This is a genomic window from Leisingera sp. JC11 (genome assembly GCF_040704725.1).
Taxonomy (GTDB): Bacteria; Pseudomonadota; Alphaproteobacteria; order Rhodobacterales; family Rhodobacteraceae; genus Leisingera.
On sequence record NZ_JBFCVS010000013.1, the window covers coordinates 1 to 55877 of the forward strand.

Here is a 55877-nt window from a genome sequence, read left to right on the forward strand (position 1 = left end):
CCTTCGCCTTGTCGTGGCCGTAGGGCAGCAGATCGTCATTGGAAATCCCGATCTTCGCGCCAATCTCCTGGATCGGCTTCTTCTGCGCTTCACGCGCAATCTCGATGTCACTCTTGTAGCTCATGGCCGTCTCCCTGCTGCCATCCGTTCCGGTTCACGCCCCGCGGCAAAGTTCGATGCGAGGCAAGATATATTCCTATTACTCAATTATTTTTCCTAACCGTCAACACCCTCCCGCCCGGTTTTCAGTGCAAAACCGGGCATTTTCCGCATTTCCGCCGCCGATAGGAAACAGGCGGAATTTCACCCCGGGTGAACACGGCGCATATGCGGCAGGCGCTGCCGCAAACAAAAAGGGCCCGGGCAGAACCCGGGCCGCGCAGGGTCCGGCCCGCAGGCCGGACAGGGGGAATCAGTGCCTAGATATCCAGCGTGTTGTCCTTCTCCCAGCGGGAGAAGTGGTTGACGAAGGAGTTCCATTCCTGCTGCTTCATCTTCAGATAGGCGCTGGAGAACTCCTCGCCCATCATCGACTTCAGCCCGTCGTCCTTGTCGTAGAAACGCAGCGCATCCAGCATGTTGAGCGGCAGCTTCGGCGCGTCGGTGATCTTGTGGCCCTCGGCATACATGTCGATGTCATGGCGCGGGCCGGGATCCGCCTTGGAGCGGACGCCCGACAGGCCTGCAGCGATGATAACCGCCTGCAGCAGGTAGGGGTTCACCGCCCCGTCGGGCAGCCGCAGCTCGAACCGGCCGGGGCCGGGGACACGCACCATGTGGGTGCGGTTGTTGCCGGTCCAGGTCACGGTGTTCGGCGCCCAGGTCGCCCCGGACATGGTGCGCGGCGCATTGATGCGCTTGTAGGAGTTCACCGTCGGGTTGGTGATCGCAGCCAGGGCAGAGGCATGTTTCATGATGCCGCCCAGGAAGTAGCCGCCCTGTTGGGAGAGGCCCAGCTCGGCGATCTGCCCCTCGCCCTTTTCCGCCGCAAAGACGTTGACGCGGGCATCTTTGCCCGGCGCGTCCCAGACCGAGATATGCGCATGGCAGCCGTTACCGGTGAGCCCCTCGACGGGCTTGGGCATGAAGGTGGCGCGGAAGCCATGCTTCTCTGCCACCGACTTCGCCATGAACTTGAAGAAGCTGTGCTTGTCTGCGGTCGCCAGGGCGTCGTCGAAATTCCAGTTCATCTCCCACTGGCCGTTGGCGTCCTCGTGGTCGTTCTGGTAGGGTCCCCAGCCCAGCTCCAGCATGTAATCGCAGATCTCGCGGATCACATCGTAGCGGCGCATCATTGCCTGCTGGTCGTAGCACGGTTTCTCCGCAGTGTCGTAGGCGTCGGAGATCTCCTCTCCGTCCGGGGTCAGCAGGAAGAACTCGGCCTCGATGCCGGTCTTCACATGCAGGCCCTCGTCCGCGGCCTCCTTGATCAGGCGGCGCAGCACGTTGCGCGGCGCCTGGGCCACGTCTTCGCCCTCCATCACGCAGTTGGCCGCCACCCAGGCGACTTCCGGCTTCCACGGCAGCTGGATCACCGAGGACGGATCCGGCACCGCCAGCATGTCCGGGTGCGCCGGGGTGAGGTCGAGCCAGGTGGCAAAACCGGCAAAGCCGGCCCCGTCTTCCTGCATGTCCGCGATCGCCTCTGCCGGCACCAGTTTGGCGCGCTGGCCACCGAACAAGTCGGTGAAGGAGATCATGAAGTACTTGACGCCTTTTTCTTTTGCGAAAGCAGCCAGATCAGTCGTCATGGTCCTACTTCCTTTCCCTGTTGAACGTATTTCGAGAATGGGGCGCGGACCGTTGCCGGCCGCGCCCCGCCAATCATCAGAACCCTGCTTTGCCCGGGTACCAGTCGGTCCCGGCCAGCGGCACCCGCGCCATGGCGGCGGCCTCCATGGTCAGGGCGCACAGATCCTCGGGCTCGAGGTTGTGCAGGTGGTTGTGGCCGCAGGCGCGGGCAATGGTCTGCGCCTCCAGCGTCATCACCTTGAGGTAGTTGCGCAGGCGGCGGCCGGCGTCGACCGGATCCAGGCGCTTCATCAGCTCGGCGTCCTGAGTGGTGATGCCGGCCGGGTCCTTGCCCTCGTGCCAGTCGTCATAGGCGCCGGTGGTGGTGCCCAGCTTCTGGTACTCGCTTTCCCATTTCGGATCGTTGTCGCCCAGCGCAACCAGCGCCGCGGTGCCGATCGCAACCGCATCGGCGCCCAGCGCCATTGCCTTGGCCACATCGGCGCCGGTGCGGATGCCGCCGGAGACGACCAGCTGCACTTCGCGGTGCACGCCCAGGTCCTGCAAGGCCTGAACGGCGGGGCGGATACAGGCGAGGGTCGGCAGGCCGACATGTTCGATGAACACGTCCTGGGTGGCGGCGGTGCCGCCCTGCATGCCGTCCAGAACCACAACATCCGCGCCGGCCTTCACCGCCAGCGCGGTGTCGTAGTAGGGGCGGGTGCCGCCGACCTTGATGTAGATCGGCACCTGCCAATCGGTGATCTCGCGCAGCTCCAGGATCTTGATTTCCAGGTCATCCGGGCCGGTCCAGTCCGGGTGGCGGCAGGCGGAGCGCTGGTCGATACCCTTGGGCAGGCAGCGCATTTCCGCAACCCGGTCCGAGATCTTCTGGCCCAGCAGCATGCCGCCGCCGCCGGGCTTGGCGCCCTGGCCGACCACGACTTCGATCGCGTCCGCTTTGCGCAGGTCATCCGGGTTCATGCCGTAGCGGGACGGCAGATACTGGTAGACCAGCTTGGTGGAATGGCCGCGCTCTTCCGGGGTCATGCCGCCGTCGCCGGTGGTGGTCGAAGTGCCGGCAGCGGAGGCGCCACGGCCCAGGGCTTCCTTCGCCGGGCCCGACAGCGCGCCAAAGCTCATGCCGGCGATGGTGATCGGGATATCCAGCTCAATCGGCTTCTTGGCGAAGCGGGTGCCCAGCGTCACCTTGGTGTCGCATTTCTCGCGGTAACCCTCCAGCGGGTAGCGCGAGATCGAGGCGCCGAGGAACAGCAGGTCATCGAAATGCGGGACCCGGCGCTTGGCGCCGCCGCCGCGGATGTCATAAATCCCGGAGGCCGCCGCGCGGCGGATTTCCGCGTTGATCGGGTTCGAGAAAGTCGCCGACTGGATCGGGACCGTACCGGGGATGTTCGTGTTGTCCATGTCTTAGATCCCTGTCCTTAGTACGCTTGCGCGTTGTCGACGTCGAAGTTGTAGAGCTTGCGGGCGGAGCCGTAGCGCTTGAACTCTTCCGGCTTGGCATCTGCACCGGCGCGGGCCAGCAGATCCTTCAGGATCTCGATGTGCTCCGGGCGCATTTCCTTTTCGATGCAGTCGGCACCCAGGCTCTTGACCGAGCCGCGCACGAAGAAGCGCGCCTCATAGCAGCTGTCGCCCAGCGCATCGCCGGCATCGCCCAGCACCACCAGGTTGCCGGCCTGCCCCATGAAGGCGCACATGTGGCCGATGTTGCCGTGCACGACGATGTCGATGCCCTTCATCGAGATGCCGCAGCGGGACGAGGCATTGCCCTTGATCACCAGCAGGCCGCCCTGGCCGGTGGCCCCGGCGTACTGGCTGGCGTCGCCCTCGACGATCACCTGGCCGGACATCATGTTTTCCGCCACGCCCGGCCCGACCGAGCCTTCGACACGCACGGTCGCTTGCTGGTTCATGCCGGCGCAATAGTATCCGGTGGAGCCTTTGATGGTCACATCGGCGGGCGAATTCAAACCCACGGCGATGGCATGGCTGCCCTTGGGGTTGACGATTTCCCAGGCAGTCTTGTCGGAGCTGCCGTTCAGTTCCTGCAGGGCCGAGTTCAGACCGCGCAGGCCATTTGCTTCAAGGTCGTATGTCTGCATCTTAGTGGTTCCAGAAGTAAACGGTTGCGGGTTCGGGCTCCCAGACGCGGGCGTCTTCGATGCCCGGCAGGTTCACCAGCGCGCGGTATTCGCTGCCGAAGGCCACATACTGGTCGGTCTCTGCCATCACGGCCGGCTTGCAGGCGATCGGGTCGCGGACCACGCCAAAGCCGTCCTTGGTGCCCACAACGAAGTTGAAGAAGCCGTCCAGGTCCTCGAGGGTGCCCTCCAGCGCCTCGCCCAGGCTGGCGCCGTTCTGCATCTTCCAGGTCAGATAGGCCGCGCCGACTTCGGTGTCGTTCTGGCTTTCGATCCGCACGCCCTCGCGCTGCAGTTTACGGCGCAGCGCGTTGTGGTTGGACAGCGAGCCGTTGTGCACCAGGCACTGGTCCAGACCAGTGGAGAATGGGTGCGCGCCTTCGGTGGTCACGGCGGATTCGGTGGCCATGCGGGTGTGGCCGATGCCGTGGCTGCCGCTCATGCCGCGCAGATTGAAGCGCTCGGCGACCTTCTCGGGCAGACCCACTTCCTTGTAGATCTCGATGGTGTCGCCCGCGCTCATGACACGCATGCCGGGGCGCAGTTCAGCCAGCGCGCTGCGGGCCTCCTCTTCCTTGCCCGCGGGCAGGTCCAGCACCGCGTGGGTGTCGATCACCCGGATCGACACATCACTGCTCAGCGCTTCCGCCAGCGCGCCGTCCAGCCCGTCAAAGGCCGCCTCCGGCGCATCCGACTGAACGGTAAGCTTGGTGCGCCCTTCCGCTTCCGATCCATAGATCGCAATGCCGGCGCTGTCCGGACCGCGGTCCGTCATGGTGATGAGCATATCGGTGAGCATATCGCCCAGCTTCGGCTCAAGTGATTTGTCTTTTATAAAAAGACCGACAATCCCGCACATGGGTGTGCCTCCTGGTTTTCATCTCGAATCAACGCTAGCAGTTTGCGTGAAGGCGTTCAACTGTTATGAAACTTATTTTCCCCTGAAGGAAGAAAGGCGCGCCCGTCTGGCGCGCCTCTGGTGGGGTCCGGGTCAGTATTTCTCCAGCAAGGAGTTTATTTTCTCCTTGTCCCCCATATTCTTAGCCTTCTCCAAGTGCTCGCCTTCGCGGACAAACTGGATCCGGTGCCAGCCAATCCAGAAGATCACTCCCAGGACAACCATCAGCCCTTCTGATCCCTGGAAGGGGTAGATCGCCCCCACCTCCGCCAGGTCCACCGCCCAGCTGTCGTAACCGATCGTAGACATTTCAAATCTCCTTATTCAGCTGGCACGCCTGCACCGTTCACCGCAGCCTTGTCGGCGGCAATGATTTCGGCTTTGGCGTCTTCGTAGGCATGGTGTTCGGCGTAATCGAGACCTTGCAGCTCGACCTCGACCGGGATCCGCAGCACGCCGGCTGCTGCCTGGATTTTGGCGATCACATAGCCCGGCAGCCAGCCCAGCACCCCGAACATGATCACCGCACCGATGGTCTGGCCAACCGGGTTGACGGCGGCAAAGCCTTCATACGGCGAACTCGGCGCGCCCCACAGCAGGAAGCCGGCGATGATCAGGCCCACGATGCCGGAATACCCGTGCACGGCAACCGCGCCCACCGCATCGTCGATCTTGAAGGTGCGCTCGACCCAGTAGTGCAGTTTGTAGACGATCACGACACCAACCGCGCCGACCAGCATCGCCTGGATCGGGTGGTACAGATCGTTGCCCGCAGAGGCGGTGATGATGCCCGCCAGACCGCCGGAGAAGGTCCAGAACGCATCGCCCTTGGACACCACATAGGCTGCCATCAGGCCGCCGGACAGCGACATCAGGAAGTTGAAGGTGATCGCGGACAGCGAGGTCGGCGCCAGATAGATATTGGTGGCGGTCCAGGTCTCGCCGGTGATCAGGCCGCCGATGCCTTCGGGCGAGATCGCAGGGATATTGCAGGCGGCGTAGAAGCCCCAGAAACCGGAGTAGATCAGGAAGATCCCGATGGTCAGCATCCAGGGGTTATGCGGCGGGATATCGCGCGGGGTGCCGTCGGCGGCAAACTTGCCCAGGCGCGGCCCCAGCACCATGATCACGCCCAGCGCGTAACCGCCGGCAATCGCGTGGATGACGCCGGACGCATAGGCGTCATGATAGCCCAGGTATTTGACCATCCAGCCTTCGGCATGCCAGCCCCAAGCGGCGTCGATGATCCAGAACACCGACCCGATCATGACGGCATGCACCCACAGAGCGGAGGAGCGGATCCGTTCAATGACTGCACCGGACACGATTGAGGCCGCGGTCCAGGAAAACAGCAGGAACGCTGCCCAGAACACGCCGGTGATCCGGTCCGAAAGGTTGGTACCCATGTTTTGCGACCACGGCAGGTTCGCGGCACCCGCATCGTGGTTCAGCCCGCCGAAGAACGGGAAGCTGGGGAAGGACCAGTAGATCCACCAGCCGAAAAAGAAGAACGTCACCGTGACCAGCGGAATGATCATGATGTTCTTCATCAATGTGTGCATGTGGTTGCGGTGGCGGCTGGCGCCGACCTCGTACATGCAGAACCCCACGTGAATGAGGAACATGAAGACAACGGTCACCCAGTAATAGAACTCGGTGAACACCGTTGTTAACGCGTTCAGATTACCATCCAATGTTTTGCCCTCCTGTTGGCAGTATCCCGGGCATTTTTTTGCCTCTTGGGAATATTATTTTCCCTAAATACTGTGTCTCATGAGGGCAGCCTGTCAATAATCATGTGAAAATTTGTTACCTTCAGGGAAATGCGTCATGCCTGTGCCGCCGCCCTGCCACACCGTCCAGCTCCCCTTAAGCCTCAAACATCCAAGGGCTTAGCCCGCGCGCCGCCGCCCAATCCCAGGTGCCGCTTTCCCTGACGCACCGCGGCCCGATACCGGCCGGACCTGCCGAAATGCGGCAGAATCACCCAATCTTCCGCCACAATCGCTGCCGATTCTCCCTCAAAGCGGATCAATTTGCCGCTTCCGCAACCACCAGCAGCCTGCGAGAAAGACCGTTTCAGGCCAATTCATGCCGCAAACACGTTCGAAATCTGCCTTTTAAGAGAAATCTTTTTCCTGATAGGAATATTCATTGACATGACGCCCCCTCTCTTGGCTAACTGGACCAGACCAAAGGAACCAAATCAAGAATTTTGGTCCGCACCAATAGGGAGAAATGCAAAATGGCCATTATCTGGCGGACTTCAGCACTGGCACAGCGCCACAAGGAAATCGGCGGCGAGCTGGAAGACTGGAACGGCATGGGAACCGCCTGGTTCTATGACCACACCCCCGAACGCGCCAAAGCCGATTACGAGGCGGTCCGCACCAAGGCCGGCCTCATGGATGTATCCGGCCTCAAGAAAGTCCACGTGGTGGGCGAGCATGCGGCACAGGTCATCGACCGGGTCACCACCCGCAACGTCGAAAAGATCATGCCGGGCCGCTCCACCTATGCCTCGATCCTGAACGAGCAGGGCAAGTTCGTGGATGATTGCATCATCTACCGCCTGTCGGTGAACAGCTGGATGGTTGTCCACGGCACCGGCACCGGCATGGAACAGCTCAGCTCCGTCGCCGCCGGCAAAAACTGCTCGGTAATCTTCGACGACAACCTGCACGACATGTCGCTGCAGGGTCCGGTCGCCGTCGATTTCCTGGCCGAATATGTTCCCGGCATCCGCGATCTGGCCTATTTCGGGATCATCCAGACCAAGCTGTTCGGCTGCCCGGTGATGATCTCGCGCACCGGCTACACCGGCGAGCGCGGCTATGAGATCTTCTGCCAGGCCAAGGACGCCGTGCATCTCTGGGACAGCATCCTGGACAAGGGCGCGGGCCTGGGCATCGTCCCGGTCCAGTTCTCCACCCTCGATCTGCTGCGCACCGAAAGCTACCTGCTGTTCTATCCGGGCGACAACTCCGAAACCTACCCGTTCGACAACGAGACCTGCGGCGACACGCTGTGGGAGCTGGGCCTCGAATTCACCGTCTCCCCCGGCAAGACCGGCTTCATCGGCGCCGAGAACCACTATGCCGCCGAAGGCAAGGAGCGGTTCAAGATCTACGGCGTCATGCTGGAAGGCAAGATCCCCGCGGACGAAGGCGCGGACCTCTTGCAGAACGGCGAAAAGGTCGGCGTGGTCACCTACGGCATGTACTCCGAGGTGAACAACCACAACGTGGGCATCGCCCGGATGCCGGTCGCCTGCGCCAAGCCGGGCACCAAGCTGACCGTCCGCAACGGCGACGGCACCGAGATTGCCGCCACCGCCGAAGAGATGCCCTTCTACGACAAGGACAAATCGATCCGCACCGCAAAGGGCTGATCCGGATCCCGGGCGTCCCCATCCCGGGGGCGCCCGCTTTCGTTCACCCGGACTGCAGGAAAAGCGACCCACATGTCTAAGACCGAATTCCCCCCTTCTATCACCAGCCGCCCTGTCTACGGCGAGCTTGAGGCCCGCTCCGGCAGCGGCCACCTGATGATCGCCGATGCCGAAGGCGCCGAGGCCATCCTCGATCTGGCCAAATCCACGGACAGGGATTTCTGGGCCAAGGCCCATATCATCTACATCCCCAAGAATACCGGCGCCAAATACAGCAGCCAGCTGGAAGAGCTGGGTGCCGGCCAGTTCTACGCAGGCCCTTCCTATGAAGCCTCGCAAAGCCGGATCCGCCGCGCCCTGCTGGACTGCCACATGGGCACCCAGGTGTACCTGACCGGCACCGAGAGCCTGATGGGCCAGGCCATGGCCGAGGCCACCGCAGCGGGCATCCCCCATACCGCGATCCAGACCGAACACCGCGGCTCCACCGCGCGGCGCATGCAGTGCGTGCACTGCAAGGGCATCACCGAGGACGTCACCACCGACCCGTTCGAATGCAGCCACTGCGGCCTCAGCCTGTTCGTGCGCGATCACTATTCGCGCCGCCTCGCGGCCTTCCAGGGCGTGCGGGTGGATGCCGAGGATCCGGGCAACATCCCCGAGAAAGTGGAGCTGTTCAAATGAGTGCTGGCACCGCAAAACTGAATGTCACCGTGGCCGAGGTCAAACCGATCAACGACCTGGTCACCCGTTTCAAATTCGTCCGCACCGGCGGCGGCAGTCTGCCCACCTTCTCGGGCGGGGCGCATACCGTGGTCGAAATGCAGGACGGTGATATCACCCGGCTCAACGCCTATTCGCTGATGTCCAACCCGGCCGACCGCGGCGCCTACACCATCTCGGTGCGGCGCGACGATCAGGGCCGCGGCGGCTCCAAGTTCATGCACACCCAGGTGAAAGAGGGCATGGAGATGGTGATCTCCAACCCGGTGAACCTGTTCTCACTGGACCTGCGCGCCAAGAAGCACCTGATGCTGGCCGGCGGCATCGGCATCACCCCCTTCATGGCGCAGATGCATCAGCTCACCATGATGGGCGGGCATTTCGAGCTGCATTACTCGGTCCGCACCGCCTCCCTTGGCACCTACGCCAAGGAGCTGACAGAGCGTTACCCGGGCAAGGTGCACGTCTACCATGACGACCAGAAAGAGGCGATCGACCTCAAAACCCTGCTCGCCAACCAACCGCTGGGCACCCACGTCTACGTCTGCGGCCCCAAGGGCATGATCGAATGGGTGCACGGCACCGCCGAGGACATGGGCTGGCCGCGCGAGGCAGTGCATTCCGAGGAATTCCTGGCGCCGGCCTCCGGCAAGCCGTTCGAGGTGAAATGCGCGGTCTCCAACAAGATCGTCCAGGTCGGCGAGCACCAGTCGCTGCTGGAAGCGCTGGAAGCTGCCGGCATCGACGCCCCCTACCTCTGCCGCGGCGGCGCCTGCGGCCAGTGCGAGACCAATGTCATCGGCTATGACGGCAAGTTCCTGCACCACGACCACTGGCTGACCGACGAGCAGAAGGCCGGCGGCAAACACATCATGCCCTGCGTGTCGCGCTTTGAAGGCAAGACACTGGTTCTGGACCGCTGAGGGAGAGAGAGATGACCATTCAATTCAACGACGAAACCTTCTACGGCGACTTCACCTTCAAGAACTCGGACTGGGCAATCAAACGCTTCCCCTTCCCGTTCCACGAAGACAGCTACATGTATTCGGTGAACATGGAGCCGCATAAGTCCTACCGGCCCGGCTCAGTGTTCGAACGGACCTTCGACGTGGACGAGCACTATGTCTCGGAAATGAAGGACCGCGCCCGGGTGCTGGCGAATGACCCGCTGCGCTGCCAGTCGCTGCCGCATATGACGCTGGCGGGCTGGGACCTGGTGGAGCTGATCATGGAGGCCAAGGCGGCCGAATACCCGGACCTGTTCGAACTGCACAAGAACGGCAACCGCTGGCGCTGGATCAACAAGCCGCTGGGCATCGACGACACCTTCACCTTCCTCGATGAAAGCACCCTGCCCTACGGCCCGATGGAATACATCACCCGCCAGACCCAGGGCGACTTTGCGGTGCTGGACCAGCGCGACGACAACCTGTGGATGGATGCCGGCATGGTCACCACCCAGGCCGACTGGTCGCTGGATTTCGACATCGGCATGAACTTCTTCGAATGGCACGCCCCGGTGCCGAAGGCGCATGAGATGGGCATCTTCGTGCGCGCCCTCAAGTTCCTCCTGAACATCCAGCAGGGCCAGCCCGCCCGCCGCCTGAACTGGACGATGACGGTCAACCCGCTCTTGGACACCTCCCCCGAGAACTACCACAAATGGGGCGTGATGAAGCAGGGGCTGACGATGGAGAACATCGGCGAGAAACAGCACCTGCGGGTCGAACTGCAGACCTTCTTCCGTCTGCCGCGCTCCAACGCGCTGGTGTTCCCGATCCGCTGCTACCTGATCAGCTTCAACGATCTGGTGACGGTTCCGAAATGGGCGCGCCGCCTGCACCGGGTGATCCGCGACCTGCCGGAGGAGCTGGCAACCTACAAGGGCTTCATCGACAACCGCCCGCTGATGGTGGAATGGCTGTCGCAGTTTGACGACGGCAGCCCTACCTCGGATGGCATCTGGCCCGACGACGATTGATCCCGAGCGGACTCGCGGGCCGTCCCTACCCCCTGTCACTTAGGCCCGCTTCACTGACTGCCGTTGCCCCTGGCTCCGGCAGTTTCTTTTTTGCGCCCGCTACAAACCAGGGCCTCCCGCCCCCGCTTCCGGCCGCAGGCGCTGCCTGCCGCCTGTGCGGCGTTGGGCCGGGCAGCGCGCTGCGGCTGCCTGGCCGCTGGCCTGCCGCAGAACGCAATAGCGCCGCGCATTGCGCGGCGCCTGACCGGACGGTGCAGGGGCATCTTCAGATGCCGCGGAACCGGCGGGAGCGCCGCCGCTGCACGTCAGCTCGATTGCGGATAGGAAATGATCGACAGGTAGCGCGCCGGCAGTTTGACCAGGCTTTCCGGCCCATGCGGCGCGTCGGCATCGAAGAACAGCGTATCGCCCGGCTTCAGCGGGAACACCTTGTCGCCATGGCGGTAGTCCACCTCGCCTTCCAGCATGTAAAGCATTTCCACCCCGTCGTGCTGGAAGGTCGGAAACACATCCGACTCCTCGGTCAGGGTGATCATATAAGGCTCCACCATCACCCCTGAGGCATTGGCGCCAAGATGCCCCAGCAGCTGGTACTGATGCCCGGCCCGCGTGCCCGCGCGCTCGGTCTCCGCGCCTTCACCGGACTTGGTGTGCACCGCCTCCCGGCTTTCCTCGAAGCGGCGGAAGAAGGAGGTGATCGGCACGCTCAGCGCATTGGCCAGCAGCTGCAGCGTGGTCAGCGACGGCGAGGTGTTGCCGTTCTCGATCTTCGACAGCATCCCGATCGACAGCCCGGTCAGATTGGCCAGATCCGCCACCGTGATCCCCTGCTGCCGCCGGAACGACCGCACCTCGCGGCCGATCGCCACTTCCAGAACTTTTTCTGCACCATCGCGGACCCGGTGCGGGTCTTGGGAAAGGTTATTTGCCACTGCGTCACTATCATCTTTGAGTTTAGCCACTGTGTTATCTTCCTTATGGATGGCCTCTGACAAGCGCGCAGCAGCCGATATGTAAAAACTTTCCCGGGCGTAAGGAATGGTGCGAATATTATTTTACTGTCATTACTCATTTTTCCCAACCCCTTACCGCCTGAGGAAAGAAAAATGTTGCCGCGGCGCTGCGGCCCGCTTCCAGTGCCGGCGCGCCCCGCAGATCAGCTCAGCCGGAACAGGCCGGCGCCGCCATCGGACACCCGGCCCGGGCATACGCTTGCCACCTCTGGACCAAAAAGGCACCAATTTCAGGAACCGTCAGGGCAAGCACTGGCATGAGAGATTAAAATGGCGCAAAAACAGGGGACTACGGCGAACCTCCAGAACACACGGAATCACCGCGGCATAGAACCAATTTGCGCGCCCATCCTTGCTGACCGGCACTGGAACCGCTAGTCTGACGGTCAGTCACCGCTGTGAAGGGCACCTGCAAAGCCGCCGCCAGAACCGGCAAATGCAACCTTGCCACAGCACTCAGGAGCAGGGTTTCCCGCTCATACGGCCCGGAAAAAGACAGACCATGAGCTCAGCGGAAGAAACCACCTCGCAGATCCTGACCACCCACTCCGTCGGCGCCACCGTGCAGGTGGTGATCGACACGCTGTTTGCCCGGATCAAATCCGGCACCTACCCGGTGGACACCCGTCTGCCCTCGGAACGCACGCTGGCGTCCGAGCTTGGGGTCGCCCGCAACACCGTGCGCGAAGCGCTGGACGTGCTGGCCAGCCAGAACGTGATCCAGCGCCGCGCCGGGTCCGGCAGCTTTGTGAAATTCCGGTCCGGCCCCAAGCCGGAAACCTCCTCCTACAGCTCGCTGGCCAATGAGGTTTCTCCGCTCGACCACCTGGTGGTGCGCGGCATCCTGGAGCCGGAACTGGTGCGCCTGGCGGTGATCAACATGACCCCGCGCCAGATCGAGGAGCTGGACCAGATCCTGTCCCGGGTGGAGGCCGTGCGCACCGACCCCGTCGAATTCATCGAGGCCGAGGAGGATCTCTACCGCAAGATCGCCGAGGGCACCGGCAACCCGCTGCTGCACTCCTGCTACGAGCTGACGATCGAGGCCTGCCGCCTGTCCTACCGCACTGCGCTGCGCCGCCGCCACCTGACGCCGCAGCGGATTCAGGACTACCAGAAGCGCTACAACACGCTGTTCAACGCCATCGCCTCGCGCGATGTGGAATCGGCGGTGGAATTCATCAAGCTGCATCTGATCGACGAGCAGAAACTGCTGCTGCAGGAGGTCTGAGCCGCCTCAGCCCTCCACCGCGCGCGAGCTGACCTCGCTGCCCGGCGCGCCGCTTTCCAGCCGCTGATGCCACAGCTGCCCCAGCGTTTCCATTTCCGATTTCAGCAGGCCGGAATGCTGCGCCAGCCAGGCCGGAATCGACTTGAACGCAGCGATCCGCGCCTTGCCTTCCTGGATCGTCACCACCGGCCAGTCGCCGACCAAGGCATTGGAAATGCCGAAGATATCCTCACCCCACCATTCCGCATGGCCAAAGGCGTGGGTGACATGACCCAGCTGTTTCATCGCTGCCAGAACCGATGGCGGCGCAACCGATCCCGCCTTCTCCACCGCGCTGTGCCAGATGTCCAGGATCGCCACATACTCCCAGCTCACCGCCGACCAGCTGCCCGGGAAACGGCGGTTGTATTCCTCATAGAACTCATGCGGACGGTTGAAGAAAAACGCCTTCTCCCGCAGCAGCGGGTCGTCGAAATCGGGGAACTGGAACACCACCCCTTCCATGAATTCGGGGGATGTCCGCTCCACCAGCCGGTCATAGCCGTCCATGGTGCAGCTGATGATCTGCCCCTTGAAGCCCTTGGCGTGGGCATATTCGGTCATCGCATGCACCATCGGCGCATAAGACGAGCACCAGCACAGGATATCGGCGCCGCTTTCCAGCATCGGATCCACCACCGGCGCCGGGTCGCTGGCGCCGGGATCATACTGCACTTCGCGCAGGATCTGCTTGTCCGCCGCCTTGAACGCCGCCCGGTAGACCGCCTGTGCAGGCAGCCCCAGCAGATCGGCCTGGCTGCACAGGGCGACGGTTTTCAGCTCCGGCCGGGTTTCCGCCAGCCAGGCCACCCCGGTCACGTTCTGGATCGGGTGCGCCTCGCTCGGCGCGATCAGATAGGGCGTGTCCGGCGACAGGTCGGTCGGCAGCAGGGTCGACGTCAGCACCTTGTTGCGCATCAGGAAATCGCGCACCGGCGCGAACGTGTCCCCGCCCAGCATCAGCATCAGCTTGACGTTGTGCTGCTGAACCAGTTCAACCGCGCCCTCCAGCGCGCGTTCCGGGTCGTAGCCGCAATCGTAAGAGTGGATCCGGATCGGGTAGCGGCGGCCGCCGATCAGCACCCCGCCGGCCTGGTTCAGACCGTCCTCCCAGATCCGGCAGCCGTTCAATCCGGGCAGCCCCCAGCTCTCCACCCGGCCCGAAAGCGGGCCGAGGAATCCGATATTCACTGATTCTGCCATCCCCACGGACAGCCGGGGCAACGCCGCGCGGGCGGTCAACTGGTGCACAAAACTGGTCGTCTTCATATTTGGAATCCTACCAGTAAAACAACGCGCTTCCAGTCCAATTGCGTCCAAAAACATTCCGGATGTGAAAAAATGTTGACTTATTGGCGCAAGTTTGGACCTAATTGGACCAGACCAAAAGAGCCAAATTAAGATATTGGTCCAAACCAACGGGAGAACCAGATGACCAAGAAACGTATTGCCATCATCGGCGCCGGCCCCTCCGGCCTGGCCCAGCTGCGCGCCTTCCAGTCCGCGGCCAAGAAAGGCGAGGAGATCCCGGAGATCGTCTGCTTTGAAAAGCAGGACGACTGGGGCGGCCTGTGGAACTACACCTGGCGCACCGGCCTGGACGAGAACGGCGAGCCGGTGCACTGCTCGATGTACCGCTACCTGTGGTCCAACGGCCCCAAGGAGGGCCTGGAGTTCGCCGACTATTCGTTTGAGGAGCACTTCGGCAAGCAGATCGCCTCCTACCCGCCGCGCGCCGTGCTGTTCGACTACATCGAAGGCCGGGTGAAAAAGGCGGACGTGCGCAAGTGGATCCGCTTCAACTCCCCGATCCGCTGGGTCGAATACAACGAGGACCAGGGCAACTTCACCGTCACCGTGCACGACCACAAGAAGGACAGCACCTACAAGGAAGACTTCGACCATGTGATCTGCGCCTCGGGCCACTTCTCGACCCCGAACGTGCCGTTCTACCCCGGTTTCGACACCTTCAACGGCCGCGTGCTGCACGCCCATGACTTCCGCGACGCCCGCGAATTCAAGGACAAGGACATCCTGATCCTCGGCGCCTCCTACTCCGCCGAAGACATCGGCTCGCAGTGCTGGAAATACGGCTGCAAATCCATCACCTCCTCCTACCGCTCGGCGCCGATGGGCTTCAAATGGCCGGACAACTGGGAAGAAAAACCGGCGCTGGAAAGCGTCGAGGGCAACACCGCCACTTTCGTTGACGGCTCCAAAAAAGAGGTCGACGCGATCATCCTCTGCACCGGCTACAAGCACTTCTTCAACTTCCTGCCGGACGACCTGCGCCTGAAGACCGCCAACCGCCTGGCCACCGCCGACCTCTACAAGGGCGTGGTCTATGCCCATAACCCCAAGATGTTCTACCTGGGCATGCAGGATCAGTGGTTCACCTTCAACATGTTCGACGCCCAGGCCTGGTGGGTCCGCGACGCGATCATGGGCAAGATCGAGATCCCTTCGGACAAGGAGACCCTTCTGGCCGACGTCAAGGAGCGCGAAGCGCGCGAGGAAGCCTCGGACGACGTCAAATACGCGATCAAGTACCAGGGCGACTACGTGCTGGAGCTGATCGAGGAGACCGACTACCCGACCTTCGACGTGGCCGGCGCCTGCCAGGCCTTCTATGAATGGAAGGGGCACAAGGCCCAGGACATCATGGCCTTCCGCAACAACTCCTACAAATCGGTCATCACCGGCACCATGGCGCCCGTGCACCACACCCCGTGGAAAGACGCCCTGGACGACTCGCTGGAGGCATATCTGCAGAACTAGGGGCACGTCCCTGCAGATCGCCTGCGCCGTTTTCCCCTTCCTGTACGGCGCAGGCACCCCTTCGCCGCTGTGCGAATCCCTCTTCGCAAGCTATAATTCACCTCATGCAGCGCGATAACACCATGACACTCGGATTTCTGATTTTCCCCGGCTTTCCAATGGCCTGCCTAACCTCGGCCATCGAACCCCTGCGCGCGGCAAATGAAATTGCCGGCTCTGAAACCTTCCGATGGAAACTGGTGTCCGAAACCGGCAACAGCGTGAACGCATCCGCCAATGTGGCGTTCCAGCCCGACTGCGCCCTGGACGAGGCCGACGGCATCGACACCCTGTTCCTGCTGTCCAGCCCGCAGGGCAAATTCGACGACCCCAAGGCCTCCAACGGCAAGCTGCGCCATCTGGCCCGGCACGGCACCACCATGGGCGCGGTCTCCGGCGGCGTGTTCCCGCTGGCCCGCTCCGGCCTGCTGGACGGGCACAGCTGCTCGGTCCACTGGTGCTACAAGGCTGCCTTCACTGCAGAATTCCCGTCCCTCGCCACCGTCGACGACGTGATAGTGCTGGACCGCCGCCGCTTCACCGCCAGCGGCGCCGCGGCGATGTTCGACCTGTCGCTGAAACTGATCGAGCGCGCCATGGGCGACGCCGTGATGACAGAGGTCGCCTGCTGGTTCCAGCACCCGATGGTCCGCGCCGAGGGCGTCCGCCAGAAGATCCCCGCCTTCAAGACCGACAGCACCGCCGACAGCCTGCCGCCGCCGGTCGCCAAGGCGGTTGAGCTGTTTGCCGACAACCTGGAGCACCCGGTCTCGATCCGCGATGCCGCCAGCGAGATCGGCGTCTCGCCGCGCCAGCTGGAACGCAGCTTCAAGGCCGCCACCGGCCAGAGCCCGGCCATCTATTACCGCACCCTGCGGATGAACGCGGCACGGCAGCTGGTGATGTATTCCCGCGACTCGATCACCTCGATCGCCAATGCGGTGGGCTACGCCACCTCCTCCACCCTGTCGCAGCACTACCGTGAAAGCTTCGGCGTCACCCCGCAAGAGGAACGCCGCAAGGTGAACCTGTTCAGGGTCCAGGACAACCGACCCATCCCCTCAGCCTGACCGGAGACGCCATGCGCATACTCGTTTTCCAACACCTGGACTGTGAGCATCCAGGCGCTTTCCGGGAACTGATGCGCGCGCATGGCATTGACTGGCACGTCGCCGAACTCGATCAGGGCGATCCGATCCCGGAGATGGAGCCCTTTGATGCGCTCTGGGTCATGGGCGGCCCCATGGACGTCTGGGATGTTGCAGAACACCCTTGGCTTATCGCCGAAAAGCGGGCCATCCGGCACTGGATCAAACATATCGGCAAACCCTATCTGGGCCTGTGCCTGGGCCACCAGCTGCTGGCCGACGCCCTGAACGGAACCTGCGGCCCGCAACGCCCCGCAGAGGTCGGCATCCGGCAGGTGTCCCTGACCGAAGCCGGACAAAACGATACCCTGTTCGCAGGGCTGCCTGCGCAAATGAATGTCCTGCAGTGGCACGGCGTTCAGGTCGCGCAAGCCCCCGAAGGGGCCGAGGTTCTGGCAAGCTCAGCCAATTGCCCGATTGAAGCGATGCGCGTGGGCAGCAATGCCTGGTCCATGCAGTTCCATGTCGAGGCCGAAGAAGACACCGTTGCCAACTGGGCCGGGATCCCCGCCTATCATGCGGCGCTGGTGGAAACCCTGGGCGCGGATGGCCTGGGCGCCTTTCAGGCCGAAAGCGATGCCTGCATGGACGAGTTCAGGACCTGCTCCCGCATCATCTTTGCCAATTTCCTGAAACAGATGCAGTGAGGCTCCAAACAAGTCCGGCTCCGGGGGGGCACCCCAGAGCCGTTTTTGCAAGCCGCTTGCGTGCAGCGCCTCAGACCACCGATTTCGCCGCCGCCACCAGCGCATGATGCAGCGAGCCGGCAGAGGACCGCGGACCGATGATCGAATAACCCTGCCCCGGCGCCTGGCACAGCAGAAACACACCCAGATGCTCCATCGAGGTGCGGGTGGCGTCGCCAGCCTTGCCCGCACGGACATTGGCGTTGCACAGCCGTTCCAGCACATCAAAGCAGCGCGGGCCCTCCATGTCGAAGCGGCACCAGCCGTCGGTTTGCTCCACCACAGAGCCCGCCTCTCCCACGGCCTGCTTCAGATCCGCCGCCATCAGCTCATGGCTGTCATGCGGAGCAGAGACCATCCACAGGTCCGGCCCCATCCACCAGGCAGCAAACACGCCGTGCTCAGTCCAGCTGGCAGCCTCCGGCAACGCCCCGCCCAGATAAGACGCGGCCGCAGATTTCACCGCATCTTCGCTGCCTTGACGCGCCGCCAAGGATGCCAGCGCCCGGTCGGTGACCTCCCGGATCTGGAGACCCGGGAAGACATCGACCCGCGGCTCATGCCCGCCCAGCGGAGAGATGGCTTTGAGCCCATGATTATCAAACTTACCCACGGAGACGCTCCCCTTCCGGATCCACAAAATGCGCGCTGACAACTTCGACCTGGATTTCCTTGCCCTCCAGCGGGTTGACCGCGCGGATCACCTCGCCTTTGCGGCTGTCGCCGCGCTTCAGGAAACCGATCCCGATCGAACAGCCCAGCACCGGCGAATAGGCCGCCGAGGTGATATAGCCCTGATCGGTGGCAGCACTGACCTCGCCATCAGCGTTCATCAGATGCGCCCCGGCCTGCACCGGATCGGCGGCATTCACCGGCTTGAAACCAACCAGCTTCAGAGCATCCTCCTGGTTCATCCCCTCGCGTTCGCTCAGGGTATTGCCGATGCAGTCCTTCTTCTTGCTGACCATCTTGCCCATGCCGAGGTTCAGCGCCGAGGTGGTGCCGTTCAGCTCATTGCCGGCGGCATGGCCCTTCTCGATCCGCATGACGCCCAGCGCTTCGGTGCCGTAAGGCACAGCGCCGAACTCCTCGCCCGCTTCCATCAGCTTGCGGATCATCGCATCGCCGTAACGGGTCGGGACAGCGATCTCATAGGCCAGCTCGCCCGAGAAGGAGATCCGGAACAGCCGCGCCCGGCAGCCGCCCGCGACGGTCACTTCCCCGCAGGCCATGAAGGGGAACGCCTCGTTCGAGATGTCGAACTCGGGGTCCACAACTTTCTGCAGCAGCTTGCGGGCATTCGGACCCGCCACCGCGAACTGCGCCCAGGCCTCGGTGGTCGAGATCAGCTGCACATCCATGTCAGGAAACAGGCACTGGCGCGCAAATTCCATGTTGCGGTAGACCAGAACTGCGTTGGCGGTGGTGGTGGTCACCACGAAATGATCCTCGGCAAAACGCGCCGCGGTGCCGTCGTCATAGGCGATGCCATCCTCGCGCAGCATCAGCCCGTAGCGGACCTTGCCCACCGGCAGCTTGGCAAAGGCATTGGCATACATCTTGTTCAGGAACTCGGCGGCGTCCTTGCCCTGCACGTCGATCTTGCCGAGCGTGGTCACGTCGCAGATGCCGACAGAGTTGCGGGTCTGCAGCACCTCGCGGTCCACCGACTGACGCCAATGGGTTTCGCCCTTCTTGGGGAACCATTGGGCGCGCAGCCACTGGCCCACCTCGACAAACACCGCACCCTGCTCCTCGGCCCATTTGTGGCTGGGGGTCTTGCGGGTGGGGCGGAACTCCTCGCCCACCGAGCGGCCTGCCATCACCCCGAAGGACACAGGCGTATAGGGCGGGCGGAACATGGTGGTGCCGACCTCGGGGATCTGCTTGCCCGCCAGTTCGGCCATGATCGCCAGACCGCCCATGTTGGAGGTCTTGCCCTGATCGGTCGCCATGCCCAGCGTGGTGTAACGCTTCAGGTGCTCGACAGAGCGGAAGTTCTCCTGATGCGCCAGTTTCACGTCCTTGACGGTGACGTCGTTCTGCTGGTCCAGCCAGGCGCGGCCCTTGCCTTCCTTCACGTACCAGAAGGGGGTCACGTTGACAGGCGCATCCTCGGCCTCGGGCAGATCGCCCGCCTTGGCCTCGATCCCCAGCTCCGACAGCGCGGCCACGGCGCCCTCGGCACCGGCGCGCAGCGCGGCGGCGGTGGAGAAATCACCATTGGCGGCACCGGCCACCGACATGTTTTGCGGCAGCTCGCCTGCGGGCACAAAGGCGGCAATGTCCTCGCGCCAGGCCGGACGGCCGCGCTGGTGGCAGGTCAGATGCACATTCGGGTTCCAGCCGCCGGACACCGCCAGCGCGCCGCAGGGCACGTCGCGGGTGGTGCCGTTGGCCAGGCGCACGCGTGCCCACTCCAGACCCAGCCGCCCCTTGGTGTCGATCACCTGGGCACCGGCAAACAGCTCGGCCCCTTCGACCTTGGGCGCATCCGGGCGGGTGTCGATCACCGCGGTGACTTTCACCCCCTTGGCGATCAGGTCGGCGGCAGTGCGGTGGCCGTCGTCGTTGTTGGTGAAGACCGCAACGGTCTGATCCGGCGTCACCGCCCAGCGGTTGGCATAGGCGCGCACGGCACCGGCCAGCATCACGCCGGGACGGTCGTTATTCTCGAACGCGATCGGCCGCTCGGTGGCGCCCGCCGACAGCATTGCCCGCTTGGAATAGATCCGCCACAGGATCTGCCGCGGCTTGCCCGCTTCGGGCGCCAGCACGTGATCGGCCGTGCGTTCCACCGCGCCATAGATGCCGTGGTCAAAGGCGCCGATGATGGTGGTGCGCGGCATCACCCGCACATTCGGCATCGCCGCCAGCTCCGCCTGCGCCTGCTCAACCCAGGCCGCGCCGGTCAGGTCGCCAACACCAAAGGTTTCCGCATTGAGGCGCCCGCCCAGCAGAAAATCCTCATCCGCAATGATCACCTGCGCCCCGGCGCGCCCGGCAGTCAGCGCCGCCATCAGGCCGGTGGGGCCGGCCCCGATCACCAGCAGGTCGCAATGCAGGAAGCCCTTGTCATAGGCATCCGGGTCCGCCTCGAAACTGATGCTGCCCAGACCCGCCGCCTTCCGGATGATCGGCTCATACAGTTTCTCCCAGAACGCCGCAGGCCACATGAAGGTCTTGTAGTAGAACCCGGCTGTCAGAAAGTTCGAGAACCGGTCGTTGATCGCCATGAAGTCATGCTGCAGCGACGGCCAGCGGTTCTGCGAATTCGCCTCCAGCCCGTCATACAGCTCCGCCACGGTGGCGCGGGTGTTCGGCTCCTGCCGCCCGCCGCTGCGCAGCTCGACCAGCGCGTTCGGCTCTTCCGAGCCGGAGGTCAGCACGCCCCGCGGGCGGTGGTATTTGAACGAACGGCCCATCAGCCGCACGCCGTTTGCCAGCAGGGCCGAGGCCAGCGTGTCGCCCTCAAACCCCTTGTAGCTCTTGCCGTCAAAGGTGAAGGTCAGCGCCTTGCTGCCCTTGATCAGCCCGCCGTCCAGGCGGTTCACCTGCACCCCCTTGCGGGCACCGGTGCTGCCGTCGGCCTGAAAGGCCACGCGGCCGGCATTCATCACTGCATCAGTCATTTGCTGCGCCCCCTTGCCCGGGCCACATCACGGGCCAGTTCGACATTCAGGATTTCATGGGTCACGGTGTTGCGGGTCACCACCAGCCAGGACCTGTCGCCCTGCTCGTGGAACCACAGCTCGCGGTGCTCGCCCGCCGGGTTGTCGCGCAGGTACAGGTAGTCGTGAAACTGATCCGCCGCGCCTTCGGCCTGCCAGTCCGGCCGGTCGATCAGGCTGGCGTCCCCCAGATAGGTGAACTCCTGGCTGTCCCGCGGCCCGAGGATCGGATGGTTGATAATCATCGCTGTCTTCCTTTCCTCAGTGCAGGTTCGGCTGGGCGCCCTGGCCCTTTTCGTCGATCATGCAGCCGCGGCGGAACCGGTCGAGCCGGTAGGCCGTGGCCACCTTGTGCGGCGTGTCCGTCGCCAGCAGATGCGCGTAGCACCAGCCCGAGGCCGGGGTCGCCTTGAACCCGCCATAGCACCAGCCGCCGTTGAAATAGAGCCCGTCGATATGGGTCTTGTCGATGAAGGGGGAGCCGTCCATCGACATATCCATGATGCCGCCCCAGCTGCGCAGCATCCGCACCCGGCCCAGCATCGGCATCAGCGCCATGCCGCCTTCCATCACGTCTTCGACCACCGGCAGATTGCCGCGCTGCGCATAGGAATTGTACATGTCCAGATCGCCGCCGAAGACCAGCCCGCCCTTATCCGACTGGCTGACATAGAAGTGGCCGGCGCCAAAGGTCACGACCCCGTCCAGCACCGGCTTCAGCCCTTCAGAGACAAAGGCCTGCAGCACGTGGCTTTCGATCGGCAGGCGCATGCCCGCTTTCTCCATCACCCGGCTCGACGAACCGGCAACGCAGCTCGCCACCTTATTGGCACCGATAAAGCCCTTGGTAGTCTCCACGCCCAGGCATTTGCCGTTCTCGATCCTGAAGCCGGTCACTTCGCAGTTCTGGATGATGTCCACCCCGCGCAGGTCGGCGCCGCGGGCATAGCCCCAGGCCACCGCGTCATGGCGCACGGTGCCGCCGCGGCGGTGCAGGAGGCCGCCCTTGATCGGGAAACGCGCGTCATTGAAGTTCAGGAACGGGTACATCGCACGGACGCCCTCGGCGTCCAGCAGCTCCGCGTCCGACCCGTTCAGGATCATCGCATTGCCCCGGCGCCGCGCCGCATCGCGCTGCGCGTCGGTGTGCACCAGGTTCAGAATGCCGCGCTGGCTGACCATGGCGTTGTAGTTGAAGTCCTGCTCCAGCCCTTCCCACAGCTTCAGCGACAGCTCATAGAACGGCTCATTGCCGTCCAGCAGGTAGTTGGAGCGGATGATGGTGGTGTTGCGGCCCACATTGCCGCCGCCGATCCAGCCCTTCTCGATCACCGCAACATTGGTGATGCCATGGTTCTTGGCCAGGTAATAGGCCGTCGCCAGCCCGTGCCCGCCGCCGCCGATGATCACCACATCGTAGCTTTTCTTGGGTTCCGGATCGCGCCAGGTCGGGCGCCATCCCTTGTGGCCCGTCAGGGCCTCCTTGATCACTTTCAGGCCGGAGTACCGCATGATGTCCTCATCAACTGTCCCCGACAGGTTTGTTGAGAAATGCGGCAATTCACAGTGTGATTTCGGACATAGACCGCGCCATATGCGTCACAGGCAGGAATTCACCGATACAGGCATGGCAGGGAGCGTTGCAGCCCTGCGGCCGCAACATCAGTCTAAGCAATTGTTTTTAATATATAAAATATGAAAATTCGGGCAAATGGGTCAAAACCGGCAAACAGGGCCGTTTGCGTCACGCACCCCGCCATCCGCGCCAAATGCGGCATATCCGGCAGCCCCGACTCAGTCGGACAGCTCGATCTGGTCCAGCTCGTTCAGCAGATCCAACAGCGCCTCATAGCGCTCCGCGCCCATCTTCCGGCGGGTCCGCTCCATCAGTTCCAGGCTGGCCTCCAGGTTGTCGGTGATCACCTTCTCCCCCGCCGCAGAGATCTGCACCACCTGGCGGCGGCGGTCCTCCTGGTCGCGCTCCCGGCTGATCAGCTGCTTTTCCTCCAGCTTCTGCAGGATCCGCGTCAGGCTGGGCAGCAGCAGGCAGGCCTTTTCGGCGATCTGGGTCGGGTCTATCGGCCCGCTCTCCTGCACCACCCGCAGCACGCGCCATTGCTGCTCTGTCAGGCCGGCGCCGCTCAGCAGCGAACGGATCGGACCCATCACACGCTCCCGCGCCCTCAGCAGGGCAATCGGCAGCGAACGGTCGGTGGAGGGCATAATCCTGGTCATGCCCGATTATCACCCCGCTTCCGGCTAAACGCAATTGCGGCTTGGGTTTCTTCTGCTTGACTCACAGCATCCCAATTGCTAAACATGTTAAGTAATTCAGAAGAGGTACCGCACATGCCGCACATCACGCTGGACTACTCGGCCAATATGGAGGCGCGCACTGACATTGCCGCGCTGTGCCGCCATCTGCGGCAGGCAGCAGCAGCAACCGGCGTGTTCCCCCTTGCGGGCATCCGGGTGCGCGCCTTTGCGGCCAATCACACCTCCATTGCCGACGGCGATGACCGGCACGGCTATATCGACATCTCCATCCGGCTGCGGGCCGGCCGCGATCTGGACACCCGCAAGCGCGCCGCCCAGGCGGTGTTCGAGGCAGCGCAATCCTTCCTTGAGCCGGCCATGCAGCACCACTCCATCGCCCTGTCGCTGGAGATGCGCGACATCGACCCGGAGCTTTCCCCGAAATGCGGCACCATCCGCAACCACATGCAAAAGGCGGACCAGTGATGAGCGATCTGACCACCAACATCGAAACGCTGAACAGCCACCTGGCCCGCTTCCGCGAGGGAGGCATTTTGAACCTGATCGGCGGCGAAAGCCGCCCCGCCGCCTCCGGCAACACCTTCGAAACATCGTCACCGGTGGATGAAAGCGTGATCTGCTCCGTCGCCAAGGGCGGCGCAGCAGACATTGACGCCGCCGCTGCCGCCGCTAAGGAAGCCTTCCCCGCCTGGCGCGACATGCCGGCGCTGGAGCGCAAGAAGATCCTGCACCGCATCGCCGACCTGATCGTCGAACGCGCCGAGGAAATCGCGCTCTGCGAATGCTGGGACACCGGCCAGGCCCTGCGCTTCATGTCCAAGGCGGCCCTGCGCGGTGCTGAGAACTTCCGCTTCTTTGCCGACAAGGCCACCTCCGCCCGCGACGGCCAGCAGCTGCAATCCCCGACGCTGATGAACGTGACCACCCGGGTGCCAATCGGTCCGGTCGGCGTGATCACCCCGTGGAACACCCCCTTCATGCTGTCGACCTGGAAGATCGCACCCGCCTTGGCTGCCGGCTGCACCGTGGTTCATAAACCGGCCGAATTCTCCCCCCTGACCGCCCGCATCCTGGCGGAGATCGCTCATGAGGCAGGCCTGCCCGCCGGCGTCTGGAACCTGGTCAATGGCTTTGGCGAGGACGCGGGCAAGGCGCTCACCGAACACCCCGATATCAAGGCCATCGCCTTTGTCGGCGAAAGCAAGACCGGCTCGATGATCATGAAACAGGGCGCCGACACCCTGAAACGCGTGCATTTCGAACTGGGCGGCAAGAACCCGGTGGTGGTATTCGACGACGCCGACCTCGACCGCGCGCTCGATGCCGCGATCTTCATGATCTACTCGCTCAATGGCGAGCGCTGCACCTCCTCTTCGCGCCTGCTGGTGCAGGAGAGCATTGCCGACGACTTCGAGGCCAAGCTGATCGAGCGCGTCAACAACATCAAGGTCGGCCACCCGCTGGACCCGGCCACCGAGGTCGGCCCGCTGATCCACAAGGTGCATTTCAACAAGGTGACATCCTACTTCGAGACCGCCAAACAGGATGGCGCCACCATCGCCGCAGGCGGCACTCGCGTTGGAGACCAGGGCTGGTTCGTCCGCCCGACGCTGTTCACAAATGCCACCAACGATATGACCATCGCGCAGGAGGAAATCTTCGGCCCGGTCCTCACCGCGATCCGGTTCAAGGACGAGGATGAGGCTCTGACACTGGCCAATGACACCCAGTACGGGCTCACCGGGTATGTCTGGACCAACGACCTCACCCGCGCCCTGCGCTTCACAAACGCACTTGAAGCCGGGATGATCTGGGTGAACTCGGAAAACGTCCGCCACCTGCCCACGCCCTTTGGCGGGGTCAAGGCCAGCGGCATCGGCCGCGACGGCGGCGACTGGTCTTTCGAGTTCTACATGGAGCAGAAGCACGTCGGCTTTGCCCTGGGCCAGCACAAGATCCCGCGCCTCGGCGCCTGACCTCAAGGAAACGCGCAACCAGTCTTTGAGGAGAAGACCATGGGAGAAATCGTTCTCGCCGCCAAATGCACCCATGTTCCCACCATGCTGATGTCGGAACAGCCCGGCCGGCTGGAGGGCGCCCGCAAGCCCGCCATCGACGGCCACCGGGAAATCGCCCGCCGCGCCAAGGCGCTCGGCGCCGACACCATCGTGATCTGCGACACCCACTGGGTGATCAACGCCGGCTACCACATCAACGCCAACAGCCGCTTCAAGGGCCTGTTCACCTCCAACGAATTCCCGCAGTTCATCCAGAACCTGCCCTATGAGTACGAGGGCAACCCGGCCCTGGGCGATGCCATCGCGGCAGCGGCGTCGGACAAGGGCGTCTACACCCTGTCGCACCAGCTCGACTCGCTGGAACTGGAATACGGCACCCTGGTGCCGATGCGCTTCATGAGCCGCGAGGGCGACTTCAAAGTGGTCTCTATCGCCGCCTGGTGCACCGTCCATGACCACGGCGAAAGCCGGGTGATCGGTGAGGCCATCCGCGAAGCAGTCGAAGCCTCGGACAGCAAGGTGCTGCTGGTCGCCTCCGGCTCGCTCAGCCACAAGATCTGGGCGAACAAGGACTATGCCGCCAACAACGGCACCTTCACCATCAGCTCCGAGTTCAACCGTCAGATGGACTTGCGGGTGCTGGAACTGTGGCAGAAGGGCGACCACGCCACCTTCCTGAAAATGCTCGGCGAATACGCCGAGTTCTGCTGCGGCGAGGGGTCCATGCACGACACCGCCATGCTCTACGGCGCGCTCGGCTGGGACAGCTATGATGCCCCGTGCGAAGTGATCACCGAGTATTTCCCCAGTTCCGGCACCGGCCAGACCAACGTGATCTTCCCGGTTCAGTAAAAGGAGACCCCCAATGCCCGTCCCCGCCCCGAACCTCTATCCGCCTTTCAACATCGTGCGGCTTTCCCATGTGGAATACACCGTCACCGACCTCGCCGCCTCCCGCGCCTTCTATGTGGATACCCTCGGCCTGCAGGTGACGCATGAAGACAGCGAGCGCATTTACTTGCGCGCGATGGAGGAACGCGGCCACCACTGCATCGTTCTGGTTCAGGCGGATACGGCCTCAGTCGGGGTTCTGGGCTTCAAGCTCTATGACGCGCCCGACCTGGACAAGGCAGCGGAGTTCTTCGCCTCCAAGGACCTGCCGGTGGAATGGATCGAGCGTCCGCACATGGGCAAAACCTTACGCACCCGCGACCCCTGGGGCATCCCGCTGGAGTTCTATGTGAAAATGGAGCGGCTGGAGCCGATCCACCAGAAATACAGGCTCTATAATGGGGTAAAACCGCTGCGCATCGACCATTTCAACATGTTCAGCGCGGATGTGGACGGCGCGGTCGCCTTCTATAACGAGATGGGCTTCCGCGTCACCGAATTCACCGAGGATGACGAAAGCGGCAAGGTCTGGGCCGCCTGGATGCACCGCAAGGGCGGCGTGCACGACGTGGCCTTCACCAATGGCCTCGGCCCCCGCCTGCACCACACTGCCTTCTGGGTGCCGAACCCGATGAACATCATCGATCTGCTCGATCTGATGTCGACCACCGGCTACGTCGGCAACATCGAGCGCGGCCCCGGCCGCCACGGCATCTCCAACGCCTTCTTCCTCTATGTGCGTGACCCGGACGGCCACCGGATCGAGATCTATTGCTCCGACTACCAGACCGTCGACCCGGATCTGGAACCGATCAAGTGGTCGCTCACCGACCCGCAGCGCCAAACCCTCTGGGGCGCCCCGGCGCCGCGCAGCTGGTTCGAGGAAGGCTCCATTTTCGAAGGTACCACCCCGAAACCCAGCGCCTTGAACGCACAGCCGATTATTGCACCCTAAACATCAGGATCGCGACCGTCCCGAGGGTGGGCGCAATCGCGCCCGCCCTGGGGGGCGGGTCGGGCGCGATCCGGGCCGCTTCGCGCCCCGGTAGAAGTAAGGTAAGAAAAAATGAAATGGGATGAATTCTCCGAATGGGGCCGCCGGGTCGCGGACTGGACGCAGGACTATCACCTGACCGTCGGCGACCGCCCAGTGCGCGCCAGAACAGAACCCGGCGAGGTGCTGAACGCCCTGCCCCAAACCCCGCCCGAGGCCGGCGAGGGGATGGAGGCGATCTTCTGCGATTTCGAGGACATCGTGATGCCCGGCATCACCCATTGGCAGCACCCGCGCTTCTTTGCCTATTTCACCTCCAACGCTGCCGCGCCCTCGGTGCTGGCCGAATTCCTGACCTCCGCCATCGCCCCGCAATGCATGCTGTGGCAGACCTCGCCGGCGGCGACCGAGATGGAAACCCGAATGATGGACTGGCTGCGCCAAGCGCTGGACCTGCCCGACCAGTTCCAGGGCGTCATCCAGGACTCCGCGTCCTCCGCCACCCTCGCCGCCGTCCTGACCATGCGGGAGAAAGCGCTGAACTGGCAGGGCAACCAGCAGGGCCTGTTCGGCCAGAAAGCGCTGCGCATATACTGTTCGTCCGAGGTTCACACCTCCATCGACCGCGCCATCTGGGTCGCGGGCATCGGCCAGCAAAACCTGATCCGCATCCCCATAAAAGGCGACTGGCGCGGCATGGACCCTGACGCGCTGGAGGCCGCAATCCAATCCGACCTCGCCGCAGGCCATCAGCCCGCAGGCGTCATCCTCTGCGTCGGCGGCACCGGCGTCGGCGCCACCGACCCGGTGGATCAAGTGCTGGACGTGGCCGAGAAGTACGGCCTCTACACCCATGTGGACGCCGCCTGGGCAGGCTCCGCGATGATCTGCCCGGAATACCGCCACTACTGGCCGGGGGTGGAACGCGCCGACAGCATCGTCTTCAACCCGCACAAATGGCTCGGCGTGCAGTTCGACTGCTCCGCGCACTTCCTGAAGAACCCGGATGATCTGGTCCAGACCCTTGCCATCAGCCCCGAGTACCTCAAGACCCACGGCCATGACGGCATCATCAACTATTCCGAATGGTCGGTGCCGCTGGGCCGCCGCTTCCGCGCGCTCAAGATCTGGTTCCTGATCCGCACCTACGGGCTGGAGGGCCTGCGCCAGCGGCTGCGCAATCACATCAACTGGTCAAACCAGCTGCACGAAAAGCTCCAGTCAGAGCCTGATTTCGAGATCACCAGCGCGCCGATGTGGTCGCTCTGGTCGTTCCGCTATGCGCCCGAAGGAGCCGCGGATCTGGACGATCTGAACCTGCGGCTAGTCAACACAATCAACGATGACGGCCGCATCTACCTGACCCAGACCCGCCTCGACGGAGAACTGGTGATCCGCTTCCAGGCAGGCCAGTTCGAAACAACTGAGGCAGACGTGATGATGGCCTTCGATGTTATCACCGAAATCGCAAGGAGCCTGCAATGACGCGCTTTGCCACCTACTCCGCTGACGGCGAGGTCTTCTATGGCGCGGTGACGGACGCCGGCATGATCGCCCTGTCGCCGCAGTTCCCGGACTGGCCCACCCTGCGCGAGGTTATCGCGGCAGACGGCCTGCCCGCACTGGCAGAAGCCGCCAAAGGCCAACCTGTCACCCACACGGATTTCACCTATGAGATCCCCATCCCCAACCCGGAAAAAATCATCTGCGTCGGCGTCAACTTCCCGGACCGCAACGCGGAGTACAAGGACGGCTCTTCCCAGCCCAAGCACATGTCCCTGTTCCCCCGTTTCCCGCGCTCCTTCACCGGGGCAGAGCGCCCGCTGATCCGCCCGCCGGAAAACCACACCCTGGATTACGAGGGCGAGGTCGCCGTGGTGATCGGCAAGGCAGGCCGCCGGATCAGCCCCGAGCACGCCTACAACCACATCGCGGCGCTGACGCTTTGTAACGAGGGCACCATCCGCGACTGGGTCCGCCACGCCAAGTTCAACGTGACCCAAGGCAAGAACTGGGACAACTCTGGCTCGATCGGCCCGTGGCTGGTGCCCTTCACAAACGCCGCCCAGCTGGATGACGCCCGCATCCTCACCCGCGTGAACGGAGAGGTCCGCCAGGATGACACCCTGGCGCGCATGATGTTCCCGATCCGCGAGGAGATCGCCTATATCTCCACCTTCACCACCCTGCAGCCGGGTGACGTGATCATCACCGGCACCCCCACCGGCGCCGGCGCCCGCTTCGACCCGCCGAAGTACCTGAAACCCGGTGACGTGGTCGAGGTCGAGGTCGAAGGCATCGGAACCTTACGCAACACGGTTGAGGATGAGTTCAGCGGGGGAGAGGCATGACCCCGGAGCAACATCAGGAAGCCGCTGACCGGCTGTTCAAAGCCGAGCAAACCGGCCAGCAATGCGGCCTGCTTTCCCTGGCCTATCCCGGCATGACGCTGGACGATGCCTATGCGGTGCAACAGGCTCTGATAAGGCAAAAGCTGGCCTCCGGCCGCAAGAAAATCGGCTGGAAAATCGGCCTCACCAGCCGCGCCATGCAGCAGGCGCTGAACATCACCACCCCCGACAGCGGCGTGCTGCTCGACGACATGGCGTTTGAGAACGGCAGCACCGTCCCCGCAGGCCGTTTCATCCAGCCGCGGGTGGAGGCGGAGATCGCCTTCGTGATGAAATCCCCCCTCGCAGGCGCCGAGTGCACCCGCGCGGACGTGCTGGCCGCAACGGGTTCTGTGGCGCCCTCGCTGGAGATCCTCGACACCCGCATCCTGCGGGCCGATCCGGCAACCGGCCAGGCCCGCATCATCACCGACACCATCAGCGACAATGCCGCCAATGCAGGCGTGGTGCTGGGGGCGGAGCGCCACGCCGTGGATGCTCACGACCTGCGCTGGGTGGGCGCCATCGCCGCCCGCAACGGCACGGTGGAGGAAACCGGCCTCGGCGCCGGCGTTCTGAATGATCCCGTCACCTCGGTCCTGTGGCTGGCGCGGCGGATGGCCGAATATGGACAACAGATCGAGGCCGGGGATATCGTGCTCTCGGGCTCTTTCATCCGCCCCATCGAATGCCCGCCGGGCACGGAGATCGCCGCAGATTTCGGCCCCTTCGGCTCCGTATCCATCAATTTCGCCTGACAGGAGGCCCCGCCAATGCCCGCACCCAGGAACACCTTCAAACAGGCTCTGTCACAGGGCAAACGCCAGATCGGCTGCTGGATGAGCTTCGCCGACGGCCAGATCGCCGAGATCATGGGCACCTGCGGCTTCGACTGGCTGGTGATCGACGGCGAGCATGCGCCCAACGACATCCGCTCGATCCGCGACCAGCTGATCGCGCTGGCGGCCTCCCCCAGCCATCCTGTGGTGCGGGTGCCGGTGGGCGAGACCTGGATGATCAAACAGGTGCTGGACGCGGGCGCCCAGACGGTGCTGGTGCCGATCGTGGAAAGCGCAGAACAGGCCCGCGAGCTGGTCCGCGCCTGCCGCTACCCGCCCAAGGGCGTGCGCGGCGTCGGCGCCACGGCGGCGCGCGCCACCATGTTCGGCACGGTCACTGAGTACATCCAGACCGCCGATCAGGAGGTCTGCTTGCTGGTACAGGTGGAAAACCGCGCCGGGATGGCGGCGCTCGATGAGATCCTGCAGGTCGAGGGCATCGACGGCGTCTTCATCGGCCCGGCGGACCTGTCCACCGACATGGGCCACCAGGGCAACTCCGCCCATCCGGAGGTGCGCGCGGCCATTGCCGATGCTATCACCCGCATCAAGGCCGCAGGTATCGCCCCCGGCATCCTCGGCACCACCGATGAGGCCACCCAGGCCTATGCCGACATGGGCGCGCAGTTCCTGGCGGTCGGCATCGACGTCATGGTGCTGGCCAAAAACGCCCGCGACCTGGCCGCCAAGTGGAAGGTAGACTAGACCCGCCCCGCAAATCGCACAGAAAGCCCTCCCGCGCCCGGCCGCAGCCCTGGCTTTTCCAGAGCAGCGGCAGGGGGTTTGGGCACGGCACCGCGCGATGCGCGGTGCCGTGCCCAACGGGAGGAAGGTATTTCCAATACCTGACGACGGGTGGGAGCCTTCCCTCCGCCATCAAGCGAGATGCCAAGATCAGCGCAGCACCATGCCCTCGGGCCAGCTGAGCGTGGTATCCAATTGGATGGTTTCACTCTCGCCAGCACCCAGCTCCAGATCCCAGGCCAGAATGCCGCGCTGTTTCTCGACGTTTTCCTTCGTGGGCCGCGGCGTGGCGCTCCACTCAATTTCCAGATCGTCCTGCTGCGAATAGGGCACACGGTCCAGCACCCGCACCGCCCAGTCCTGCGCGGTCAGGTTCTCCACTGTGATCTCCACCTTCTGCACCTGCGCGTTGCTGCGTGAGATCAGCCCCTGCTCACCCTCGCTCTGCCCCAGCACGTCGCGGCGCAACTGAAGCCCTTCGATGGGGCCGAACCCTGCGTCCATCTCCGCCCCCGGCGCCAGCCCGGCGAAGTCCTCCACTGTGACCAGCTTGCCATCAACAAACCGCGGCACCTCATCCGAGGCCAGCAGCTGCTCGCCGAAGGTGTTAGTGAAGGTCGCCACACGGTAGGCGGTCCCGTCCTGCAACGGCACCGCCACCGCCCGCACCTCTGCCTTGGCGGTAAGGCTGTCCATTTCCAGCCGCAGCAGATCAGCGCCGGAGGCAATCGACACAGGCAGGCCGAACCGGTAGGTCGCCGCCGCACCGCCCAGATCAGCGCCCCAGCCGCTCCGGGCCTCCTCCGCAAAAACAGGCGCAGCGGCCGGTTCCGCCAGCGCAGACAGCTCCGCCACATCCTGCCCCATGGACTTCAGCGCCCGCGGCAGCTGCGGCTCCTCGATCCGGCGCAGCCAGGGGTGCAGCGCAGAGGGGCTGCCCTGCTCATCCGGCACCGCCGTCGACAGCGTCAGCGCCACATCCTGCCAGTTTTCGCCGGTGTCCTGCACCAGCATCACCGCCCGCTTCAGGATCACCTGCTGCTCGGTCACGGTGCTAAGGTGCATCTCGTAGGACGGCTGCCAGCCGATATTGCCTTCACCCGCAGTGTAATAGCTCACCTTGACGGCACCTTCACCCGCCTGCTCCGCGTCGATATCCACCGCGATGTACAGCCGGTCCTCATCCTCCAGCGTGATCGCAGCCAGGGCGGCGCGCGCCTCTGCCAGCTCCTCTTCCAGGTCCTCCAGCTGCAGCTCGATCCGGCGTGCCTCAGCCTCTGCCGCCACCGCTGCCTGGCTGGCCCCCGCTGCCTCCGCGGAGATCATCCGGGCAATTTCACTCAACGCAGCCGCATCCGCCTCTGCCAGCCCTTCGTTTGCGCCCAGCTGCTGCAGGAACCCAATCGAGGCCTCCGCCGCCCGCACCCCGGCCCGGGCGCCCGCAGCTTCATCGCGCACCGCGGCAATCCGCGCCTCCACCTCGCGCACCCGCGCTTCGGCGGCCTCCGCCTCCGGGTCATCCGCATCGCGCGGCGGCACGTAATCCTCACGCAGCAGGGTGGCGACGCGGCGGGCGCCGGCGATCTCCACCTGCAGGGTCTCCAGCGCGGCCGTCCGCGGCACGTTCTGCAGGATCAGCCGGTGGCGGCCTTCCGGCAGGGTCAGCGCAGCGCTGCGGGTGACTTCCGCCAGCCCGGGATACAGCGTCACCGCCGATACCGTGCTGCTGACGGGGATCGTGTCTGCGCCTGCGGCTGCCGCGGCAAATGAGGATAAGGCAAAGGCCATCAAGGAAAATCGCATTGGCATCTCTCGAACAAATATCCGCGGGGCAAACCTGCCCGCCCGCTGCCAAGCCTAGCCGCCGCCCCGCCCCGAAGCCACGCAAAAGAAAAGGGCCGCTTCCTGCGAAGCGGCCCCCTGTTCAGATGAGCGAAAGGCTCAGCCCTTCTTCAGGACCTCACGGCCCAGCAGCTCGGCAATCTGCACCGCGTTCAGCGCCGCGCCCTTGCGCAGGTTGTCGCTGACGCACCACAGGTTCAGGCCGTTCTCGATGGTCGAATCCTGGCGGATACGGCTGATGAAGGTGGCGAAATCGCCGACGCATTCCACCGGGGTCACGTAGCCGCCGGCCTCGCGCTTGTCGATCACCATGATGCCGGGCGCCTCGCGCAGGATGTCGCGCGCCTCGTCCTCGTCCAGGAAGTCCTCGAACTCAATGTTCACGGATTCGGAGTGGCCGACAAACACCGGCACCCGGACGCAGGTCGCGGTGACCTTGATCGCCGGATCGACGATCTTCTTGGTCTCGGCGACCATCTTCCACTCTTCCTTGGTCGAGCCGTCTTCCATGAAGACGTCGATGTGCGGAATGACGTTGAAGGCGATCTGCTTGGGGTACACCTTCGGCGGCACGTCTTGCGTGGGGTTGTAGACCGCCTTGGTCTGATCCCACAGCTCATCGATCGCGTCCTTGCCGGAGCCGGACACCGACTGGTAGGTCGAAACCACGACGCGCTTGATCTTGGCGCGGTCGTGCAGCGGTTTCAGCGCCACAACCATCTGCGCGGTGGAGCAGTTGGGGTTGGCGATGATGTTCTTGTTCTTGTAGCCGTGGACCGCCTGCGGGTTCACTTCCGGCACGATCAGCGGGATGTCCGGGTCGTAGCGGTAGAGCGACGAGTTGTCGATCACCACGCAGCCGGCCTCGGCCGCCTTGGGCGCGTATTTCTTGGTCGCGTCAGAGCCGATGGCAAACAGCGCCATGTCCCAGCCGGCAAAATCGAAGGTGTCCAGATCCTTGGTAGTGAGTGTCTTATCGCCAAAGCTGACTTCGGTGCCGAGAGATTTGCGGCTTGCCAGCGCAGCGATCTCCTCCACAGGAAACTGGCGCTCGGCCAGGATGTTCAGCATTTCGCGGCCCACGTTGCCAGTGGCGCCAACGACGACGATGCGGTAACCCATTTGTCTGTTTCTCCAGTATTGCCCGGCCCCATGGCCGGCGCGGGAGTGATAATGGTTCCGGGACCAAGTTTAAAGACCTGTATCAATCCATGCTGTCGCGGCTGAGCAGATAAATTGCGCAGCCGAGCCCCAGAAGCACCAAAAAGAAGGCGAAAATGCCCGTATAGGGCAAGGATGGGTCCGCTCCGGCCAGGTTTGCGTGGAGGCGCCCGGTGGCGAACTGCATGATTCCCACCCCGCCGATGCCAAAGAGATTGAGCAGCGTGACCCCCCGCCCGGCCAGATGCGGCGGCACAAAGGCGCGCCCGTGCGCCATGATCACCGGAAAGGACGCGCCGAAGAACCCCACCGCCGCCATCATCGCCACCGGCATCCAGACCGGCGCCCCGGTGGCCAGGATCAGCCCGCCCAAGCTCACGCAGCCCAGCAGGTTGCCGCCCAGGATCACCCATTTGCGGGTGCCCAGCATCCGGTCTAGCGGCCCGTAAGAAAACGTGCCTGCAATCATCGCCGCCCCCATCACCAGCGTCGCTAGCCCCACCTGCTGGGTGCTGAGCCCGTAAACATCGTTCAGAAAGGGCCCGATCCACAGCCCCCGCAGCGCGCCGGAGGGCGCATAGGCCACCAGCATCAGCGGGAAAATCGCCCACATCGCCGGCATCTTCAGCAGATCAAAGACCGACCCCTTGTGTTCACCCGCCGGCTTGTCCGGGTCGCTGACGGTCAGAAAGATCCCCGCCGCCACGATGGCCGACACAACAGCCAGCCCCGCCAGCGTGCCGCGCCAGCCGAACAGATCCACCGCCAGCGCCGTCGGGTAGGAGGCCACCAGATTGCCGGCCGATCCCACCCCCAGCATCAGCGCTGCCAAGGTGGCAAACCGCGCGGGCGGGTACTGGCGGGCAAAGATATAGTAGGACGCCATCAGCACCGGCGAACAGCCGATGCCGATCAGGAACATGGCTGCCCCCACATGCCAGGGCGCGGTTGCGGCAGCAAACACCGCGGCGCCGCCGCCGCCGCCAAGCAGCAGCAGGAGCGACGCACTGCGCCGCGGCCCGATGTGGTCCAGCGCCCAGCCCACCGGCAGCTGCATCGCCGCAAAGGACAGGAACCACATGCCCGACGCAAACGCCAGATCATCCGGCGCCGCGCCGATATCCTGCCCCAGCACCCCCGACAGCACCGCCAGGAAGGCGCGGAAAAACTGGCTCAGCACATAGGCCAGGCACAATAAGATCAACCCTGCCTGCATTTTCCCTCCCCCGCGTTTTTCGTTGCTGCCGCACAGCTTGCATGTTTGGCGCGGACGCACAATTTGTTTAGACAGAAACGGCAGGTCACGGGATCACGCCACAGGGGGAAGATGCATATGACGACGGATAGCTTCTATGCCGCCCTCCCCAAGGTCCGCGAGTTCGGCGATCTCTCCGACCCGTCCGTCTTTGCGCCGCTGCCCGGCGACTGGCACCTGTGCTGCACCGACATCGTGAATTCCACCGGGCTGGTGAAGGCGGGCCGCTACAAGACCGTAAACATGGTCGGCGCCGCGGTGATCGCCGCGATGCGCAACGCGCTGGAGGGCGAGGCGTTTCCCTATGTCTTCGGCGGCGACGGCGCGTCCTTTGCGGTGCCGCCCCGCCACCAGGCCACGGCGCAGCGCGTTCTCGGCAGCCTGCGCAGTTGGACCGAGGCGGAATACGGCATCTCCCTGCGCGCCGCAGTGCTGCCGGCCGCCGCGATCCGCGCCGAGGGGCTGGACGTGCAGGTCGCCCGCTACGCGGTGTCGGAGCACGCCGATTTCGCCATGTTCAGCGGCGGCGGCCTGGCCTGGGCCGAAGCGCAGATGAAATCCGGCGCCTTCGCGGTGGCACCCGCGCCGCAGGCCGCTCCGCCCGACCTGGCCGGCCTCTCCTGCCGCTGGAGCAACACGCCTGCCCGCCACGGCATCATCCTGTCGGTGGTGGCGCAGCCCGCCCCCGGCGCCGGCCCGCAGGCCTTTGCCCGGCTCGCCGCCGAAGTGCTGGATCTGGCGGCAGAGCTGGAGGACAACGGCCACCCGGTCCCCAAGGCCGGCCCCAAGCTGCGCTTCCCGCCCGCCGGGCTGACGCTCGAAGCCCAGGCCTCCCGCGGCCGGGCACCGCTGGTTCTGAGGAAACTTGCGCTGTTCTTCCACAGCGCTTTGGCCGGGCTGATCTTTGTCACCAAACGCCGCGTCGGCAGCTTCGACCCGGTGCACTACCTGTCGATGCTCCGGGCGCATTCGGATTTCCGCAAATTCGACGACGGGCTGAAGATGACGCTGGACTGCACGCCCGCCATCCGCGACCGCATCCGCCAGCATCTGCAGCAGGCGGCTGAGGCCGGGCTGGCGCAGTTCGGCCTGCACGAGCAGGACGCCGCCATGGTCACCTGCATCGTGCCCTCCCCGGTGGAGGACGACCACATCCACTTCGTCGACGGCGCCGCGGGCGGCTATACGCAAGCAGCCGCCAATCTGGCGGCTGCGTTTGGGTCCGGCAAGAAAACGGCCTGACCTCAGACCGGGGCGAAAGTGCCCGCCTTGGGGTCATAGCATTCCAGCCCGCCCTCGCCGATATCGGTCCACAGCCCGTGCAGGCTCAGCTCGCCCGCCTTCACTGCCGATTCGATGAACGGGAAGGTCATCAGGTTCTCCAGCGAGGCGACAACCGCCTGCCGCTCGAACTGGCGCGCCTGCTCCACCGGATCCTCGATATCCTCGACACCTCCGAACTTGGGCTTCAGGATGTCCATCCAGCGGCCGACAAAGCTGGTTTTCTCCTCCAGCTGCGGCGCGTTGCCCTTGCACATGTCGATGCAGCCCTGCACGCCGCCGCACTGCGAATGCCCCAGCACGATCAGATGCGACACCTTCAGCGCGGTGACCGCGTATTCCACCGCCGCCGAGGTGCCGTGGTGGTCGCCGTCGGGCGCAAACGGCGGCACCAGGTTGGCGATATTGCGGTGAATGAAAAACTCGCCCTGGTCGGCGCCGAAGATCGAGGTCACATGCACCCGGCTGTCGCAGCAGGAGATCACCATCGCCCGCGGCCGCTGGCCCTCGGTTGCCAGACGGCGGTACCATCCCTGGTTCTCCTCATAGGATGTGGCCTTCCAGCCGTGGTACCGGGTCACCAGATAACTCGGGAGAGGTTTGGCAAATTCCAATGTCGAATCCTCGGTTCATTTCACGTTGCCGGCCGTATTACCCTGCATTGTCTCAAAATTCGAGGAATTTGATCCGCCCGCGGAAACCTTTTGAAAACTTCTGGCTTCCACATTGGGCAGCGTGCCGTGGGGGTACAAAGAATTGGGTGATTGTGGTGGCTAACATACTGACAGTGATGCACTCCGAGACAGTGCGCTTAGATCCTGACAAACTTTCCGCGCTCTATGAACAGCTCGGCGAAGCCGGTGCCGAGGACGTCGTGTGCCGGGCGATTGAGGAAATGGCAGTCCGCCTGACGCATTGCGAGCGTCTGTGGCGGCAGAACGATATGATGAACCTGCGCAAGAGCGCCCGGTCGCTGATTGCGATGGCCGAACAGATCGGCATGACGGCGCTGGCAACAATTGCCAAGGACGTGACCCAGGCCATCGATGCCGAGGACGCGCCGGCCGTTGCCGCCATCCTGTTCCGGCTGATGCGGGTGGGCGAACGCTCGCTGACCGCGGTCTGGGACCAGCAGGACATGACGATCTGACATTCCGCAGCCCGCGGGGCTTGCAGGCCGCGCAGCGGCGGCTACTCTGGCGCATCAGAAATGATTGCAACCGGAGTTTTTTCGATGCCGCCAGTCTTTGCCGCGCCCGGCCCGGACGCCTGTCCCGTGCATGTCATCGCAAGCGATGCTTTCGACAGCTGGCTCTCGGGCCAGCCGCAGCGCGTTCAGGCCTGGGCCAAGGCACAGGGCTTCACCGGCGCCTGCGGCCAGGCCCTGACGGTGCCGGACGCCGATGGCGGGATCACAATGGCCCTGGCGGGCTACGGCAGCGCCGCCCAGCGCGCGCGCCGCCGCTTCGTGCTGGCCGAAGCGGCGCAGAAACTGCCTGCGGGCACCTACCGCATCGCCTCCGGCCTGCCCGCTGAGGCCGCCGCCAGCGAGTCGCTCGGCTGGCTGCTAACCGCCTACCGATTCGACCGTTACAAGGACGCCAAGGGCGAAGCCGCCGCGCTGCAAGCGCCCGAAGGCGTGGAGGTCGCCGCCGTGGAATCGCTGGCCGCTGCCGAATGCCTGACCCGCGACCTGATCAACACCCCCGCCTCCGACATGGGCCCGGCAGAGCTTCAAGCCGCAGCCGAATCCCTCGCGCAGGAGTTCGGCGCAGAAACCTCCGTCACCCTGGGCGAAGACCTCTTGGCCCGGAACTTCCCGCTGATCCACACCGTCGGCCGCGCCTCGGACCGGGCGCCGCGGCTCATTGACCTGCGCTGGGGCAGCAGCGGCCCGAAACTCGCCCTGGTGGGCAAGGGCGTCTGCTTCGACACAGGCGGGCTGAACCTGAAGCCCGGCAACAGCATGGCGCTGATGAAAAAGGACATGGGCGGCGCCGCCAATGTGCTGGGCCTCGCCCGCATGATCATGGCTGCCGGGCTGAAGCTGCAGCTGCGGGTGCTGATCCCCGCAGTGGAAAATGCCGTCTCCGGCGCGGCCTTCCGCCCCGGCGATGTGCTGATGTCGCGCAAGGGACTGACGGTGGAGAACAACAATACCGACGCCGAGGGCCGACTGGTGCTGGCCGACGCCCTGGCACTGGCGGCAGAGGACGCGCCGGACCTGCTGATCTCGATGGCGACCCTCACCGGCGCAGCGCGGGTCGCCGTCGGCCCCGACCTGTCGCCCTTCTATACCGATCACGACGGCGACGCCGCCGCGCTTGCGGCCAGCGCCGCCCGCACCGCCGACCCGGTCTGGCGGATGCCCTTCCACGATCCTTACGAGACGATGATCGAACCCGGCATCGCCGATCTGGACAACGCGCCCTCAGGCGGCTTTGCCGGCTCGATCACCGCGGCCCTGTTCCTGCGCCGCTTTGCCGGAGAGACCCGCTACATGCATTTCGACATCTACGGCTGGACCCCCAGCGCCGCGCCGGGCCGTCCCAAGGGCGGCGCGCTGCAGGGCGCCCGCGCGCTGTTTGCCGCGCTGCCGGACATGCTGGAGCTCTGAGCCTCATGGCCGACCGCCGCCGCTTGCCCCTGAATGACCGTATCGCCGCCGCGCATCTGACACACGCGCCCGAAGGGCTGGAACGTGTTGACGGCACCGCCGCCCGCATCGGTGCCGCCGTCGCCGACCTGTTGCGCGCGCCGGACGGCCCCCGCGACCGCCAGTTGGTCTACGGCGAGCCGGTCACGGTCTACGAGGACCGCGGCGGCTGGTCCTTCCTTCAGGCGGCCAAGGATTCCTACGTGGGTTATGTGCCCGGCAGCGCCCTGACCGCGCCGTTCGAGGCCACCCATTGGGTCAGCGCCCCGGCCACCCACGCCTATTCGGCCGATGATTTCAAGTCGCCGGAAACCCATGCTCTCAGCCACGCCAGCCGGGTGCAGGTTCTGGGCGGCGCGGGACGGTTCCTTGAAACCACCCTCGGCTTCATCCCCGCCCGCCACCTGTCGCCGCTGGGCGCCCATGCCGATGATCCGGTGGCGGTGGCGGAGCTTTTCCTCGGCACGCCCTACCTCTGGGGCGGCAACAGCCGCTTCGGCATCGACTGCTCCGGCCTGGTGCAGGCGGCGCTCTTGGCCTGCGGCACCCCCTGCCCCGGCGACAGCGACATGCAGGAGGCAGAGCTGGGCGATCCAGCCCCTGCCGGGGACTACCAGCGCGGCGACCTGCTGTTCTGGAAAGGCCATGTCGCCATGGCGCGGGACGCACAGACCCTGATCCACGCCAATGCCCACGATATGGCAGTGGCGATCGAGCCCATCGGCGCGGCAATCGAGCGGATCGCGGCGCAGGGCGACGGCCCGGTCACCGCCCACAAGCGGCTGGCGTAACGCGGCCCCGTTGCCGCGGGAAAAAATCTTCATAAGATTTTTGGCCGGAATTTTGTGAAAATTCCGGTCGCCGCTCCGCCGCGATCCTCGCGGCTACTCCACGGAGCGGATCAGCTTGCGCTCCAGCACCCTCAGCACGGTCTTCAGATCCGTGCCGCGCTTCAGGATATGCCCGTCCATGCCGACCACCGAATACTGCCCCTGCCGGTTGCGCAGCTTGGGGCGCTTTTCGATCCGGTAGAGCGGATGCTCTGCCGTGCGCCGGAAGACGGAGAATACTGCCAGATCACGCAAGGAAGAAATCCCGTAATCGCGCCATTCCCCGGCGGCCACCATCCGTCCGTACAACGAAAGAATGACCGACAGTTCCCGCCGGTCAAATGCGACTTGCTGAGGGTAGGGAGATCCGGGAAAAGGCTGCACCTGATCAAAGCTCATAGTTAAAAGGTTGCGCCGTTTCCGGGGCAAATCAAGGCTTTTAACGTTCGATTTTTCGTGTGGTGCAGGATGCGCACAGGCGCGGAAGGCGTGTTTCCGCCCATCTCAGAGCCTGCTTCAGGCCCGCTCAGGCCGCTGCCAGCGCGCCGCAGCGCAGATCCAGGATCTGCTCCAGCGCCACCCGTCCGGGCGCGCTCAGCAGCAGCCCGCGCTTGTGCCGGTGCCGCTTGACCCAGCCGCTGTCCAGCGCGTGATCCAGGATCTGCCGCCCCATCGGCCCCGCCACATGCAGCTTGCGCTCGGTCCAGTCCAGGCAAGGCCGGGCAAAGGGCTGGCGGCCTGTCTTTTCCGGCAGCACCACCCCCAGTTTCAGCCATTCCCCGGCCGGAACCGCGCGGAAGGCGCCCTGCTCTTCCACCAGCATGCCGCGGTCCAGGAAGGCGCGGGTCATCGCCACCGCCAGCGGGCCCGCCAGGTGGTCGTAACAGCTGCGCAGCTGCGCCAGCCCGCCCGCCTTGCGCTGCTGGGCACGGTGCAGGCTGTCCGCAGGCGCAATTGCCGCCAGTTGCTCCAGCGCATGGGCCACCTCTGCGCCGGCCAGCCGGTGGTAGACGCAGCGGCCGCGCTTTTCCGCCACCACCAGCCCGGCATCCTGCAGCAGCCGCAAATGGGCAGAGGCGGTCTGCGGCGTCACCCCGGCCGCCGCCGCCAGCTCCTTGTTGGTATAGGCGCGGCCCTCCATCAGTTCGCACAGCATCTGCGTGCGGCTGGCGTCGCTGATGGCCTGGCCCAGAATGTCGAAACGCGGTGTGATCATGCCCCCACCCTATGCGGTTTGCGCAAGGACACCCAAGCAAAACCCTTCGCCGCGCGCCGAACTGTCCGCGCCGCCCGGTCACGCAAACGACCCATGGCAGAACCAGCCCGGCGACAGCGCGCCGCCATGGGCAAAGAACAGCCACAGCCGCGTGCCGCAGTCCGTCACCACCACCCAGTAATCGCGCACGCCGCTACGCCACTCGGGATCTTCCAGCCACCACTCGGGCGCAATCCGCTCCGGCCCCTCCGCCTCTGCCAGCGCCCAGTCCCGGCCGCGCCAGCGGAAGCGTTCCGGCACCTGCGGCACATCCGGCGCATGGACCAGTTCGGGCCGCCACAAGAGCAGCGGCCGGGGCCGCGGCGGCAGCGGCCAGTCGCCGGCGGCAGGCTCCGACCAGGCCGCCGCCTGCACGGTAAAGGTTTTCTCCGGGATATGGCTCTCTGCCGGGTGACAGCGGGTGATTGCCTCCAGCCCCAGCCGCGCGCCCAGCCGGCCGATCAGATCCTCCAGCGCCGCGCCATCCTCCTGCCGCGCCCGCGCTGCGGCGCCCGCCTGCATGTGGCCCGCCGGAGTGCGGGCGTGAATGGCCTCCGCCTGCAAGACCTCCAGCCGCAGCATGTCGATGCCGTAGCCGGCGTCGATCTGCTCCAGCTTCATCTCCAGCAGAGGCCGGATGCGGGCAGGCTCGCGGCTGGCGCGGGCCAGGCCCAGGGTCACGGCCTCCATCGCCTGATCGCAGCGGTGCGCCTCCAGCCGCAGCACACGGGCGCCCTTGCCGCGCGCCTCCAGCCGGGCACACAGCCGCGGCAGCATCCGGTCAATGCCCGCCAGCAGGTCCTCCATCAGCCCGATCGGCTCCGGCAGGGTCAGCCGCACCGCAAAACGGTCCGGGCTGCGCGCGGGCGAGACCGGCTCAGGCGCGCTGCCCATCGCCTGATCCAGCCGCAACACCAGCCCCTGGCCGAACCGGCGCGCCAGGCTGGCCCGCGGCTGCCCCAGCAGGTCGCCGATCCGCCTGAGCCCCAGCCGGTTCAGCTGCGCCACCGTGGCGCTGTCCAGCCGCAAGGCCGCCACCGGCAGCGGGGCCAGCGCGCCATAGGCCTGGCCGGTTTCCGCAATCCGGCCCAGCTGCGGCACCACCGCCTGCAGCTGCGGCGCCGCACCGCCCCGGGTCCAGTGGCGCCGCTTGACGCTCTGGCGTTTCTGCGCCCGGGCACGGGTCGCGCGCGCCTCCTGATCGATGGCATCGCCCGACCGCTCCGGCGCCGCCTCCTCGCCTGCGTAGCGCGCCAGCGCCCAGGCCGCGCCCAGGGTGTCGGCCAGCCCCATCCGCACGCTCAGACCCATCTCCGCACAGTCCTGCCCCGCGGTCTCCATCAACGCCGCCTCGCTGCCGAACAGATGCGCGCAGCCGGTGAGGTCGATGGTCAGCCCGTCCTCCCCGGCCTCTGCCACCCAGGGACTGAACTTGCCCGCCCAGCGCCTGAGCGCGGCCAGGAACGCTGCCTCCGCCGCGCGGTTGCGCGGCCGCACCACCAGGCCCGCGCACATAGCATGGGCATCGCGCAAGGGCTGGCCAGCCTGCAGCCCCTCTGCCGAGGCGGCCCTGTTTAACGCAGAAATAACCTGGGTGTTGGACACTTCCTCAACGACGGCCAGCGGCCCGGCAATGCCGCCGCGCTCCGCCCGCAAAATGCGTTCGGCGCCAAGGCGCGGAAACCACAGCGACAGAATGCGGCGATGGGGCATGGGCAGATCGGGCAGCAGGGGCCGCCAGGCGGCAGGTTACAGGAGGCTCACGGCAGATGTTCCTATTTTGTTCCAAATATGCGATTCGGTCAATCCGCATGAGCACTGCGCCATGACCCTGCGCCTGCTCAAACCTCTTGCCTGTTTCGCCCTGCTTGCGGCCCTGGCCGCCGGCCCCTCGGCCCCGGTCACGGCGGATAGCGGCCTCAGCAAGCATGTGACCCGCCGCATCGCCCTGATGACCGGGCAGAAGGCGGCGATGGACGTGCTCACCGGCATGATGGCCGGGCGCGTCATCTTCGACCGGGACAAGGCCCGCAGCGCCCGGCGCCAGCTGATCAAATCCACCGGCAGCATCCGCAAGCACTTCAAGAAACCGCAACTGGATCCGCGCTCCAACGCCCGGCCGCTGATCTGGCACGCCTGGGATGATTTCAAGGCCCGCGCCGGAACCGCCCAAGCCGCGGCCAGGAACCTTAACACCCGCTCCCTGCCCGCCCTGCGCCGCTCCCTGCCCGGCCTGATGCAAAGCTGTCTCAGCTGTCACGAGACCTACCGCAGCACCCCCAACAGCTTCACCACACACTGAGAGGAAAGTGACGGGGCACCGCTCCCGCAGGCCGCAGGTTCAGGCGCCGAACCGCGCCATGAAGGTGTCGATCGCGCCGCTGATCACCCGCTCGCGCTCAGCCTCGGTGAACTCGGTGTCGATCTTGAACAGGAAGCGCAGGAACACATCGGCCTTGCACAGCTCGATGAACTGCGCGGCGGCCAGATCGGCGTCTTCGATCTTCAATTCTCCTCGCGCCGCCGCGACCTCCATATAGGCCTGGATCTCCCCGTGCAGCACCATCGGCCCGCTTTCATAGAACATCGGCCCCAGTTCCGGGAACCGGTCGGCCTCGGCCACGAAGATGCGGAACAGCTGCAGGCTGAAGCCGCCCAGCAGCACCCCGTGCACCCGCTCCGCCGCCGCCCGCAGCACATCCCGCGGCCCGCAGCTGCCGGGCGTCAGGTCCAGCGATTCATCCGCCTGCTGCACGCAGGCTGAGCGCACCACCTCCATGAACAGCACCCGCTTGTCGGGGAAATAGCTGTAGAGCGTCGCCTTGGAGACCCCCGCCGCCTTGGCGATCTTGTCGACGCTGGCGCCCTCGAAGCCGTCCGCCAGGAACACCTCGCGCGCGCCTTCCAGGACCTGATCGAATTTCCGGCCGGTGCGCAGGACGCTGGCTTGCTGGTTCATGCGGGCTCCGTTGGCTGCGTAGGGGTCTGGGCCTAATGTAGCCTGCGCCGTCCCATTGCAACAGGTTAAGCCGCATCATCTTGCGCTCCCTCGCGGAACCGTTATGTTTAGAATTATTCTAAACTGAGGGGCGGCAGATGCGATTTTTCACCCAGCGCAAGCACTTTGCGGATTTGACCGGCCAGGAAATCCTTGCCCTTGCAATCTCCTCCGAGGAGGACGATGCGCGCATCTACCGCGGCTACGCCGAGCGGCTGCGCGCCGAATATCCCGCCTCTGCGGCAATGTTTGACGGAATGGCGGCGGAGGAGGACGAGCACCGCGCCCAGCTGATTGCCCTGCACGAAGCGCGGTTCGGCCCCGCCATCCCGCTGATCCGGCGCGAGCATGTGGCGGGATACTATGCCCGCCGCCCCATTTGGCTGATGGAGAACCTCAGCCTGGACCGCATCCGCGACGAGGCCCGCGCGATGGAGCGCGACGCCGAACGCTTCTACACCGCCGCCGCCGCCCGCACCCGGGACGCGGCGACCCGCAAACTGCTGGGCGATTTGGCCGCCGCCGAGGCCGGGCACCAGGCCCGCGCCGGAGAGCTGCAGGAGGCGCATCTGGACGACGGCACCCGCGCGGACGAGGACCGCGCCGCCCACCGCCAGTTCGTGCTGACCTGGGTGCAGCCGGGGCTGGCCGGGCTGATGGACGGCTCGGTCTCCACCCTGGCGCCGATCTTTGCCACCGCCTTTGCCACCCAGGACACCTGGACCACCTTCCTGGTCGGCATGGCGGCCTCGGTCGGGGCCGGCATCTCGATGGGTTTCACCGAAGCGGCCTCGGATGACGGCGAGCTGTCGGGCCGCGGCTCCCCCGTCAAACGCGGGCTGGCCTCCGGCATCATGACCACCGTCGGCGGCCTCGGCCACGCCCTGCCCTACCTGATCCCGGATTTCTGGACCGCCACCACGCTGGCGCTGCTGATCGTCTTTGTGGAGCTTTGGGCCATCGCCTGGATCCAGAACCGCTTCATGGAAACCCCGTTCTGGCGCGCCACCATGCAGGTGGTGCTGGGCGGCGCCCTTGTGCTGGGCGCCGGCATGCTGATCGGCAGCGGCTGACCTAAACAGCTAAAGCCCTCCCGCCCGATCCGGAGCAGCCAAAGGCTGCCCCTTCCCGGTTGGGCCCGGCAGCGCTGACGCGCTGCGGTGCATGCCTTACTCTGGGCTTCTCTGGGTCAAGGGCGGCAAAGCCGCCGCGCCGTGGCGCGGTTCACCCTTGAGGCGGAGAAGCCCGGTCACACAATCGGCATGGCGCTCTTAGGGCACACCTGCCCTTAGAGCGCGTCTCTGCAGAACCCCTTGCCCCGTGCAGCGCACGGGGCCACGCCCAACTGTGAAAGGCATTCTTCAGAATGCCGCTGAACAGGCGGGAGCACGCCCCTGCCCCATCAAGACCTGCCCGTTCAACGCCTGCCCAAAAAACAGCCTTTGCCAATTGGTCAGCTCTTGTTACCAATTCCCCATGGCCGAGATCTTCTTCCGCACCCTGCCCTTCTTTGCAATCATCGGCCTCGGCTACTGGGCCGGGCGCAGCCGCTTCTTCACCGAGGAAGCCACCGCCTATCTCACCCGTTTCGTGTTCTACTTCCCGCTTTCGGCGATGATCTTCGGCTTCGCCGCCAACCTGTCCTTTGCCGAGGTCTTCGACCCCGCGCTGATCCTCGGCTACCTGGCGGGCACCTTGGCGGTCTATCTGCTGGTGACAGCCGTCGCCATGATCCGCGGCCTGGACGTGCCCACCGCAGCGGTGGAGGCGCAATGCGCGGCGATCGGCAATGTCGGCTTCCTGGGCCTGCCGATGATGGCGATCCTGTTCGGCCCGGCCTCCGCGGCGCCGATGATGGTGGTGCTCAGCGTCGATCTGGTGGTGTTTTCCTCGCTGATCGTGATCCTGATCAACGCGGGCCGCGGCCAGGGGCTTGGGCTGGCAACCCTGAAACTTGTTGGCTTGGGCCTGCTCAAGAACCCGATGATCCTGTCCATTGTCGCAGGCCTCGCCTGGTCGGCCTCGGCGCTGCCGATCCCGGAGCCCGCAAATGATTTCCTCACCATCCTCGGCGGCGCCGCCACCCCCGGCGCGCTGTTTGCCATCGGCGCCTCGCTCGCCTCGAAATCGGCGGAACGGGTGCAGGTCGCGGGCTGGCTCAGCTTTGCCAAGCTGGTGCTGCACCCGGCCTGCGTCGCCGTCGCGGTGCTGTGGCTGATCCCGGCGGCGCCGTTCTCTGCCGCGGTTGCCATCGCTGCCGCCTCGCTGCCGGTAGCGGGCAATGTCTACATGCTGGCGCAGCATTACGGCGTGGCCCCGCACCGGGCCTCCGCCGCCATCTTCATCTCCACCGTGGTGTCGATCGTCACCGTGCCGGCGGTGATCGCCTGGGTCTCCTGACCCGCAACCCCTAAAGCCGGATCACGTAATCCTTGCGGGTGGTCTCGATCACCTCCCAGGTACCGCTGAAGCCGGGCCGCAGGATGAAGCTGTCGCCCGCTGCCAGCGGGTATTCAGTGCCGTCGTCGCTGGTGATGACAGAGCGCCCCTGCAGGATCCGGCAGTATTCCCACTCGTCATAGGAAATCCGCCACTTGCCCGGCGTCGACTGCCAGATGCCGCAGTAAAGCCCGTCCCGCTCCTCCGCGTTCCAGGTGGTGAACACCGGATCGCCCGCAATCACCCTGTCGGCTGCCGGGCGCTCCACCTCCGCCTCCGCGGCCTCCGGTGTCAGTCTCAGAAAATTGCTCATGCCTTTGCCTCCCTCTGGTTCCAGCCGCGGACTGTCCCGGTTTTCGCGCCGGCTGTCCAGCACCCCCTGCGCAAATGCGGCAGCCGCCCGGCGGCCAAAGCCCCGATTGTTTGCGTTTCCGCAAGCCTCATGCCGCAAAAACCGGCATTGCTGCCGCCCATCCGCTGGACCCTGAGGCCAACTGCGGATAGCGATAGGGCTAACAGATTTGAGGAGCCTCACCCATGGAAACCGTTTCCGAGAACCGCGCCTTTGGCGGCACCCAGGGCGTCTACAAACACGCCAGCAGCGCCACCGGCGGCGACATGACCTTTGGCCTGTTCCTGCCGGAGGAGGCCAAGGACGGCCCGGTGCCGGTGCTGTGGTATCTGTCGGGCCTCACCTGCACCCATGAAAACGCCATGACCAAGGCCGGCGCCCAGGCCTGGTGCGCCGAGCAGGGCATCGCCATCGTGTTCCCCGACACCTCCCCCCGCGGCGAAGGCGTGGCCGATGATGACGCCTATGACCTGGGTCAGGGCGCGGGCTTCTACGTGAACGCCACCCAGGACCCCTGGGCGCCGCATTTCCGCATGTGGGACTACGTGGCCGAGGAACTGCCCGCGCTGCTGGGTGAGAATTTTGCGATCGACCTGGACCGCCAGGCGATCACCGGCCACTCGATGGGCGGCCACGGCGCGCTGACGCTGGCGATGAACCTGCCGGGCCGCTACAAGTCCGTCTCCGCCTTTGCGCCGATCTCCAACCCGACCCAGTCGGACTGGGGCCGCAAGCAGCTGAGCGCCTATCTGGGCGACGATGAAGCCGCCTGGGCCAAGCATGACGCCACCCTCTTGATGCGGGAAAAGGGCTTTGACGGCCCGATCCTGATCGACACCGGCACCTCCGACCAGTTCATCGACCTGCTGAAGCCCGAGGCGCTGGCCCACGCCGTCGCCGAACGCCGCCAGCAGGCCACCCTGCGGATGCAGCCGGGCTATGACCACAGCTATTTCTTCGTGTCGACCTTCATGGAGGAGCATGTCTCCTTCCACGCCGACGCGCTGTACCAGAACTAAGACCAAAGGACGCGGCCATGAGTGAAGACTTTGATTATGACCTGATCATCATCGGCTCCGGCCCCTCGGGCCGCGCCGCTGCCATCCAGGCGGGCAAGCTGCACCGCCGGGTGCTGGTCATTGACCGCAAGGACCGCCTCGGCGGGGTGTCGGTGCACACCGGCACCATCCCGTCGAAGACCCTGCGCGAAACCGTGCTGAACCTCTCCGGCTGGCGCGAACGCTCGTTCTACGGCCGCTCCTACCGGGTGAAGGACCAGATCGAGGCAAACGACCTGAAGGCGCGCCTGCACATGACCCTGGATTACGAGGTCGACGTGCTGGAGCACCAGTTCAACCGCAACCATGTGGACACCCTGAACGGGCTGGCGAAATTCATCGGCCCGAATGAGGTGGAGGTGGCGACTGAGGCCGGCGAGACTACCCGGCTGACAGCGGAGAAATTCCTGATCTCCACCGGCACCCGCACCTACCGGCCGGATTATGTGCCGTTCAACGGCAAGACCGTTGTTGATGGCGACGAGTTCCTGGAGATGGCCGAAATCCCCCGTTCACTGGTTGTGATCGGCGCCGGCGTCATCGGGGTGGAATATGCCACCATGTTCTCGGCGCTGGACGTGCGCGTCACCCTGATCGAGCCGCGCGAGACCTTCCTTGACTTCATCGACAAGACCCTGATCCAGGACTTCACCCACCAGATCCGCGAAAACGGTGTCGACCTGCGGCTCGGCTCCGCGGTCGAAAGCATCGAGGACCGGGGCGAGCATATCGAAGTGATCCTCGCAAACGGCCGCCATGTGCGCTCGGAAATGCTGCTGTTTGCGGCCGGCCGGATGGGGGCCACCGCGGCGCTTAACCTGGACGCCGTCGGACTCAAGACCGACCACCGCGGCCGCATCAGCGTTGACCGCAAGACCTATCAGACCGCAGTGCCGCACATCTATGCCGCCGGCGATGTGATCGGCCACCCGTCGCTGGCCTCCACCTCGCTGCAACAGGGCCGCGTTGCCGCCTGCCACGCGCTGGAAACCCCGACCCTGCCGGAAAGCCCCTGGTACCCCTACGGCATCTACTCGGTGCCGGAAATGTCCACCTGCGGCATGTCCGAAGAAGAACTGCAGGAGCGCGGCATCCCCTACGAGGTCGGCGTCGCCCGCTTCCGCGAAACCTCGCGCGGCCACATCATGGGGCTGGAGCACGGCATGCTGAAGATGCTGTTCTCGCTCAAGACCCGCAGGGTGCTGGGCGTGCAGATCGTCGGCGAAGGCGCAACAGAGCTCATTCACATCGCCCAGGCGGTGCTGAACCTCAAGGGCACGGTGGACTACTTCGTGCAGAACACCTTCAACTACCCGACCCTTGCTGAAGCCTATAAAATCGCCGGTCTCGACGCCTTCAACCGGATGCCAATCCCGGAAGAGTTCAAGGTCAAGAAACCCGCCCGCAAGGCCAAAGCCAAACCTGAGGCCAAGGCGGAGAAAGCCCCCGAGGCAGAGAAGAAGGCGGCAGAGTGACCGCGCTTTACATCGACGCCGACGCCTGCCCGGTCAAGCAGGAGGCCGAGCGGGTCGCCACCCGCCACGGGTTGCGCATGTTCGTGGTCTCCAACGGCGGGCTGCGCCCCTCGCAGAACCCGCTGGTGGAAACCGTGATCGTGGCCGAGGGCGCCGATGTGGCCGACATGTGGATCGCAGACCGCTGCGGGCCGGGCGATGTGGTGGTGACCGGGGACATCCCGCTGGCCGCCAAATGCATCGAGGCCGGCGCCCGCGTGCTGCGCCACAACGGCGAGCGCTTTACCCAGGCCAACATCGGCCAGCAGCTGGCGATGCGCGACCTGATGGCCGACCTGCGCGCCGCCAACCCGCTGGGCATGCAGGGCGGCGGCAAGGGCTTCACCAAGGCCGACCGCTCCCGCTTCCTGGACGCGCTGGAGCGCGAGCTGCGCGCCGCCAAGGCGGGCCGCTAAGCCATCGCGGCCTTCAGCGGCGCCAGATCCCCCTCCAGAACCGGCCGCAGGAAGGTCCGGTCATAGCGCCGGACAATCCCGTTTTCCCGGGCGAAGCGGAATGCCGCCAGGCAATCCTCATCCTCAAAGCTCTTTGCGCGGTAGTCCTCATAGGCCGCCAGCGACGGGAAGGAAAACAGCGCCACCGCCAGATCATTGGCGCTCTCATGCGGCAGGAAATAGCCGTGATGGGTGCCGCCGAACCGCTCCACCAGCGGGATCCAGGCCTTGGCGTAGACCTCAAAGGCCTCAACCTTATCGGGATGAATTTCATATGTGATGTAACAGGTGATCATGGCCGCCTCATGTGCTGGTTTACGGCCAAACCTAGGCGCCGCTGCCCGCCGTGCCCAATGACTTTGCGTGATCCCCCTGTTCGCAAACGCAAATGCTTGCCGCCGCAGGCCTGCTCCCGGGTCAAGGCTCCGCGCCAGCGGACCGCGCGGCAGCGCGGCCTGGCCTTGACCAGGGTTCAGGCCGCCCAACACTTGGGCAGGCGCGTTCAGGGCAGACCTGTCCCTGAACCGCTTCTCAGCCAATAAACCATCCCCCCATCGAACACCGGCCCCGGCGTTCTGTCGCCAAAATACCGCCCCGGAAATTTGCCCGGAAAAATTGCATTTTCCGCCCCCCGCCCCATTGCCCGAACAAACCAATTGCGCCACTGATCAAGGGCAGGAGACGGGAGGGCAACGGCATGAGCGCAGAGGTGAAGATCAGCGTCCCCGGCCTGTTTGCCGCCGCCGGCGCCGGCATTGCCTTTTCCGTCATCGACATGATCTTCAAGTTCCTGTCGGGCGACTACCCGCTTTATGAAATGGTGCTGTTCCGCTCGGTCATCGCGGTTGCGGTGATGCTGGCGATCATCATGCCGCTGGAGGGCGGCTACCACCTGCTGCGCACCCACCAGCCGAAACTGCACCTGCTGCGCTGCCTGGTGGTGTTCTTTGCCAACATCTGCTTCTTCACCGGCCTTACCCTGCTGCCGCTGGCCGAGGCGGTGGCCATCGCCTTTGCCACGCCCCTCATCGTCACCACCCTGTCAGCCCTGTTCCTCGGTGAACGCCCCGGCCCCTGGCGCTGGGGCGCGGTGGTGGTCGGGTTCCTGGGCGTGCTGATCATCATGCGCCCCGGTGCCGGCACGTTTCAGCCAGCTGCAATCCTGCCGTTCCTCGGCGCCTGCGGCTATGCCACCCTGCACGTGCTGACCCGCCGCGCCGGCGGGTCCGAGGCCGGCGCCACGCTGGCCTTCTACCCGATGCTGGGATTTCTGGTGCTCAGCGCCCTGGCCGGCCTGGTCTTCGGTGACGGACGCTTTGCCACCAGCGACAGCCCCGCCTTCAACTTCATCCTGCGCGCCTGGATCTGGCCCGCGCCTGAAGACTGGCCCTATCTGATCGGCGTCGGCATCGCGGGCTCGGCCGGCGGTTACCTGGTCAGCCAGGCCTACCGCATGAACGAGGCCGCGCTGGCGGCGCCTTTTGAGTACATCGCGATGCCGATGTCGGTCCTGTGGGGCGTGCTGATCTTCAACGAATGGCCTGACCTCGCCGTCTGGGCCGGAAGCGCCCTGATCATTGCCTCCGGCCTGGTCTCGGTCTGGCGCGAAACCCGCAAGAACCGCCCCGCCCCGCGGCCCCGCCCGCGCGCAGAAGGATGAACCCTATGACCATCGACGCCGTCGTCTTCGATATCGGCCGCGTGCTGATCGAGTGGGAGCCGGAACGCTTCTACGACAGCCGCATCGGCGCGGCCCGCCGCCAGCAGCTGTTCGAACAGGTGCCGCTGCACGAAATGAACCTGAACGTCGACCGCGGCCACCCCTTCCGCGGCAGCGTCTATGCCCTGGCAGAGCAGCACCCGGAGTGGGCTGAGGAAATCCGCTGGTGGCACGACTGCTGGCTCCAGCTGGTCCCGCGCGAAATCCCCCGCTCCGTCCGGCTGATGCAGATGCTGCAGTCCAAGGGCGTCCCGGTCTTTGCCCTCAGCAACTTCGGCACCGAGACGTTCGAGATCGCCTGCGGCGCCTACCCGGCCTTGCGTGGCTTTGACCGCACATTTGTCTCGGCGCATCTGAAATGCATCAAGCCAGAGCCGGAGATCTATGCCATTCTCGAACGCGAAACCGGGGTGGAGCCGCAGCACCTGCTGTTCACCGACGACCGGCCCGAAAACATCGAAGCCGCCGATGCGCGCGGCTGGCAGACCCATCTGTTCACCGCCCCCGCGCCATTCGCCGGGCGGCTGGTGCAGGCGGGGCTGCTGACCGAACAAGAAGCCGCCTGAGACGGCCCGCAGAAAGAAGGACAACAGGCCCATGACCATCCCGTTCATCAGCTTTGAAGAAGGTGAAGCCCTGCTGGATTGGGTCAGCTTCGCGGACGCGCTGGCCGCCAGCCACGACCTGCCCAAGGCAGAGATCGGCGACACTTTCCTCTACCGCGATCCCGACACGCTGCTGAGCCGCTCCGCCTGGATCGACGGGCTGGGCATCGCGGTGAAAACCGCCAACATCTTCCCGCGCAACCCGGATTCGGGCAAGCCGATGATCAACGGCTCCGTCTGCCTCTACTCGGACGGCGACGGCACGCTGGAGGCCCTGGTGGATTTCCACCTGGTCACCAAGTGGAAGACCGCCGGCGACAGCCTGCTGGGCGCCCTGCGGCTGGCCAATCCGGAGGCGCAAGAGGTGCTGATCGTCGGCGCGGGCACCGTCGGCGCCTCCCTGATCGAGGCCTTCGGCGCCGGCTTCCCGCAGGCGCAGGTCCGGGTCTGGAACCGCACCGCCTCCAAGGCCGAAGAGCTCTGCGCCCAGTACCCCGGCACCCTGCACGCAGCAGATCTGGAACCGGCGGTGCGCGCCGCTGACATCATCGTCACCTGCACCATGTCCTCCGATCCGGTGATCAAGGGCGAGTGGCTCCGCCCCGGCCAGCACCTCAACCTGATCGGCGCCTACCGCCCCGACATGCGCGAGGCCGATGACGAAGCCCTGAAGCGCGCGCAGATCTACTGCGACAGCTTCGACACCACCCTGGACCACATCGGCGAGTTCAAGATCCCGCTGGCCGCGGGCACCATCCAGCGCAGCGACGTGCTGGCGGATTACTACGGCCTCGGTAAATTCCCCGCCTTCGATCCCGCACAGATCACCCTGTTCAAGAACGGCGGCGGCGCCCATCTGGACCTGATGACCAGCCACCACATCCTGCAGAAGTGGAAGGCCCGGGCATGATCTGGCTGCTGGCCCTCGCCGTTCTGGCAGCCGCCGTGGCGCCCTTCCTGCGCGAGCGTCTGCGCAGACCGATGGATGCCAAGGCCCGCCAGACCGCCCCCGGGGCGCTGGCGCAGCTGCCTGGCGGCTGCACCCACTACCGCTGGACCGGCCCCCTGCGCGGCCCCGTCGCGGTCTGCGTGCACGGCCTCACCACACCGTCTTTCGTCTGGAACGGCATCGCCAAGGGGCTGGGCGCGATGGGCTACCGGGTGCTGACCTACGATCTCTACGGGCGCGGCTACTCGGACCGCCCCTCCGGCCCGCAGGACCGCGCCTTCTTCCTCACCCAGCTGGAGGAGCTGCTGGCGGATCAGGAGGTCGGCGACGATGTCACCCTGATCGGCTATTCCATGGGCGGCGCCATCGCCACCGCCTTTGCCGCCGCCCACCCCACCCGCCTGCGCGAGCTGATCCTGCTGGCGCCGGCCGGCTTCGGCCGCAGCCCGGACCGGGTGACCCATATCATCCGTCATGTCCCGCTGATCGGCGACTGGCTGATGCACGCGATCTACCCCGCCCTGCATCTCCGCGGCACCGAGGCGGAGCGCGATCTGCCCTCCTCCGTCCCCGGCATCACCGACCTGCAGCAGCAGGAGCTGAGCTACCGCGGCTTCATCCCGGCCGTGCTCGCCTCGCTGCGCGGCATCCTGAACGGGGATTTCACCGAAGAGCTGCACAGCCTGCACAAGAAGGGTGTGCCCGCGCTGGCGGTCTGGGGCCGGGAGGACGCGGTGATCCCGCCGTACTCAGCCGGCCGCCTCGCCGAACGCGCCCGCTCCGTCCGGCAGGAGGAGATCGCCGGTGCGGGCCACGGGCTGCCCTATACCCACACTGAGGAGGTGCTGGAGATCATTGCCCGGAACCACCGCCGCGGCCTCACCTGACCACAGCCGCCCCTTTTCATCTTTCCGGAAATACTCCGGGGGCTGCCACTGGTGCGCCATTGGTTCAAGTCCGATGGCGGCGGGCAGCGCCCCGGTTCTTTGACCGGCCCCGGAACGGGCCGCCTGCGTTACGCCGCCGCCGGAGCCGCCGCTGCCTGCCCCAGCGGGCGTTCCTTCACCGGCAGATGCACGATGGCGCTGAACGCCCCGACGCCGACCCCGATCCACCAGACCAGGGTGTAATCGCCATAGGCGTCATACATCCGCCCGCCCAGCCACACGCCCAGGAAGCTGCCCAGCTGGTGGCTGAAGAACACGATGCCGTAAAGCGTGCCCATGTAGCGCAAGCCATAGATATGCGCGACCAGGCCGGAGGTCAGCGGCACCGTCGCCAGCCACAGCGAGCCCATGGCCACCGAGAAGATGATGACGCTGAGGGGCGTGATCGGGAACAGGATGAAGGCCGCCGCCGCAATCGTCCGCCCGGTATAGATCGCTGCCAGCAGGTATTTCTTGGAATAGCGCTTGCCCAGGTAGCCCGCCAGCAGCGTGCCGCCCACATTGGCGGCGCCAATCAGCGAAATCGCCGCCGCGCCCAGCGCGGACGTGGTGGTGATGCCGATCGAATGCAGCGCCCCGCCCGGCAGGATCGGTCCGCACATCTCGGTCACGAAGGCCGGGAAATGCGCGGTGACAAAGGCCAGCTGATAGCCGCAGCTGAAAAAGCCCAGGAAGATCAGCGTATAAGAGGGGTCCTTGAAGGCCTTCTTCAGGATCGCCCCCATGCTCTCTTCCAGTTCCATCTTCGACGCCGCCTCCGGCGCCCGCATCAGCGGCAGCAGCGCGATCAGCGCCAGCACCACGCCTGCAAACAGCAGGAAAATCGTTTGCCAGGGCAGGAAGCCGAGCAGCCACTCCGCCGTCGGCGCGCCGAAAATCTGCCCGGCGGACCCGGCCGCGGTGACAATCG

Annotated in this window: 55 protein-coding genes (1 of these 55 running past the window's edge); 30 read left to right on the plus strand and 25 right to left on the minus strand. The window is 65.1% G+C overall.

What is annotated here, in order from left to right:
• From AB1A62_RS14905 to AB1A62_RS14935, 7 genes are all read right to left on the minus strand, one after another.
• On the minus strand, window positions 1–124 hold a 124-nt coding region (locus tag AB1A62_RS14905; protein WP_366661221.1), incomplete at its 3' end, for a formate--tetrahydrofolate ligase.
• A 295-nt stretch (window positions 125–419) separates the two neighbouring features.
• On the minus strand, window positions 420–1751 hold the full coding sequence (glnT, locus tag AB1A62_RS14910; RefSeq protein ID WP_366662246.1) for a type III glutamate--ammonia ligase: 1332 nt from the start codon (window positions 1749–1751) through the stop codon (window positions 420–422).
• Window positions 1752–1827: 76 nt separating this feature from the next.
• Window positions 1828–3159, minus strand: coding sequence for an FMN-binding glutamate synthase family protein (locus AB1A62_RS14915; RefSeq protein WP_366662247.1), 1332 nt, complete (start codon window positions 3157–3159; stop codon window positions 1828–1830).
• A gap of 17 nt (window positions 3160–3176) precedes the next feature.
• Complete coding sequence (locus AB1A62_RS14920) at window positions 3177–3860, minus strand: protein GlxC (RefSeq protein ID WP_366662248.1); 684 nt, start codon at window positions 3858–3860, stop codon at window positions 3177–3179.
• Window position 3861: 1 nt separating this feature from the next.
• The gene (locus tag AB1A62_RS14925) at window positions 3862–4758 is read right to left on the minus strand and encodes a glutamine amidotransferase family protein (protein WP_366662249.1); all 897 of its coding nucleotides are present in this window, start codon (window positions 4756–4758) and stop codon (window positions 3862–3864) included.
• A gap of 132 nt (window positions 4759–4890) precedes the next feature.
• Window positions 4891–5106, minus strand: a complete 216-nt coding sequence (locus AB1A62_RS14930; RefSeq protein ID WP_366662250.1) for a hypothetical protein — start codon at window positions 5104–5106, stop codon at window positions 4891–4893.
• A gap of 11 nt (window positions 5107–5117) precedes the next feature.
• On the minus strand, window positions 5118–6491 hold the full coding sequence (locus AB1A62_RS14935; RefSeq protein WP_366662251.1) for an ammonium transporter: 1374 nt from the start codon (window positions 6489–6491) through the stop codon (window positions 5118–5120).
• 551 nt (window positions 6492–7042) lie between these two features.
• Between AB1A62_RS14935 and AB1A62_RS14940 the strand changes: the two genes are divergently transcribed.
• The 4 genes from AB1A62_RS14940 to AB1A62_RS14955 all read left to right on the plus strand — a co-directional run bounded on the left by AB1A62_RS14940 (window position 7043) and on the right by AB1A62_RS14955 (window position 10892).
• The gene (locus AB1A62_RS14940; RefSeq protein ID WP_366662252.1) at window positions 7043–8188 is read left to right on the plus strand and encodes an aminomethyltransferase family protein; all 1146 of its coding nucleotides are present in this window, start codon (window positions 7043–7045) and stop codon (window positions 8186–8188) included.
• A gap of 72 nt (window positions 8189–8260) precedes the next feature.
• The gene (locus AB1A62_RS14945) at window positions 8261–8872 is read left to right on the plus strand and encodes a dimethylamine monooxygenase subunit DmmA family protein (RefSeq protein ID WP_366662253.1); all 612 of its coding nucleotides are present in this window, start codon (window positions 8261–8263) and stop codon (window positions 8870–8872) included.
• Window positions 8869–9834: a PDR/VanB family oxidoreductase gene (locus AB1A62_RS14950; RefSeq protein ID WP_366662254.1), complete on the plus strand. Its 966-nt coding sequence runs from the start codon at window positions 8869–8871 to the stop codon at window positions 9832–9834. Before AB1A62_RS14945 ends, AB1A62_RS14950 begins: the two co-directional genes overlap by 4 nt.
• Window positions 9835–9845: 11 nt before the next feature.
• Window positions 9846–10892: a DUF3445 domain-containing protein gene (locus tag AB1A62_RS14955; RefSeq protein ID WP_366662255.1), complete on the plus strand. Its 1047-nt coding sequence runs from the start codon at window positions 9846–9848 to the stop codon at window positions 10890–10892.
• Window positions 10893–11197: 305 nt separating this feature from the next.
• Here the strand turns inward: AB1A62_RS14955 and AB1A62_RS14960 are convergent, their stop codons facing one another.
• Window positions 11198–11854: an XRE family transcriptional regulator gene (locus AB1A62_RS14960; RefSeq protein WP_052257601.1), complete on the minus strand. Its 657-nt coding sequence runs from the start codon at window positions 11852–11854 to the stop codon at window positions 11198–11200.
• 553 nt (window positions 11855–12407) lie between these two features.
• Here AB1A62_RS14960 and AB1A62_RS14965 point away from each other — a divergent pair.
• Window positions 12408–13136 (plus strand): FCD domain-containing protein, encoded by a 729-nt coding sequence (locus tag AB1A62_RS14965; protein ID WP_366662256.1) that lies wholly within the window; start codon window positions 12408–12410, stop codon window positions 13134–13136.
• Window positions 13137–13142: 6 nt separating this feature from the next.
• Here AB1A62_RS14965 and AB1A62_RS14970 read toward each other — a convergent pair whose 3' ends face one another.
• The gene (locus AB1A62_RS14970; protein WP_366662257.1) at window positions 13143–14444 is read right to left on the minus strand and encodes an ABC transporter substrate-binding protein; all 1302 of its coding nucleotides are present in this window, start codon (window positions 14442–14444) and stop codon (window positions 13143–13145) included.
• A gap of 162 nt (window positions 14445–14606) precedes the next feature.
• Between AB1A62_RS14970 and AB1A62_RS14975 the strand changes: the two genes are divergently transcribed.
• The 3 genes from AB1A62_RS14975 to AB1A62_RS14985 all read left to right on the plus strand — a co-directional run bounded on the left by AB1A62_RS14975 (window position 14607) and on the right by AB1A62_RS14985 (window position 17787).
• Window positions 14607–15953, plus strand: a complete 1347-nt coding sequence (locus tag AB1A62_RS14975; protein WP_366662258.1) for an NAD(P)/FAD-dependent oxidoreductase — start codon at window positions 14607–14609, stop codon at window positions 15951–15953.
• A 104-nt stretch (window positions 15954–16057) separates the two neighbouring features.
• Entirely contained in the window at window positions 16058–17062 is a 1005-nt protein-coding gene (locus tag AB1A62_RS14980) for a GlxA family transcriptional regulator (RefSeq protein WP_366662259.1), read from the plus strand.
• Between the two features lie 71 nt (window positions 17063–17133).
• A complete protein-coding gene (locus AB1A62_RS14985; RefSeq protein ID WP_366662260.1) occupies window positions 17134–17787 on the plus strand; it encodes a type 1 glutamine amidotransferase in 654 nt (217 codons plus the stop codon).
• A 70-nt stretch (window positions 17788–17857) separates the two neighbouring features.
• Here the strand turns inward: AB1A62_RS14985 and AB1A62_RS14990 are convergent, their stop codons facing one another.
• The 5 genes from AB1A62_RS14990 to hpaR form a co-directional block, all read right to left on the minus strand.
• Complete coding sequence (locus tag AB1A62_RS14990; protein ID WP_366662261.1) at window positions 17858–18439, minus strand: sarcosine oxidase, gamma subunit; 582 nt, start codon at window positions 18437–18439, stop codon at window positions 17858–17860.
• Window positions 18432–21443 carry a sarcosine oxidase subunit alpha family protein gene (locus tag AB1A62_RS14995; protein WP_366662348.1) on the minus strand — a complete coding sequence of 1004 codons (3012 nt, stop codon included), beginning with the start codon at window positions 21441–21443 and terminating at the stop codon, window positions 18432–18434. Before AB1A62_RS14995 ends, AB1A62_RS14990 begins: the two co-directional genes overlap by 8 nt.
• 11 nt (window positions 21444–21454) lie before the next feature.
• Entirely contained in the window at window positions 21455–21742 is a 288-nt protein-coding gene (locus tag AB1A62_RS15000; RefSeq protein WP_366662262.1) for a sarcosine oxidase subunit delta, read from the minus strand.
• A gap of 16 nt (window positions 21743–21758) precedes the next feature.
• Window positions 21759–23009: a sarcosine oxidase subunit beta family protein gene (locus tag AB1A62_RS15005; protein ID WP_366662263.1), complete on the minus strand. Its 1251-nt coding sequence runs from the start codon at window positions 23007–23009 to the stop codon at window positions 21759–21761.
• Between the two features lie 282 nt (window positions 23010–23291).
• Window positions 23292–23732 (minus strand): homoprotocatechuate degradation operon regulator HpaR, encoded by a 441-nt coding sequence (gene hpaR / locus AB1A62_RS15010; protein ID WP_366662264.1) that lies wholly within the window; start codon window positions 23730–23732, stop codon window positions 23292–23294.
• A gap of 114 nt (window positions 23733–23846) precedes the next feature.
• Here hpaR and AB1A62_RS15015 point away from each other — a divergent pair, with 114 nt between their 5' ends.
• The 8 genes from AB1A62_RS15015 to AB1A62_RS15050 all read left to right on the plus strand — a co-directional run bounded on the left by AB1A62_RS15015 (window position 23847) and on the right by AB1A62_RS15050 (window position 31611).
• On the plus strand, window positions 23847–24239 hold the full coding sequence (locus tag AB1A62_RS15015; RefSeq protein ID WP_366662265.1) for a 5-carboxymethyl-2-hydroxymuconate isomerase: 393 nt from the start codon (window positions 23847–23849) through the stop codon (window positions 24237–24239).
• Entirely contained in the window at window positions 24239–25750 is a 1512-nt protein-coding gene (hpaE, locus tag AB1A62_RS15020; protein ID WP_366662266.1) for a 5-carboxymethyl-2-hydroxymuconate semialdehyde dehydrogenase, read from the plus strand. Before AB1A62_RS15015 ends, hpaE begins: the two co-directional genes overlap by 1 nt.
• Window positions 25751–25789: 39 nt before the next feature.
• Complete coding sequence (gene hpaD, locus AB1A62_RS15025; RefSeq protein ID WP_366662267.1) at window positions 25790–26644, plus strand: 3,4-dihydroxyphenylacetate 2,3-dioxygenase; 855 nt, start codon at window positions 25790–25792, stop codon at window positions 26642–26644.
• Between the two features lie 13 nt (window positions 26645–26657).
• Entirely contained in the window at window positions 26658–27638 is a 981-nt protein-coding gene (gene hpaD / locus AB1A62_RS15030; RefSeq protein ID WP_366662268.1) for a 3,4-dihydroxyphenylacetate 2,3-dioxygenase, read from the plus strand.
• A 111-nt stretch (window positions 27639–27749) separates the two neighbouring features.
• Window positions 27750–29162 carry a pyridoxal-dependent decarboxylase gene (locus AB1A62_RS15035; RefSeq protein WP_366662269.1) on the plus strand — a complete coding sequence of 471 codons (1413 nt, stop codon included), beginning with the start codon at window positions 27750–27752 and terminating at the stop codon, window positions 29160–29162.
• Window positions 29159–30028: a fumarylacetoacetate hydrolase family protein gene (locus AB1A62_RS15040; protein WP_366662270.1), complete on the plus strand. Its 870-nt coding sequence runs from the start codon at window positions 29159–29161 to the stop codon at window positions 30026–30028. The genes AB1A62_RS15035 and AB1A62_RS15040 overlap by 4 nt, the downstream gene beginning before the upstream one ends.
• Window positions 30025–30825, plus strand: a complete 801-nt coding sequence (gene hpaH, locus AB1A62_RS15045) for a 2-oxo-hept-4-ene-1,7-dioate hydratase (protein WP_366662271.1) — start codon at window positions 30025–30027, stop codon at window positions 30823–30825. The genes AB1A62_RS15040 and hpaH overlap by 4 nt, the downstream gene beginning before the upstream one ends.
• A 15-nt stretch (window positions 30826–30840) precedes the next feature.
• Window positions 30841–31611, plus strand: coding sequence for an HpcH/HpaI aldolase/citrate lyase family protein (locus AB1A62_RS15050; protein ID WP_366662272.1), 771 nt, complete (start codon window positions 30841–30843; stop codon window positions 31609–31611).
• Window positions 31612–31800: 189 nt separating this feature from the next.
• Here the strand turns inward: AB1A62_RS15050 and AB1A62_RS15055 are convergent, their stop codons facing one another.
• From AB1A62_RS15055 to AB1A62_RS15065, 3 genes are all read right to left on the minus strand, one after another.
• Window positions 31801–33453, minus strand: coding sequence for a DUF4139 domain-containing protein (locus AB1A62_RS15055; protein WP_366662273.1), 1653 nt, complete (start codon window positions 33451–33453; stop codon window positions 31801–31803).
• A 138-nt stretch (window positions 33454–33591) separates the two neighbouring features.
• Entirely contained in the window at window positions 33592–34614 is a 1023-nt protein-coding gene (locus AB1A62_RS15060; RefSeq protein ID WP_366662274.1) for an aspartate-semialdehyde dehydrogenase, read from the minus strand.
• An 82-nt stretch (window positions 34615–34696) separates the two neighbouring features.
• Window positions 34697–35869 (minus strand): MFS transporter, encoded by a 1173-nt coding sequence (locus AB1A62_RS15065; protein ID WP_366662275.1) that lies wholly within the window; start codon window positions 35867–35869, stop codon window positions 34697–34699.
• Between the two features lie 117 nt (window positions 35870–35986).
• Between AB1A62_RS15065 and AB1A62_RS15070 the strand changes: the two genes are divergently transcribed.
• Entirely contained in the window at window positions 35987–37150 is a 1164-nt protein-coding gene (locus AB1A62_RS15070; RefSeq protein WP_366662276.1) for a DUF3095 domain-containing protein, read from the plus strand.
• A 2-nt stretch (window positions 37151–37152) separates the two neighbouring features.
• On the opposite strand, the gene AB1A62_RS15075 is transcribed toward AB1A62_RS15070, so the two are convergent.
• The gene (locus AB1A62_RS15075) at window positions 37153–37803 is read right to left on the minus strand and encodes a carbonic anhydrase (RefSeq protein ID WP_174148748.1); all 651 of its coding nucleotides are present in this window, start codon (window positions 37801–37803) and stop codon (window positions 37153–37155) included.
• 176 nt (window positions 37804–37979) lie between these two features.
• Between AB1A62_RS15075 and AB1A62_RS15080 the strand changes: the two genes are divergently transcribed.
• The 3 genes from AB1A62_RS15080 (at window position 37980) to AB1A62_RS15090 (ending at window position 40636) form a co-directional block, all read left to right on the plus strand.
• Window positions 37980–38339, plus strand: coding sequence for a hypothetical protein (locus tag AB1A62_RS15080; RefSeq protein ID WP_366662349.1), 360 nt, complete (start codon window positions 37980–37982; stop codon window positions 38337–38339).
• Window positions 38340–38423: 84 nt separating this feature from the next.
• Complete coding sequence (locus AB1A62_RS15085) at window positions 38424–39806, plus strand: leucyl aminopeptidase family protein (protein ID WP_366662277.1); 1383 nt, start codon at window positions 38424–38426, stop codon at window positions 39804–39806.
• Between the two features lie 5 nt (window positions 39807–39811).
• Window positions 39812–40636 carry an NlpC/P60 family protein gene (locus AB1A62_RS15090; RefSeq protein ID WP_366662278.1) on the plus strand — a complete coding sequence of 275 codons (825 nt, stop codon included), beginning with the start codon at window positions 39812–39814 and terminating at the stop codon, window positions 40634–40636.
• Window positions 40637–40729: 93 nt separating this feature from the next.
• Here the strand turns inward: AB1A62_RS15090 and AB1A62_RS15095 are convergent, their stop codons facing one another.
• The 3 genes from AB1A62_RS15095 to AB1A62_RS15105 form a co-directional block, all read right to left on the minus strand.
• Complete coding sequence (locus tag AB1A62_RS15095) at window positions 40730–41074, minus strand: DUF2794 domain-containing protein (RefSeq protein ID WP_174148746.1); 345 nt, start codon at window positions 41072–41074, stop codon at window positions 40730–40732.
• A 127-nt stretch (window positions 41075–41201) separates the two neighbouring features.
• A complete protein-coding gene (locus tag AB1A62_RS15100; RefSeq protein WP_366662279.1) occupies window positions 41202–41891 on the minus strand; it encodes a metalloregulator ArsR/SmtB family transcription factor in 690 nt (229 codons plus the stop codon).
• Window positions 41892–41969: 78 nt separating this feature from the next.
• On the minus strand, window positions 41970–43643 hold the full coding sequence (locus tag AB1A62_RS15105; protein ID WP_366662280.1) for a DNA polymerase Y family protein: 1674 nt from the start codon (window positions 43641–43643) through the stop codon (window positions 41970–41972).
• A gap of 112 nt (window positions 43644–43755) precedes the next feature.
• On the opposite strand from AB1A62_RS15105, the gene AB1A62_RS15110 reads away from it, so the two are divergent.
• The gene (locus AB1A62_RS15110) at window positions 43756–44232 is read left to right on the plus strand and encodes a cytochrome c (protein WP_366662281.1); all 477 of its coding nucleotides are present in this window, start codon (window positions 43756–43758) and stop codon (window positions 44230–44232) included.
• Window positions 44233–44271: 39 nt separating this feature from the next.
• Here AB1A62_RS15110 and AB1A62_RS15115 read toward each other — a convergent pair whose 3' ends face one another.
• Complete coding sequence (locus AB1A62_RS15115) at window positions 44272–44889, minus strand: TetR/AcrR family transcriptional regulator (protein WP_366662282.1); 618 nt, start codon at window positions 44887–44889, stop codon at window positions 44272–44274.
• A gap of 137 nt (window positions 44890–45026) precedes the next feature.
• On the opposite strand from AB1A62_RS15115, the gene mbfA reads away from it, so the two are divergent.
• Window positions 45027–46001 carry an iron exporter MbfA gene (mbfA, locus tag AB1A62_RS15120; RefSeq protein ID WP_366662283.1) on the plus strand — a complete coding sequence of 325 codons (975 nt, stop codon included), beginning with the start codon at window positions 45027–45029 and terminating at the stop codon, window positions 45999–46001.
• A 403-nt stretch (window positions 46002–46404) separates the two neighbouring features.
• Window positions 46405–47328 (plus strand): AEC family transporter, encoded by a 924-nt coding sequence (locus tag AB1A62_RS15125; protein ID WP_366662284.1) that lies wholly within the window; start codon window positions 46405–46407, stop codon window positions 47326–47328.
• A 10-nt stretch (window positions 47329–47338) separates the two neighbouring features.
• Here the strand turns inward: AB1A62_RS15125 and AB1A62_RS15130 are convergent, their stop codons facing one another.
• Window positions 47339–47680 (minus strand): cupin domain-containing protein, encoded by a 342-nt coding sequence (locus tag AB1A62_RS15130; RefSeq protein WP_366662285.1) that lies wholly within the window; start codon window positions 47678–47680, stop codon window positions 47339–47341.
• Window positions 47681–47904: 224 nt separating this feature from the next.
• Between AB1A62_RS15130 and fghA the strand changes: the two genes are divergently transcribed.
• The 3 genes from fghA to AB1A62_RS15145 are packed head-to-tail and all read left to right on the plus strand — an operon-like array spanning window position 47905 to window position 50707.
• Window positions 47905–48738 (plus strand): S-formylglutathione hydrolase, encoded by an 834-nt coding sequence (fghA, locus tag AB1A62_RS15135; RefSeq protein WP_222476386.1) that lies wholly within the window; start codon window positions 47905–47907, stop codon window positions 48736–48738.
• A 17-nt stretch (window positions 48739–48755) separates the two neighbouring features.
• Window positions 48756–50252: a Si-specific NAD(P)(+) transhydrogenase gene (sthA, locus tag AB1A62_RS15140; RefSeq protein ID WP_366662286.1), complete on the plus strand. Its 1497-nt coding sequence runs from the start codon at window positions 48756–48758 to the stop codon at window positions 50250–50252.
• A complete protein-coding gene (locus AB1A62_RS15145) occupies window positions 50249–50707 on the plus strand; it encodes a YaiI/YqxD family protein (RefSeq protein ID WP_174148736.1) in 459 nt (152 codons plus the stop codon). Before sthA ends, AB1A62_RS15145 begins: the two co-directional genes overlap by 4 nt.
• Here AB1A62_RS15145 and AB1A62_RS15150 read toward each other — a convergent pair.
• A complete protein-coding gene (locus AB1A62_RS15150) occupies window positions 50704–51042 on the minus strand; it encodes an NIPSNAP family protein (protein ID WP_366662287.1) in 339 nt (112 codons plus the stop codon). The two genes, AB1A62_RS15145 and AB1A62_RS15150, sit on opposite strands and share 4 nt — an antisense overlap.
• A gap of 401 nt (window positions 51043–51443) precedes the next feature.
• Here AB1A62_RS15150 and AB1A62_RS15155 point away from each other — a divergent pair, with 401 nt between their 5' ends.
• The 4 genes from AB1A62_RS15155 to AB1A62_RS15170 are packed head-to-tail and all read left to right on the plus strand — an operon-like array spanning window position 51444 to window position 54907.
• Window positions 51444–52406, plus strand: a complete 963-nt coding sequence (locus AB1A62_RS15155; protein WP_366662288.1) for a DMT family transporter — start codon at window positions 51444–51446, stop codon at window positions 52404–52406.
• 5 nt (window positions 52407–52411) lie between these two features.
• A complete protein-coding gene (locus AB1A62_RS15160) occupies window positions 52412–53032 on the plus strand; it encodes an HAD family phosphatase (protein WP_366662289.1) in 621 nt (206 codons plus the stop codon).
• A gap of 31 nt (window positions 53033–53063) precedes the next feature.
• A complete protein-coding gene (locus tag AB1A62_RS15165) occupies window positions 53064–53981 on the plus strand; it encodes an NAD(P)-binding domain-containing protein (RefSeq protein ID WP_366662290.1) in 918 nt (305 codons plus the stop codon).
• On the plus strand, window positions 53978–54907 hold the full coding sequence (locus AB1A62_RS15170) for an alpha/beta fold hydrolase (RefSeq protein ID WP_366662291.1): 930 nt from the start codon (window positions 53978–53980) through the stop codon (window positions 54905–54907). Before AB1A62_RS15165 ends, AB1A62_RS15170 begins: the two co-directional genes overlap by 4 nt.
• Before the next feature lie 128 nt (window positions 54908–55035).
• On the opposite strand, the gene AB1A62_RS15175 is transcribed toward AB1A62_RS15170, so the two are convergent.
• Window positions 55036–55877, minus strand: the 3' portion of a protein-coding gene (locus AB1A62_RS15175; RefSeq protein ID WP_366662292.1) for an MFS transporter. The gene runs 412 nt beyond the window's last position; 842 of the gene's 1254 nt are visible here — the last part of the coding sequence; the start codon falls outside the window, past its right edge — the gene reads right to left on this strand; it ends in the stop codon at window positions 55036–55038.

Bases quoted from the DNA above. Each gene is read 5' to 3' on its own strand.
- glnT (WP_366662246.1), bottom strand. From the start codon at position 1,751: ATGACGACTGATCTGGCTGCTTTCGCAAAAGAAAAAGGCGTCAAGTAC.
- AB1A62_RS14915 (WP_366662247.1), bottom strand. From the start codon at position 3,159: ATGGACAACACGAACATCCCCGGTACGGTCCCGATCCAGTCGGCGACT.
- AB1A62_RS14920 (WP_366662248.1), bottom strand. From the start codon at position 3,860: ATGCAGACATACGACCTTGAAGCAAATGGCCTGCGCGGTCTGAACTCG.
- AB1A62_RS14925 (WP_366662249.1), bottom strand. From the start codon at position 4,758: ATGTGCGGGATTGTCGGTCTTTTTATAAAAGACAAATCACTTGAGCCG.
- AB1A62_RS14930 (WP_366662250.1), bottom strand. From the start codon at position 5,106: ATGTCTACGATCGGTTACGACAGCTGGGCGGTGGACCTGGCGGAGGTG.
- AB1A62_RS14940 (WP_366662252.1), top strand. From the start codon at position 7,043: ATGGCCATTATCTGGCGGACTTCAGCACTGGCACAGCGCCACAAGGAA.
- AB1A62_RS14945 (WP_366662253.1), top strand. From the start codon at position 8,261: ATGTCTAAGACCGAATTCCCCCCTTCTATCACCAGCCGCCCTGTCTAC.
- AB1A62_RS14950 (WP_366662254.1), top strand. From the start codon at position 8,869: ATGAGTGCTGGCACCGCAAAACTGAATGTCACCGTGGCCGAGGTCAAA.
- AB1A62_RS14955 (WP_366662255.1), top strand. From the start codon at position 9,846: ATGACCATTCAATTCAACGACGAAACCTTCTACGGCGACTTCACCTTC.
- AB1A62_RS14965 (WP_366662256.1), top strand. From the start codon at position 12,408: ATGAGCTCAGCGGAAGAAACCACCTCGCAGATCCTGACCACCCACTCC.
- AB1A62_RS14970 (WP_366662257.1), bottom strand. From the start codon at position 14,444: ATGAAGACGACCAGTTTTGTGCACCAGTTGACCGCCCGCGCGGCGTTG.
- AB1A62_RS14975 (WP_366662258.1), top strand. From the start codon at position 14,607: ATGACCAAGAAACGTATTGCCATCATCGGCGCCGGCCCCTCCGGCCTG.
- AB1A62_RS14980 (WP_366662259.1), top strand. From the start codon at position 16,058: ATGCAGCGCGATAACACCATGACACTCGGATTTCTGATTTTCCCCGGC.
- AB1A62_RS14985 (WP_366662260.1), top strand. From the start codon at position 17,134: ATGCGCGCGCATGGCATTGACTGGCACGTCGCCGAACTCGATCAGGGC.
- AB1A62_RS14995 (WP_366662348.1), bottom strand. From the start codon at position 21,443: ATGAATGCCGGCCGCGTGGCCTTTCAGGCCGACGGCAGCACCGGTGCC.
- AB1A62_RS15000 (WP_366662262.1), bottom strand. From the start codon at position 21,742: ATGATTATCAACCATCCGATCCTCGGGCCGCGGGACAGCCAGGAGTTC.
- AB1A62_RS15005 (WP_366662263.1), bottom strand. From the start codon at position 23,009: ATGCGGTACTCCGGCCTGAAAGTGATCAAGGAGGCCCTGACGGGCCAC.
- hpaR (WP_366662264.1), bottom strand. From the start codon at position 23,732: ATGACCAGGATTATGCCCTCCACCGACCGTTCGCTGCCGATTGCCCTG.
- AB1A62_RS15015 (WP_366662265.1), top strand. From the start codon at position 23,847: ATGCCGCACATCACGCTGGACTACTCGGCCAATATGGAGGCGCGCACT.
- hpaE (WP_366662266.1), top strand. From the start codon at position 24,239: ATGAGCGATCTGACCACCAACATCGAAACGCTGAACAGCCACCTGGCC.
- hpaD (WP_366662267.1), top strand. From the start codon at position 25,790: ATGGGAGAAATCGTTCTCGCCGCCAAATGCACCCATGTTCCCACCATG.
- hpaD (WP_366662268.1), top strand. From the start codon at position 26,658: ATGCCCGTCCCCGCCCCGAACCTCTATCCGCCTTTCAACATCGTGCGG.
- AB1A62_RS15035 (WP_366662269.1), top strand. From the start codon at position 27,750: ATGAAATGGGATGAATTCTCCGAATGGGGCCGCCGGGTCGCGGACTGG.
- AB1A62_RS15040 (WP_366662270.1), top strand. From the start codon at position 29,159: ATGACGCGCTTTGCCACCTACTCCGCTGACGGCGAGGTCTTCTATGGC.
- hpaH (WP_366662271.1), top strand. From the start codon at position 30,025: ATGACCCCGGAGCAACATCAGGAAGCCGCTGACCGGCTGTTCAAAGCC.
- AB1A62_RS15050 (WP_366662272.1), top strand. From the start codon at position 30,841: ATGCCCGCACCCAGGAACACCTTCAAACAGGCTCTGTCACAGGGCAAA.
- AB1A62_RS15055 (WP_366662273.1), bottom strand. From the start codon at position 33,453: ATGCGATTTTCCTTGATGGCCTTTGCCTTATCCTCATTTGCCGCGGCA.
- AB1A62_RS15060 (WP_366662274.1), bottom strand. From the start codon at position 34,614: ATGGGTTACCGCATCGTCGTCGTTGGCGCCACTGGCAACGTGGGCCGC.
- AB1A62_RS15065 (WP_366662275.1), bottom strand. From the start codon at position 35,869: ATGCAGGCAGGGTTGATCTTATTGTGCCTGGCCTATGTGCTGAGCCAG.
- AB1A62_RS15070 (WP_366662276.1), top strand. From the start codon at position 35,987: ATGACGACGGATAGCTTCTATGCCGCCCTCCCCAAGGTCCGCGAGTTC.
- AB1A62_RS15080 (WP_366662349.1), top strand. From the start codon at position 37,980: ATGCACTCCGAGACAGTGCGCTTAGATCCTGACAAACTTTCCGCGCTC.
- AB1A62_RS15085 (WP_366662277.1), top strand. From the start codon at position 38,424: ATGCCGCCAGTCTTTGCCGCGCCCGGCCCGGACGCCTGTCCCGTGCAT.
- AB1A62_RS15090 (WP_366662278.1), top strand. From the start codon at position 39,812: ATGGCCGACCGCCGCCGCTTGCCCCTGAATGACCGTATCGCCGCCGCG.
- AB1A62_RS15095 (WP_174148746.1), bottom strand. From the start codon at position 41,074: ATGAGCTTTGATCAGGTGCAGCCTTTTCCCGGATCTCCCTACCCTCAG.
- AB1A62_RS15100 (WP_366662279.1), bottom strand. From the start codon at position 41,891: ATGATCACACCGCGTTTCGACATTCTGGGCCAGGCCATCAGCGACGCC.
- AB1A62_RS15105 (WP_366662280.1), bottom strand. From the start codon at position 43,643: ATGCCCCATCGCCGCATTCTGTCGCTGTGGTTTCCGCGCCTTGGCGCC.
- AB1A62_RS15110 (WP_366662281.1), top strand. From the start codon at position 43,756: ATGACCCTGCGCCTGCTCAAACCTCTTGCCTGTTTCGCCCTGCTTGCG.
- AB1A62_RS15115 (WP_366662282.1), bottom strand. From the start codon at position 44,889: ATGAACCAGCAAGCCAGCGTCCTGCGCACCGGCCGGAAATTCGATCAG.
- mbfA (WP_366662283.1), top strand. From the start codon at position 45,027: ATGCGATTTTTCACCCAGCGCAAGCACTTTGCGGATTTGACCGGCCAG.
- AB1A62_RS15125 (WP_366662284.1), top strand. From the start codon at position 46,405: ATGGCCGAGATCTTCTTCCGCACCCTGCCCTTCTTTGCAATCATCGGC.
- AB1A62_RS15130 (WP_366662285.1), bottom strand. From the start codon at position 47,680: ATGAGCAATTTTCTGAGACTGACACCGGAGGCCGCGGAGGCGGAGGTG.
- fghA (WP_222476386.1), top strand. From the start codon at position 47,905: ATGGAAACCGTTTCCGAGAACCGCGCCTTTGGCGGCACCCAGGGCGTC.
- sthA (WP_366662286.1), top strand. From the start codon at position 48,756: ATGAGTGAAGACTTTGATTATGACCTGATCATCATCGGCTCCGGCCCC.
- AB1A62_RS15150 (WP_366662287.1), bottom strand. From the start codon at position 51,042: ATGATCACCTGTTACATCACATATGAAATTCATCCCGATAAGGTTGAG.
- AB1A62_RS15155 (WP_366662288.1), top strand. From the start codon at position 51,444: ATGAGCGCAGAGGTGAAGATCAGCGTCCCCGGCCTGTTTGCCGCCGCC.
- AB1A62_RS15160 (WP_366662289.1), top strand. From the start codon at position 52,412: ATGACCATCGACGCCGTCGTCTTCGATATCGGCCGCGTGCTGATCGAG.
- AB1A62_RS15165 (WP_366662290.1), top strand. From the start codon at position 53,064: ATGACCATCCCGTTCATCAGCTTTGAAGAAGGTGAAGCCCTGCTGGAT.
- AB1A62_RS15170 (WP_366662291.1), top strand. From the start codon at position 53,978: ATGATCTGGCTGCTGGCCCTCGCCGTTCTGGCAGCCGCCGTGGCGCCC.